The organism is Pseudomonas sp. UBA2684, assembly GCA_002354655.1.
In the GTDB taxonomy this organism is placed as follows: Bacteria; Pseudomonadota; Gammaproteobacteria; order Pseudomonadales; family Pseudomonadaceae; genus Aquipseudomonas.
The window spans coordinates 154,701-212,371 of the sequence record DELY01000048.1 but is presented as its reverse complement, the minus strand read 5'-3'; the positions used below and the strand labels follow the sequence as shown (position 1 = coordinate 212,371).

Here is a 57,671-nt window from a genome sequence, read left to right as displayed (position 1 = left end):
ATGCGGATGTCCGGCACGCCTTCGTAACTGATGCTTTTGAAAATCTGATCGGGGGTGACCCGGTACTCGATCAATGCACGATCACGGTGGCCGCCAAGTGAGTAGAGGCCGGTGAGAATGCTGGAAATCTGATGCTCGATTTCCTCGTGACTGATGATCTTGCCCGAGACGGTTTTGTAGCGATCCTCGAAACGGTCGGCGATCACCAGAATGCCGTCGCCGCCGGCGCCCTGTGCCGGCTTGACGACGAAATCGGTACGCCCGCCGATGATCTCGTTGAGCTTTTCGATTTCCTTCTCGGTGGAGATCACGCCATACATTTCCGGTACATGGATACCGGCTTGGATGGCGCGCTCCTTGGTGATGATCTTGTCGTCGACGATCGGGTACAGGTGCCGTTTGTTGTACTTCAGCACGTAGTCCGCGTTACGCCGATTGATGCCCATGATGCCTTTGGCTTCAAGGGCCTTCCACGTCTTGATCAGACCGAACATGGCATTAGTCCTTGAGGAAGGCTTTGAAGCGGAACAGCTCGGTCAGGCGGTAGCCGCGGTAGCGACCCATCGCCAGCATGAAGCCCACCAGAATCATCAGCACCGCCGGGAAGGTGAAGACGAAGTAAATCAGCTCCGGCACGCTCATCAGCAAGTGCGCCAGGGTCGCGGCGAACAGGGTGCCGATGGCCACTTTAAAAGCATGACCGCCACCACGTTCTTCCCAGGTGATCGACAGGCGTTCGATGGTCATGGTCAGAATCACCATCGGGAACAGCGCCACCGACAACCCGCGCTCCAGGCCCAGCTTGTGGCTGAACAGGCTGATTGCGGCAATCAGCACCACGACGAAGGTCAACACCACCGATAGCCGTGGCAGCATTTGCAACTTCAGGTGTTCGAGGTAGGAGCGCAGCGATAGGCCCAGCGCGGTGATCACGGTGAACAGGATGATGCCGAAGCCCAGCTGGGTTTCGCGGAAGGCCAGGGCGATCAGTACCGGGGTAAAGGTACCGAGCGTTTGCAGGCCGCCGAGGTTGCGCAGGATCAGGATCACCAGCACACCGATGGGGATCACCACCATGATCATGAAGGTCTGCTGGGTTTGCAGCGGCAGGCCGTACAGCGAGTACTCGAGGAAATCGGCGTCGGTGTTTTCGTCGGTCAGCTTGGCCAGGCGAATGGCGTTCATTTCGCTGTTGTTCAGACTGAAGCTGACTTGCGCCTGCTTGCCGCCTTCGAGGTTGACCAGGCTGTCGTCGCCGATCCACCAGACCAGGCGGTCGGCAGGCAGGCCTTGTTCGCCGGTTTCCGGGTTGAAGTACAGCCATTTTTCGCCGTTGAAACTGCGTAGCCACAGTTCCGGGCTCTGCTGAATTTCGGCCGCCAGGCGGATGGTGTGCACGCGCTCCATCGGTACGTGGGCGATGGACAGCAGCAGCTCGATGGCCTTGGCTTTATTCGGCGTCGAGGCATCGCCGCCGAGCAGCAGCTTGACGTTATCGTCGCCTGCGTTGTTGACCCGCTTGACGGTTTCGCTGATGAACGTCTCGACGTCCGCCGAGTGTTGGCGGATCGGCGCGAGCAGGGCTTCGGCGGCAATCTTCTCCGCGCCTTCTACCGGGATGCTGTCGCGGAAGATCGGCCCCTTGGCCTTGGCCTGCTCACCGCTGTAGCGCTTGGTCAGCACCAGGCGGTAATAGAGAGTTTGCTTGCCGCTGGCGCGCCGTGCCGACCAGGTAACTTTGCGGTTGCCGTCGGCGCGGTTGATGCTCACGCCGTAGTTATTCGAGATAAAGCTCTCATTCAGGCTGACGTAGTCCTGGTTCAGCGGTGGTACGAACATCTGCAGTTTGACCGGCTCGCGTGGGCTGGCCTGGAACTCGACTCTGGCATCGATATTCCACAGGTCGTCTGTTTCATCTTCGGTCACCGGGATGCCGAGAATGAAAATTTGGTAGGCCGTAATCAGAATGCCCAGGCTCACCAGTAGCGTGATCAGGACTTTCAGATGCAGGTTAAGAGAGCGCATGGGAATTACTCGCCAGGGTTTGCGTCGGTGGCACAGCCAGGTTTCCCTGCTGCGTATTTAAGGCTTGGATCGACCAGGGCACTGAAGCGTTTGAGCGCTTCGGAGCCAATCAACAGCGGGTATTGGAATGCACTACGGTCGGTCAAGTTCACTTCAATCTTGCGCAGGGCTTGGCCCATGCAAATATCCATTTCGATTACCGGGCGCGCGGTATAGGTTTTTTCTTCCTCTGGATCATAGTCGCCAGCGCGTCGTTTGATCTTGCTGATCCGTGCCAGAGGGCGCTCGATGGGGTGTGCATGGGTGCCGTCGATGGCCAGATAGAAACGCACCCAGGTTTCGCCGTCACGCTTGAAACGTTTGATATCACGGGCGCTGAGCGATGCCGTCTTGGCACCGGTATCCAGTTTGGCGGCCACTTCCAGGTCGAGATTATTCAACCGGACGTATTCATTGAGGCCGTAGACAGTCTTATCCGCGGCGAGACTCAAGCCGGGTAAAAAAACGAGGCAAAGCAGCAGAGCGAAGGGCTTGAGTCTCATAAGTCCTAATGTGATGTATCGCAATCGTTGGATCGAAAAGACCAGCGGGCGGGGCGTAAGGGCCTGCTGCACCTGGCGTGGAGTCTAGCAGGCAGGGTGAAACTGCTCGGCCAGGTATAAGTGGCCGGCATTCTAACATGGGGTTTTTCTGCTGTGACAGACGCTTATGGGCGTTTCTGTAAGTAAGGTCAGCAGATTGGTTCGAGAGAGTCCCTTAGTAGATTGTCGACAGTGTTGTGGGATTGTTTGACATTTACAGGCTGTGAGCGTAGTTTTTTGCCAAATAGCCTAAGCAGTGTTGACAATATGTTGGATGCCATTGAGTTGCCTATCACCGCTCAAGAAGATCCGGAGACACTTTCCGAACATGTCTTCCGGCGCATTCAGGCGGCAATCGTCAAAGGTGAAATAGCCCCTGGCAGCAAGATTTCCGAGCCGGAGCTGGCGCGTACCTACGGCATCAGTCGTGGCCCGTTGCGCGAGGCGATTCACCGCCTGGAAGGCCAGCGCCTGCTGGTGCGCATTCCACATGTGGGTGCGCGGGTGGTCTCGCTCAGTCATGCCGAGCTGATCGAACTCTATGAAATCCGCGAGTCGCTGGAAGGTATGGCCTGTCGCCTGGCCGCCGAGCGCATGACCCAGGCGGAAATCGATGAGCTGCGCGCGGTGCTCGACCTGCATGAGCAGGACGCCGCCTTCAAGGCCGGTGTCGGCTATTACCAGCAGGAAGGCGATTTCGACTTTCACTACCGGATCATCCAGGGCAGCGGCAACAAGACCCTGACCCAGATGCTTTGCGGCGAGCTGTACCAACTGGTGCGCATGTATCGCCTGCAGTTCTCCGCCACACCGAACCGGCCGCGCCAGGCGTTCGCCGAACACCACCGCATTCTCGATGCGATTGCCGAGCGTGACGGCGAGTTGGCCGAGTTGTTGATGCGCCGGCATATCGGTGCCTCAAAACGCAATATTGAGCGCCACTACGCCATCAGCATGGGGCAGGGCGCGCACTCCAAGACAGCCAAAACCCGAGGTGAGTCATGAGCTTGAAAAGTCCCGGCCAACGTTTTCGTGATGCCGTCGCCGAAGAGCATCCGCTGCAAGTCATTGGTGCGATCAACGCCAACCATGCCTTGCTGGCCAAACGCGCCGGTTTCAAGGCGATCTACCTGTCCGGCGGCGGCGTGGCGGCGGGCTCCCTGGGCTTGCCGGATTTGGGTATTACCGGCCTGGACGATGTACTGACCGACGTGCGGCGCATTACCGACGTGTGCGACCTGCCGCTGCTGGTGGATGTCGACACCGGTTTCGGGGCCTCGGCGTTCAACGTGGCGCGTACGGTCAAGTCGATGATCAAGTTCGGCGCGGCGGCGATTCATATCGAAGACCAGGTCGGCGCCAAGCGCTGCGGTCACCGCCCTAATAAGGAGATCGTCACCCAGCAGGAGATGGTCGACCGCATCAAGGCCGCCGTCGATGCGCGCACCGACGACAGCTTCGTGATCATGGCGCGCACCGACGCGCTGGCGGTGGAAGGCCTGAACTCGGCGCTGGACCGTGCTGCGGCCTGCATCGAGGCCGGTGCCGACATGATCTTCCCGGAAGCCATCACCGAGCTGGCGATGTACAAGACCTTCGCCGATCGGGTGAAAGCGCCGATCCTGGCCAATATCACCGAGTTCGGCGCCACGCCGCTGTACACCACCGAAGAGCTGGCCTCGGTGGATGTCGGTCTGGTGCTGTACCCGCTGTCGGCCTTCCGCGCCATGAACAAGGCGGCCGAGAATGTCTACATGGCCGTACGCCGTGACGGCACGCAGAAGAACGTGGTCGACACCATGCAAACGCGCATGGAGCTGTACGAGCGCATCAATTACCACGCCTTCGAGCAGAGCCTTGATGCGCTGTTTGCCGCCAAAAAATAACCGGAGCACAGGTCTTAGCCGCCTGTGTATTAAACGGATGAGGAGAGATAAGCGATGAGTGCGACCCCAGAAACCACCCCAGGCTTCAAGCCGAAAAAATCCGTGGCCCTGAGCGGCACTACTGCCGGCAACACCGCGCTGTGCACGGTTGGCCGTACCGGCAACGACTTGCACTACCGTGGCTATGACGTGCTCGACTTTGCCAACCGCTGCGAATTCGAAGAAATCGCCCACCTGCTGGTACACGGCAAGCTGCCGAACGTTGCCGAGTTGGCCGGCTACAAGGCCAAGCTCAAGGCCCTGCGTGGTTTGCCCGCGGCGCTGAAGGCGTCGCTCGAGCAACTGCCGCCGTCTGCTCACCCGATGGATGTGATGCGCACCGCCGTGTCCGTGCTCGGTTGTGTGTCGCCGGAAAAGGACGACCACAACCACCCGGGCGCCCGCGACATCGCCGACAAGCTGATGGCCTCGCTGGGTTCCGCGTTGCTGTACTGGTACCACTTCAGCCACAACGGCAAGCGCATCGACGTGGAAACCGATGACGACTCCATCGGCGGCCACTTCCTGCATTTGCTGCACGGTGAGAAGCCCCGCGAGTCCTGGGTGCGCGCCATGCATACCTCGCTCAACCTGTATGCCGAGCACGAATTCAACGCCTCGACTTTCACCTCGCGGGTGATCGCCGGCACCGGTTCCGACATGTACAGCTGCATTGCCGGCGGCATCGGCGCGTTGCGTGGGCCGAAACACGGCGGTGCCAATGAAGTCGCCTTTGAAATTCAGAAACGCTACGACAACCCGGGCGAGGCCGAGGCCGATATCCGCGCTCGTGTCGAGAAGAAGGAAGTGGTGATCGGTTTCGGCCACCCGGTGTACACCGTGGCTGACCCGCGCAACAAGGTGATCAAGGATGTGGCCCGTGAGCTGTCGGCGGAGCAGGGCAATATGAAGATGTACGACATTGCCGAGCGTCTGGAATCGACCATGTGGGAAATCAAGAAGATGTTCCCCAACCTCGATTGGTTCAGCGCCGTCAGCTACCACATGATGGGCGTGCCCACCGCCATGTTCACCCCGTTGTTCGTCATCGCGCGTACGTCGGGCTGGTCCAGCCACGTCATCGAGCAACGCATCGACGGCAAGATCATCCGCCCAAGCGCCAACTATGTCGGGCCGGAAGATCTCAAGTTTGTGCCGCTCAAGGATCGCCCATGAACAGCCAATACCGTAAATCCCTGCCCGGCACTGCGCTGGACTATTTCGATACCCGCGCCGCCGTCGAGGCCATCGCCCCTGGTGCCTATGAGACGCTGCCTTACACCTCGCGGGTGCTGGCGGAAAACCTGGTGCGCCGCTGTGATCCGGCGACCCTGACGGCGTCGTTGACTCAACTGATCGAGCGCAAGCGCGACCTCGACTTCCCCTGGTTCCCGGCGCGGGTGGTGTGCCACGACATTCTCGGTCAGACCGCGCTGGTCGACCTGGCGGGTCTGCGCGATGCCATCGCCGAGCAGGGTGGCGACCCGGCACAGGTCAACCCGGTGGTGCCGGTGCAACTGATCGTTGACCACTCATTGGCCGTGGAATGCGGTGGTTTTGACCCGCAGGCGTTCGAGAAGAACCGCGCCATCGAAGATCGCCGCAACGAAGACCGTTTTCACTTTATCGACTGGACCAAGCTGGCGTTCAAGAACGTCGACGTGATCCCGCCGGGCAACGGCATCATGCACCAGATCAACCTGGAGAAGATGAGCCCGGTGATCCAGGCCCGCGATGGCGTGGCTTTCCCCGACACTTGCGTCGGCACCGACAGCCACACCCCGCACGTCGATGCGTTGGGCGTGATTGCCATCGGCGTCGGCGGTCTGGAGGCGGAAAACGTCATGCTCGGTCGCGCCTCCTGGATGCGCCTGCCGGACATTATTGGCGTCGAGCTGAGCGGCAAGCTGCAGCCCGGCATCACCGCTACCGATATGGTGTTGGCGCTGACCGAGTTCCTGCGCAAGCAGAAGGTGGTTGGGGCTTATCTGGAGTTCTTTGGTGAAGGCGCAGCAAAGCTGACCCTGGGTGATCGTGCGACCATTTCCAATATGGCGCCGGAATACGGCGCGACGGCGGCGATGTTCTTTATCGACCAGCAGACCATCGATTATTTGAAGCTCACTGGCCGTGAAGACCAGCAGGTGCAACTGGTCGAGACCTACGCCAAGCACACCGGCCTGTGGGCCGACAGCCTGAAAACCGCGCAGTACGAACGCAGCCTGAGCTTCGATCTGTCCAGTGTGGTGCGCAATATGGCCGGGCCGAGCAACCCGCACGCCCGCGTCGCCACCAGCGACCTGGCGGCCAAGGGCATTGCCGGGCAGTGGGACGAGGTGCCGGGGCAGATGCCCGATGGCGCGGTGATCATCGCCGCCATCACCAGCTGCACCAACACCAGTAACCCACGCAACGTGATTGCCGCCGGCCTGCTGGCGCGCAACGCCAATAAGCTCGGCCTGGCGCGCAAGCCCTGGGTCAAGTCGTCCCTGGCACCCGGTTCGAAGACCGTGAAGCTGTATCTGCAGGAAGCCGGCCTGGAGCAGGAGCTGGAGCAGCTGGGTTTCGGTGTGGTGGCCTTCGCCTGCACCACCTGCAACGGCATGTCCGGCGCGCTGGACCCGGTGATTCAGCAGGAAATCATCGACCGCGACCTCTACGCCACCGCCGTATTGAGCGGCAACCGCAACTTCGACGGGCGCATCCATCCCTACGCCAAGCAGGCGTTTCTCGCTTCGCCGCCGCTGGTGGTGGCCTATGCGATTGCCGGCACCATCCGCTTCGATATCGAGAAGGATGTGCTGGGTGTGGTCGATGGCCGCGAAATCCGCCTGAAGGACATCTGGCCATCGGATGAAGAGATCGACGCGGTGGTCAAATCCTCGGTCAAGCCCGAGCAGTTCCGTCAGGTGTATATCCCGATGTTCGACCTCAGTCGCGAAGCCGCGGCCAAGGTCAGCCCGCTATACGACTGGCGCGAGATGAGCACCTACATCCGCCGTCCGCCGTACTGGGAAGGCGCGTTGGCTGGCGAGCGTACGCTCACCGGCATGCGTCCGCTGGCAGTGCTGCCGGACAACATCACTACCGATCACCTGTCGCCGTCCAACGCCATCATGCTCGACAGCGCGGCAGGCGAGTACCTGCACAAAATGGGTCTGCCGGAAGAGGACTTCAACTCCTACGCCACCCACCGTGGCGACCACCTGACCACTCAGCGTGCGACCTTTGCCAACCCCAAGTTGCTCAACGAGATGGTGGTGGTCGACGGCAAGGTCAAGCAGGGCTCCCTGGCGCGCATCGAGCCGGAAGGTACGGTCACGCGCATGTGGGAGGCCATCGAAACCTATATGCAGCGCAAGCAGCCGTTGATCATCGTCGCCGGTGCCGACTACGGCCAAGGCAGCTCCCGCGATTGGGCGGCCAAGGGCGTGCGTCTGGCGGGGGTGGAAGCGATTGCGGCCGAAGGCTTCGAACGCATTCACCGTACCAACCTGATCGGCATGGGCGTGCTGCCTTTGGAGTTCAAACCGGGCACCACGCGCAAAACCCTGGGTATCGACGGCACCGAGACCTTCGATGTGGTTGGTGCGCGCAAGCCGCGCAACGATCTGATCCTGGTGATCAACCGCAAGAACGGTGAGCGCGTCGAAGTGCCGATGACCTGCCGCCTGGACAGCGACGAAGAAGTCTCGATCTACGAAGCTGGCGGCGTGTTGCAGCGCTTTGCTCAGGACTTCCTCGAGGCGACGGTGGCAGTTTAAGCGCACTGTTGTGGGAGGGGCTTTAGCCGCGATTTAGCTTTAAGACGCTCGCGGCTAAAGCCCCTCCTACATGTGCTGTCCTCACATAATTTGGAGTAGACCTTACCCATGCCCCACGCACCTCAGATCAAGATTGCCGCTACCTACATGCGGGGCGGCACCAGCAAGGGCGTGTTCTTCCGCCTGCAGGACCTGCCGCCAAGCTGCCAGGTGCCGGGCGCGGTGCGTGATGCGCTGTTTATGCGGGTGATTGGCAGTCCCGATCCTTATTCCGCGCAGATCGACGGCATGGGCGGGGCGACTTCCAGCACCAGCAAGTGCGTGATCCTCTCGAAAAGCAGCCAGCCGGATCACGACGTCGATTACCTCTACGGTCAGGTGTCGATCGACAAGGCTTTCGTCGACTGGAGCGGTAACTGCGGCAACCTGTCGACTGCGGCAGGAGCCTTTGCCTTGCATGCCGGGCTGGTCGATCCAGCGCGTATTCCACAGAACGGCGTGTGCGTGGTGCGTATCTGGCAGGCGAATATCCAGAAAACCATCATCGCCCATGTGCCGGTGAGCAACGGTCAGGTGCAGGAAACCGGCGATTTCGAGCTCGATGGGGTGACCTTTCCGGCAGCCGAGATCGTGCTGGAGTTTCTCGATCCGTCCGATGACGGCGAGGAGGGTGGTTCGATGTTTCCCACCGGCAATCTGGTCGATGAACTGGAGGTGCCGGGTGTCGGTACCTTCAAGGCGACCATGATCAGCGCCGGTATCCCAACCGTGTTCGTCAATGCCGAAGACATCGGCTACCAGGGCACCGAGTTGCGCGAGCAGATCAACGCTGACCCTGCGCAGCTGGCGCGTTTCGAGCAGATCCGCGTGGCTGGTGCCTTGCGTATGGGGCTGATCAAGACGGCAGACGAAGCGCTCAAACGTCAGCACACGCCAAAGATCGCTTTTGTCGCCAAACCCAGGGATTACCTGTCATCCAGCGGCAAGACGGTGCAGGCAGGCGATGTCGATCTGCTGGTGCGTGCGCTGTCCATGGGCAAGCTGCACCACGCAATGATGGGGACTTGCGCCGTGGCTATCGGCACCGCGGCGGCGATTCCCGGCACGTTAGTCAATCTGGCGGCGGGTGGCAGTGCGCGCGAAGCGGTGCGTTTTGGTCATCCATCCGGCACCTTGCGCGTTGGCGCTCAGGCGGCTCTGGTCGATGGCCAGTGGACGGTGACCAAGGCCATTATGTCGCGCAGCGCGCGAATATTGATGGAAGGCTGGGTGCGCGTGCCGGGCGATATTTTCTAGCGCTTATAAATAACAAAAGGCTCGAAGTGTTCGAGCCTTTTGTTTATGGATCAGGAGCTTGCGCGGATTATTTGAGGCGGCGCTCAACACCTTTTTCCACCAGAATCTTCGCGGAGATCTCTTCCACGGAGAAATAGGTGGAGTTGATAAAGTTGATGTTCTCGCGGCGGAACAGGTTTTCCACCTCGCGCACTTCGAACTCGCACTGGGCGAAGCTGGCGTAGCGGCTATTGGGCTTACGCTCGTGGCGTATAGAAGTGAGGCGATCCGGGTCGATGGTCAGGCCGAATAGCTTGTCCTTGTACTTCTTCAGTGCGCTCGGCAGTTGCAGGCGCTCCATATCGTCTTCGGTCAGCGGGTAGTTGGCGGCGCGAATACCGTATTGCATGGCCATATACAGGCAGGTCGGAGTTTTGCCGCAGCGCGATACGCCGACCAGGATCAGGTCGGCCTTGTCGTAGTAGTGGGTGCGCGCGCCGTCGTCGTTGTCGAGGGCGAAGTTAACCGCCTCGATGCGCTCCATATAGTTGGAGTTGTGCCCGATGGAGTGGGACTTGCCGACCGAGTAGGACGAATGCGACGTCAGTTCCTGTTCCAGCGGGGCGAGGAAGGTCGAGAAGATATCGATCATAAAACCGTCGGACTCGGCCAGGATGTCGCGAATGTCCTGGTTGACGATGGTGTCGAAGATGATCGGCCGTGCGCCGTCTTTCTCTGCGGCGGTGTTGATTTGTTGTACCATTGCGCGCGCTTTTTCCACGCTGTCGATGTAGGGTCGCGTGAGTTTGGTGAAGTCGATGGTTTCAAACTGTGCCAGCAGACTCTGGCCCAGGGTTTCGGCAGTGATGCCGGTGCCATCGGAGATGAAAAAAGCGGTTCGTTTCATTTGCGCCATGGGCCTTAAGCTGAGGACGATTCTTGGCTATCATAGGCCCGCTTTTGCAGGCCCGAACGGGTTGGCATTGTTACTTATTTTCCAGGGCCAGGCCACAATCGCGCGGGCATGTGTACCGCCGAACGTCCCAGCCCTAGGAGCCTGTTCAAGGGTTTGCGAGCAGGTCTTGAACGGTATCTGAGCTTTTCCAACAATCTAGTGGAGAGATCACCTTGGTAGAGTACGTAGTTTCCCTCGATAAGCTCGGCAACCACGATGTCGAGCACGTAGGGGGCAAGAACGCCTCCCTGGGCGAGATGATCAGCAACCTTGCCGGCGCCGGAGTCTCGGTTCCCGGTGGTTTCGCCACTACCGCTCAGGCCTACCGTGACTTCCTCGAGCAGAGCGGTCTGAACGAGCAAATCCACGCCGCCCTCGACGCGTTGGACGTAGACGACGTCAATGCGTTGATGAAAACCGGCGCGCAAATCCGCCAGTGGGTCATGGACGCTCAATTCCCCGCGCGCCTGGATGCTGAAATTCGTACGGCCTTCGCCGCGATGGCCAACGGCAACGACAACATGGCCGTAGCCGTACGCTCGTCGGCTACCGCTGAAGACCTGCCGGACGCCTCGTTTGCCGGTCAGCAGGAAACCTTCCTGAACATTCGCGGCGTGGACAACGTGATCCGCGCGGCCAAGGAAGTCTTCGCCTCGCTGTTTAACGATCGCGCCATCGCCTACCGCGTGCACCAGGGCTTCGACCACAAACTGGTCGCCCTGTCTGCCGGCGTGCAGCGCATGGTGCGTTCGGAAACCGGCACCGCCGGGGTGATGTTCACCCTCGATACCGAATCCGGTTTCCGTGACGTGGTGTTTATCACCGGCGCTTATGGCCTCGGCGAGACCGTGGTGCAGGGCGCGGTCAACCCTGACGAATTCTACGTACACAAGCAGACGCTGGAAGCCGGTCGTCCGGCGATCCTGCGTCGCAACCTGGGCAGCAAAGCGATCAAGATGATCTACGGCGACGAAGCCAAGGCCGGTAAGTCGGTCAAGGTCGTCGACGTGGATCGCGCCGAGCGTGCGCGTTTCTGCCTGAGCGATGCCGAGGTCAGCGAGCTGGCCAAGCAGGCCATGATCATCGAAAAGCACTACCAGCGGCCGATGGACATCGAGTGGGCCAAGGACGGTGACGACGGCAAGCTGTATATCGTCCAGGCTCGCCCGGAAACCGTGAAAAGCCGCACCAACGTCAATGTCATGGAGCGTTACCTGCTCAAGGAAACCGGCACCGTACTGGTCGAGGGGCGAGCGATTGGTCAGAAAATCGGCGCCGGCAAGGTGCGGGTGATCAACGACATCGCCGAGATGGACAAGGTCCAACCAGGCGACGTGTTAGTTTCCGACATGACCGACCCGGACTGGGAACCGGTGATGAAGCGCGCCAGCGCCATCGTCACCAACCGTGGCGGGCGTACCTGTCACGCGGCGATCATCGCCCGTGAGCTGGGTATCCCCGCAGTGGTTGGCTGTGGCAACGCCACCCAGGTATTGAAAGATGGCCAGGGCGTGACTGTCTCCTGTGCCGAGGGCGACACCGGGTTCATCTTCGAAGGCGAACTGGGCTTCGACATCCGCAAGAATTCCGTGGACGCGATGCCGGACCTGCCGTTCAAGATCATGATGAACGTCGGCAACCCGGACCGCGCCTTCGACTTCGCTCAACTGCCCAACGAAGGTGTGGGCCTGGCGCGTCTGGAATTCATCATCAACCGCATGATCGGCGTGCACCCTAAAGCGCTGCTGAACTTCGCCGGCCTGCCGCCGGAGATCAAGGACAGCGTCGAGAAGCGCATCGCCGGTTACGACGACCCAGTCAATTTCTACGTCGAGAAGCTGGTCGAGGGCATCAGTACCCTGGCCGCGGCGTTCTGGCCGAAGAAGGTCATCGTGCGTCTGTCGGACTTCAAGTCCAACGAATACGCCAACCTGATCGGCGGCAAGCTCTACGAGCCGGAAGAAGAGAACCCGATGCTCGGTTTCCGCGGCGCGTCGCGTTATATCAGCGAGTCGTTCCGCGACTGCTTCGAGCTGGAATGCCGCGCACTGAAGAAAGTACGCAACGAAATGGGCCTGACCAACGTCGAGATCATGGTGCCGTTCGTGCGTACCCTCGGCGAAGCCAGCCAGGTGGTCGACCTGTTGGCGCAGAACGGCCTGGCCCGTGGTCAGGATGGCCTGAAAGTCATCATGATGTGCGAGCTGCCGTCCAACGCGATCCTGGCTGAAGAGTTCCTCGAGTTCTTCGACGGTTTCTCCATCGGTTCCAACGACCTGACCCAGCTGACCCTGGGCCTGGATCGGGATTCCGGTATCGTCGCGCACCTGTTCGATGAGCGTAATCCGGCGGTGAAGAAACTGCTGAGCAACGCCATCCAGGCCTGTAACAAGGCCGGCAAGTACATCGGCATCTGCGGTCAGGGTCCGTCGGACCATCCGGATCTGGCGCGCTGGCTGATGGAGCAGGGCATCGAAAGCGTGTCGCTGAACCCGGATTCGGTGCTCGATACCTGGTTCTTCCTGGCCGAGGGGCAGAACGCCTGATCCGCCGTTAACCTTCTTGTTGCAAGGGCAGGTTAATCCTGCCCTTTTTTATGGCTATGTCCCAGTTACGTGTTGCAGGAGCAGTCGCGCTTTTGTGGGAGCGGATTTATCCGCGAAAATCTTTGAAAACTGAAGATCTTTCGCGGCTAAAGCCGCTCCCACGTGACGGCGGTCTGCATCAACAGTTAACGGGTACAGAGTCTTTTTTATGATCTGCCATCCCTGGCGCCATCCTTACAGGCCGTTGCTGATGAGACATGAAAGATTGCTTCCAGCAATTTTTTGTACCAGAGCGAAGATAGATGCAAAGCAGCAGTGAGCTTTTTCCCGTCGCCTTGATCAGCGCGGAATTTCGTGGCGATTTGAGTGAAGACGTCTACCGCCTCAAACCCGGCAACAGCCCGGACTTTAGCGTCGAACTGGCGCTGACGCGTCTTGGCCGTGCCGGCCAGGAAGCCGCGCGCGGTGTGCCGGTGATCCTGTTGCCTGGCAGTTTCTCCAACCGGCGCTTCTGGTACTCGCCCAAAGGTATCGGCCTCGGCCCTTACCTGGCGCGTGCGGGGTTCGATGTGTGGATCGCCGAGATGCGTGGGCATGGGTTGTCGCCGCGCAACCAGGCATACACGCACAACCGGGTCAGCGACTACGTGCGTTACGACTTGCCGGCGATTGCCGATTTCGTGCATGAACAGAACCCGCAACCAGCCCACTGGCTCGGCCATTCGCTAGGCGGTATCACCTTAGCCGGTGCGCTCGGCGGGCAGTACCTCGATCAGGAGCGGATGGCGTCGGTCGCCTTGTTCGGCAGCCAGATCAGCCGCACCTACTGGCCGCTGAAGGTGCCGCCGGTGGAGTGGGGCGGACGCTTGCTGCTCAAGCGCTTCTCCGTGCTGTCCGGCTCGCGGCTCAAGCGCGGCCCGGAAGACGAACCGATCGGCCTGGCTCTGGAAAGCCTGCGTTGGCATGGATTGTTTGGCCGCTTTGGCGATGCCGAGCGCGATTGGTGGGCGGGGCTGGCGCAGGTGCGCGTGCCAGTGATGGCGGTCGCTGCGGTTGGCGATGTGCAGGACCCAGCATGGGCCTGCCGCAAACTGCTCGAGCAGTTCGCCTCGCCGCTCAGCGAATTTCTGTGCCTGGGCAAGAAAAACGGCTTCTCCAGCGATTTTGGCCATGTCGAAATGCTGGTCAGCAAAGAGGCGCAGCGTGAGGTGTGGCCACTGGTTGAACGGTGGTTGCTCAACAGCCCGGTGCTTGCCGCCGCGGCTGAAATGGCCGCTCTTGAGCGTGAGACGGGCATTTCGCCAGAGCGGTCATCCAGCTAAGATGTGACGATAGGCGGCTTTTCGGTCACTTTCTGCGATTGGCGGAGGTGCGCTGTTCGTTGCCCTGGAGCGTTTGCTGAAGCTGGAGACGGCTATCGGCAAGTCTTTCAGGCGCAAGGCCGCAGCATGCTGACGTGTCGGCATCTGATTATCAACGCAACAAAGGAGCTTCTCATGCACTACATCACGCCTGATCTGTGTGACGCCTACCCGGAGTTGGTGCAGGTCGTCGAGCCGATGTTTAGCAATTTTGGCGGTCGCGACTCTTTCGGTGGCGAGATCGTCACGGTGAAGTGTTTCGAGGACAACTCGCTGGTCAAGGAGCAGGTCGAGTTGCCGGGTAAGGGCAAGGTCATGGTGGTCGATGGTGGCGCATCCATGCGCCGCGCACTGCTCGGCGACATGCTCGCGGAAAAAGCGGCGAAGAACGGCTGGGAAGGCATCGTGGTCTATGGCTGCGTGCGGGATGTCGATGTACTCGCGCAAACCAATCTGGGTATTCAGGCGCTGGCCAGCCATCCGATGAAAACCGACAAGCGCGGCATCGGCGACCTGAATGTGCTGGTGACCTTTGGCGGTGTGACCTTCCGCCCCGGTGAATATGTGTATGCCGATAACAACGGCATCATCATTTCGCCAACCGCGTTGAACATGCCGGAATAAGTAACAGAAACGCTTGGGAGTAAGGGATGCACGAGGAAGACAACGCGCAATGGGGCTTGGTGCATGCCTTTGTCCTGGACGGCAAAGGTGGCGCGCGGCCGATTGGCCGTGAACAGCTGGCCGGGCTTGAGTTGGCCGCGCTGGAGAGCCTCTGGCTGCATTGGGATCGCAGCCACCCGCAGACGCAGACCTGGTTACGGAGTGACAGTGGTCTGAGTGAGTTCGCCTGCGATCTGCTGCTGGAGGAAAATACCCGGCCGCGCGTATTGCCGCTGCCCGAGCACGAGTTGCTGCTGTTCCTCCGTGGGGTCAACCTGAATCCCGGCGCGGAGCCAGAAGATATGGTCTCGGTGCGCATCTTCGCCGATGCGCGGCGCGTGATCTCCCTGCGTTTACGGCCACTGCGGGCGACCGAAGACCTGATCGAGGATCTGGCTGCCGGCAAGGGGCCGAAAACCTCCTCCGAGCTGATCCTCAACCTGGCGCATTACTTGACCGACAAGGTCGAAGCCTTGGTCGGCGACCTGTCCGAGCAGGTCGATGATCAGGAGGAGCGCTTCGATAGCGATGAGCGCCTGACCGCGGAGCACAGCCAGCTGTTGCTGATCCGGCGGCGCGCTGCCAGCCTGCGGCGCTTCCTGGCGCCACAGCGCGATATCTATGCACAGCTGACGCGCAACCAGCAGCCCTGGTTCGTGGCCGACGACACCGACTACTGGAACGAGTTGAACAACCGTCTGACCCGTTATCTGGAAGAGCTCGACCTCAGTCGCGAGCGCGTGAGTCTGGTGCTGGAAGCCGAAAACCGGCGCATGGATGAGCGGATGAACCGCATCATGTACCGCTTCGGCATCATTACGGGGGTGTTTCTCCCAATGAGTTTTCTCACCGGCTTGCTCGGCATCAATGTCGGCGGCATTCCTGGCTCGCAAAGCCCGTACGGGTTTCTGATCGCCTGTTCGATCATGCTCGCCGTCGCCCTTGGTCAGTGGTGGTTATTCCGCCGTTTACGCTGGCTCTGATGTGACTTGACGGTTGCTCGTCTCGTCTAGCCGACACGTCCTGTGAGGTGCGTCATGCACGATCCATTCGAAGAATCCCTGCGCGATTTGCTCAAATCACCCTCGTCCGATCATGACGACGATGCGTGCCTGCACCGCGTATTGAAGACGGCCAACCGACAGGTCGGCGCTGGCGATCTGTTCGCCCTGATGGGGCACTGGGTCGGCGCCTTGATGATTGCCCTGAACAACGGCTCGGCGCACGTCTCGCCGGTCTCGCGTCGTCACACTTCCGCTCGTTCTACTGATAAGGCTGACTGAAATGGAACTCGATCCCTGGACTCAAAGCCTGATTGCAGCAATGACTGCGCTGTGGACCAAGGTTGCCGGCTTTATTCCGAACCTGTTCGTTGCGCTGATTTTGGTGCTGCTCGGCTTTGTCGTGGCTAAATTGCTCGACACCTTGCTGTCCAAGTTGCTTGGCAAGCTGGGACTGGATCGCCTGATGGCCGGCACCGGCATGACCAAGCTGCTCGGTCGTGCCGGCATCCAGGTGCCGGTTTCGACCCTGATCGGCAAGATCGTCTATTGGTTCGTGCTGTTGATTTTCCTGGTCTCGGCGGCCGAGTCGCTGGGGTTGGAGCGGGTTTCCGCGACCCTCGACGTGCTCGCGTTGTATCTGCCGAAAGTCTTCGGCGCCGCGCTGGTATTGCTTGCGGGCGTGTTGTTGGCGCAGCTGGTCAGCGGTCTGGTGCGCGGCGCGGCAGAGGGCGTGGGGTTGGATTACGCCAATGGCCTGGGGCGTATCGCCCAAGGCCTGGTGATCATCATCAGCATCTCGGTGGCCATCGGCCAGCTTGAGGTCAAGACCGACCTGTTGAACAACGTCATCGCCATCGTGCTTATTTCGGTGGGCTTGGCCGTGGCATTGGCGTTGGGCCTGGGTAGTCGGGAAATCGCCGGACAGATACTGGCCGGTATCTATGTGCGCGAGTTGTATCAGGTTGGGCAACAAGTTCAGGTGGGCGATGTCGAAGGGCAGATCGAGGAAATTGGCACGGTCAAGACTATCCTGTTAACCGATGCGGGCGAGCTGGTCTCCGTGGCCAATCGCACCTTGCTCGAGCAACGGGTGAGCAGTCGCTAACGCGCTAATCCCTGCTAATGTATGCCGCCAACCCAACTGCCTGATTCATCAGGTGTTGGCGGCCTCTGTCCCGACTGTCGGCCCGACTCGTTTTGAATAAAGCCCAACCGCTGTCTTTGCGTTATGACCCCCGCGAGCTCTCGGACGAGGAGCTGGTGGCGCGCGCGCACGACGAGTTGTTCCACATTACGCGCGCCTATGAAGAGCTGATGCGCCGTTACCAGCGCACATTATTTAATGTCTGTGCGCGTTATTTAGGGAACGATCGTGATGCCGACGATGTCTGTCAGGAGGTCATGCTTAAAGTTCTTTATGGTTTGAAGAACTTTGAGGGCAAGTCGAAGTTCAAAACCTGGCTATACAGCATTACCTACAACGAGTGCATCACGCAGTACCGCAAAGAGCGGCGCAAGCGTCGCTTAATGGATGCACTAAGTTTGGATCCGCTGGAAGAGGCGTCTGAAGAGAAGACGCCTAAAGCGGAGGATCGCGGCGGCTTGGATCGTTGGTTGGTGCACGTCAATCCGATCGACCGAGAAATTCTGGTGCTACGTTTTGTCGCAGAGCTGGAGTTCCAAGAGATCGCGGACATCATGCACATGGGCCTCAGCGCCACGAAAATGCGCTACAAGCGCGCATTGGATCGATTACGAGAGAAGTTTGCAGGTGTTACCGAAAGTTAGTTCGGGGCAAATAGTCTCTGGCGTAAAAGCAAGTTCTGATAAACTTGTCGTCGTTTTGCGTGTCTACCTGTACGCAATTCAATCAATCACCAGATGGGGATTTAACGGATGAAACTGAAAAACACCTTAGGCGTAGTCATTGGCTCACTTGTAGCCGCTTCCTCCATGAGCGTGTTGGCTCAAGGCCAAGGCGCCGTCGAGGTGGAAGCTTTTGGTAAGCGCTCTTTCACCGAAAGCAATCGCGACGTGACTAACGGCAACCTGTTCGGCGGCAGCGTCGGTTACTACCTGACCGATGATGTTTCCCTCAACCTGTCCCACGGTGTGTACGAAAGCATCGAAGCCGACCTGGTACCTGGCGGTAGCGGCGAGAAAGATATCGATGGCACCCTGAGCACTGTTGAAGCCCTGTACCACTTCGGTACCCCGGGTGCCCAGAGCCTGCGTCCTTACGTTTCAGCCGGTTTCGGCCATCAGCAGCTGGACAACACCGCAGCACGTGGCCAGGACAAAACCACCTTCGCAATCGCCGGTGCCGGCGTGAAGTACTACTTCAGCGAAATGTTCTTCGCTAAAGCCGGTGTAGATGTACTGCACAGCCTGGATACCGAAAACACCGAATGGCAAGCTGGCGTTGGTGTCGGCCTGAACTTCGGCGGCAGCACCAAGCCGGTTGCCCAGGTTGTAGAAGCTGCTCCGGAGCCAATGCCTGAGCCGACTCCGGTTGAAGAGCCGGCCCAAGTCGTTCGCGTTGAACTGGACGTGAAATTCGACTTCGACAAAGCTCAAGTCAAAGAAGAAAGCTACGGCGACATCAAGAACCTGGCTGACTTCATGAAGCAATACCCGCAAACCACCACCACCGTTGAAGGCCACACCGACTCCGTCGGTTCTGACGCCTACAACCAGGGTCTGTCCGAGAAGCGTGCAAACGCCGTTCGTGACGTTCTGGTCAACCAGTACGGTGTTGAAGGCGAGCGCGTAAACGCTGCTGGTTACGGCGAAGCTCAGCCGGTTGCCGATAACGCAACCGACTCTGGCCGTGCTGTAAACCGTCGCGTTGAAGCTGAAGTAGAAGCACAAGCCCAGTAATTGGTCTTTGCTTGCTAGGAAAAACCCGGCTTCGGCCGGGTTTTTCTTTGCCTGAAAAAAAGCCCGGCCGAGGCCGGGCAAATACAACTTCGCAGGAGCGAAGCGGTCAGGCAATTGCTGCGATGGCTTGGGCTTGTTGTTCGGCCGCCACTTCGCCGATCACCAGAATGGCAGGGCTTTTCAGCTGGAAGGCCAGCGCATCCTGCTGCATCGCGGCGAGCGTGCTGCGGCATTCGCGTTGCTGCGGCAGCGAGGCGTTTTCAATCATCGCCACTGGCATGTGCGCCGGCATGCCGCCGGCCAGCAGGCTTTCACGGATTTCCGGGAGCTTGGCCACGCCCATGTACACCACCAGGGTGGTGCCGCTCTGCGCCAGGGCCGCCCAGTTGAGGCTGCTGTCGTCCTGGGTGTGGGCGGTGACCAGGGTCACGCCACGGGCTATGCCGCGCAGGGTCAGGGGGATGCCGCAGTTGGTCGCCCCGGCGAGACCGGCGGTGATGCCGTTGACCATTTCCACCTCGATGCCGTGCTCGCTGAGCCAGTCGACTTCCTCGCTGCCACGGCCGAAGATGCAGGGGTCACCGCCTTTCAGGCGCACCACGCATTTGCCCTGGCGCGCATAGCGCAGCATCAGGCGGTGGATAAACGCTTGCGGGGTGGAGCGGCAGCCGCCGCGCTTACCGACGGGGATGACCCGCGCATCGGGGCAATGTTCGAGCACGGCGGGGTTGACCAGATCATCGATCATCACGATCTCGGCCTGATTCAGGGCCTTTACTGCTTTGAGGGTCAGCAACTCCGGATCACCGGGGCCTGCGCCTACCAGCCAGACTTTTGCGCTCATATCGGATACCTCTAGGCGTTGACGGCAACCGGCTGGGTGGCCAGCAGGCGCTTGATTTCGGGGACGCAGGAACCGCAGCTGGTGCCGCATTTCAGCTCCTGCTTGAGGCCGTTCAGGTCGAGGCCGCGTTTGATACCGGCGCACACCGAGGCTTCACTGACGTTCAGGCAGTTGCACAGGGTCTTGCTGGCGGTTTTAGCGCTGGCGCTACCCGGTGGTGTGGACACCGGGGCGAGCAGCCAGCGGCGCAGGTCGGCGTCGGCCTGGCCTTCGTTCCACAGGGTTTTCAGCCAGTCGCGGGCGGCGGTTTCACCGGCCAGGCGAATCGCGGTGATGCGCCCGTCTTCGATACGCACGCGCTTGCCGACGGCTTTGCGTGGGTCGTCATAGGCCAGCACCGGGCCCTTGTTCAGGCCGAGCAGGCGGTCGATCTGTGCCAGCAGCTCGGCCTCGGGTGCCACCGCACAGGCCGCGCGGATCAGCAGAGCAGGGCGATCACGGCCGGTCAGGGTCAGGTTGGCGTAGGCAAACTCTTCGAACAGCGGGCGCAATGCCTCGAAGCGTGTCTGCACATCGCCCTCGACCAGGGCAAAGAAACTCCAGGGCAGCTCGACCTTTTCTACTTCAATGCCGGCGTGTTTCAGCTCCGGCTGCTTGGACAGTGGATCGAACGCCGGCTGGGTTAGCACGTTGGTGCCGAGCCCCTTGAGAAAGCGATTGCCCCAGTGCATGGGCATATACGCCTGGCCGCTGCGTACCGACTCATCGGCCACCACCGGCACGATCAGGCTGCCACGGCGGCTGCGTACCTTGATCAGGTCGCCGCTCTGCAGGCGACGCCGGCGCAACTCATCCGGGTGCAGGCTGAGCAGCGCTTCCGGAGCGTGGCCGAACAGTTGCGCGGCCGAACCGGTGCGGCTCATGCCATGCCACTGGTCACGCAGGCGGCCGGTGTTGAGGGTCAGGGAATAGCGCGTCTCGCGCTTTTCCTTGGCCGCGCGGAACGGCTCGGCTTGAAACTGCGCGCGGCCGTTTGCCGTCGGGAACTGGCCATCGCCATACAGGCGCGCCGTTCCCTGGGTAGCGCCGGCCGGGAACGGCCATTGCTGGGGGCCTTGGTTATCCAGAATCGCGTAGCTCAGCCCCGAGAGGTCGAGATCGCGTTTGGCAGTCAGGTGTTTGTATTCTTCGAACAGCGCGTTGGGGCTGTCGAAGGCGAACAGGCTGGGCAGGCCGGGGCGGAGCAGAAGTTCTAAACGGCGGGCGAAATCTGTGGTGATCGCCCAATCCGGCCGCGCCTCGGCGGGCGCTGGCACGGCGCGGCGCACATGGGTGATGCGCCGCTCGGAGTTGGTCACGCTGCCTTCTTTTTCCCCCCAGCTGGCAGCTGGCAGCAGCAGGTCGGCGTAGTGGCAGGTCTCGGTGGTAAAGAAGGCTTCCTGCACCACGACAAAGGGGCAGGCGGCCAGGGCTTCATGCACCTTGGTCTGATCCGGCATGGATTGCGCCGGGTTGGTGCAGGCGATCCACAGCGCTTTGATCTGGCCGACGCGCACCGCTTCGAACAGCTCGATCGCGCTCAGGCCGGTGCTTGCTGGCAGCGCATCGACGCCCCAGTAACTGGCCACTTCATCGCGGTGCTCGGCGTTTGCAGCTTCGCGGTGGCCGGGCAGCAGGTTGCTCAGGCTGCCGGTTTCGCGGCCACCCATGGCGTTCGGCTGGCCGGTCAGGGAGAAGGGGCCGCTGCCGACTTTGCCGATCTGTCCGGTGGCCAGGTGCAGGTTGATCAGTGCGCTGTTCTTGGCGCTGCCGGCGGTGGATTGGTTAAGGCCCATGCACCACAACGAGAGAAAGCTCGGTGCCTGGCCGATCAGCTGGGCGCACTGTTGCAGGCTGTCCACGCTGATGCCGCACAGTTCGCTGACCATCTGTGGGTTATAGGCGTGCACCAGGCTTTTCAGCGCATCGAAGCCCTCGGTGTGGGCATCGATATAACGGCGGTCGATCCAGCCTTCCCACATCAGGATATGCAGAATGCCGTGGAACAGCGCCACGTCACTGCCGGGCAGAATCGCCAGGTGCAGGTCGGCCAGGTCGCAGGTGTCGGTGCGCCGCGGGTCGATGACGATGACCTTCATCTGCGGGCGCTTGGCCTTGGCTTCTTCCAGGCGGCGGAACAGCACCGGGTGGGCGTAGGCCATGTTGGAGCCGGCGATCAGCACGCAATCGCTCTGCTCGATATCCTCGTAATTGCACGGCGGCGCGTCGGCACCCAGGCTGCGCTTATAGCCGACCACCGCCGAGCTCATGCACAGGCGCGAGTTACTGTCGATATTGTTGGTTCCCACCAACGCTCGCGCCAGCTTGTTAAAGGCGTAGTAATCCTCGGTCAACAGCTGGCCGGAGATATAGAAGGCGACACTGTCCGGGCCGTGCTCGCGGATAGTTTCGGCGAACACGTTGGCGGCGTGATCGAGGGCGCTGTCCCAATCCGTGCGCGAACGCGCCAGGCCCTTGGCCAAACGCAGCTCGGGATAGAGCGCGCGGGCGTCGAGGTCGCCGGTCAGGTGCAGGCTTGCGCCCTTGCTGCAGAGTTTGCCGAGGTTGGCCGGGTGGCTGGGATCGCCAGCGACGCCGAGAATCTTCTCGCCGTCGTGTTCGATCAGCACGCCGCAGCCGACACCGCAGTAGCAGCAGGTCGAAGCGGTGATTTGATTGGCCATGGCCGTTTCTCCGTGTGTAGGCGCGGATCGCTCCGCGCCTACAGGGTTATGCGCACGCGGTGATAGCAACTTTCAGGGCCAGCAGCACGCGGCCGTTTTCCACTTTGGCCTCGTGCTTGTGTGCGCAGCCGACATCCGGTGCGACCGCTTCGCCGTTGGCCAGCTCGATCTGCCAGTTGTGCAGTGGGCAGGCCACGCGCTTGCCGTAGATCAGCCCCTGGGACAGCGGGCCGCCCTTGTGTGGGCAGCGGTCGTCGAGGGCAAACACTTCGTCATCGGAGGTGCGGAAGATCGCGATATCGCCCTTTGGGCCGCTGATGATGCGCGAGCCGAGCACGTTGATTTCTTCCAGGGCGCAGATATCCAGCCAATTCATACGGTGGCCTCCTCGACTTGCACGACGCTGATGCGGTCGAACTCTTTCTTCAGTTGCGGGGTTTCGATGCGTTCTTTCCATGGGTCCTGCTCGAACGACAGGGCGAACTGCAGGCGCGCATTCAGCGCTTTGCGGTTTTCCTCGTTCTCCAGCACGGCCTTCTTGATGTGCTCCATGCCGACGCGCTGCATGTAGTGCACGGTGCGCTCCAGGTAGAAGGCTTCCTCGCGGTACAGCTGGAGGAAGGCACCGTTGTATTCGCGCACTTCTTCGGCGGTTTTCACCTTGACGAAGAACTCGGCGACCTCGGTCTTGATCCCGCCGTTACCGCCGATGTACATCTCGAAGCCGGAGTCCACGCCGATGATGCCGACGTCCTTGATGCCGGCCTCGGCGCAGTTGCGCGGGCAGCCGGAGACCGCGAGCTTGACCTTGTGCGGCGACCACATATTGAACAGGTCGTGCTCCAGGTCGATGCCCAGCTGGGTCGAGTTCTGCGTGCCGAAGCGGCAGAACTCGCTGCCGACGCAGGTCTTCACGGTGCGGATGGACTTGCCGTAGGCGTGGCCAGAGGCCATGTCCAGCTCTTTCCACACGGCTGGCAGGTCTTCCTTCTTGATGCCCAGCAGGTCGATACGCTGACCGCCGGTGACCTTGACCATCGGCACGTTGTACTTGTCGGCGACGTCGGCGATGCGGCGCAGTTCGGACGGGTTGGTCACGCCGCCCCACATGCGCGGCACCACCGAGTAGGTGCCGTCTTTCTGGATGTTGGCGTGGGCGCGTTCGTTGATCAGGCGCGACTGTGGGTCGTCCTTGGCTTCGCCCGGCCAGGTGGAAATCAGGTAGTAGTTCAGCGCCGGACGGCAAGTGGCGCAGCCGTTCGGGGTGCTCCAGTTCAGGAACTCCATGGTCTGCGCCATGCTGGTCAGGTGCTGCTCACGGATCGCCTTGCGGATCTGCCCGTGGTTCAGCTCGCTGCAACCGCAGATGGCTTTCTCGCTTTTCGGCTTCACATCGGCGGCGCCGCCGACGGTGCTGATCAGAATCTGTTCAACCAGGCCGGCGCACGAGCCGCAGGAGCTGGCGGCCTTGGTGTGCTTCTTCACCTCATCCACCGAGAACAGGCCGTTCTCCTGGATCGCCTTGACGATGGTGCCCTTGCACACGCCGTTACAGCCGCACACTTCCATGCTGTCGGGCATGTTGGCGGTGCTGCTCTGGCCTTGGTGGCCGACGTCACCCAGGGCATTTTCGCCGAACATCAGGTGATCGCGGATCTCGCTGATATTGGCGTTCTCCTTGACCTGGCGGAAATACCAGCCGCCGTCGGCGGTGTCGCCATACAGGCAGGCACCGACGAGGATGTCGTTCTTTACCACCAGCTTCTTGTACACGCCGCCAATCGGGTCGGAGAGGGTGATGGTCTCGGTGCCTTCGCTACCCATAAAGTCGCCGGCGGAGAACAGGTCGATACCGGTGACTTTCAGCTTGGTCGAGGTCACCGAGCCCTGATAGCGGGCGAAGCCGAGCTGGGCCAGGTGGTTGGCGCAGACCTTGGCCTGCTCGAACAGCGGCGCAACCAGGCCGTAGGCGATGCCGCGGTGGTTGGCGCACTCGCCAATCGAATACACGCGCGGATCGTAGGTTTGCATGGTGTCGTTGACCAGGATGCCGCGGTTGCACGGAATCCCGGCTTTCTCGGCCAGTTCGGTGTTGGGGCGGATACCGGCGGCCATCACCACCAGGTCGGCGGGGATCACGTCGCCGCTCTTGAACTGCACGGCGCAGACGCGACCTTCGCCGTTGTCCATCAGTTCTTCGGTCTGCTCATTCAGGCGGAAGTGGATGCCGCGCGCCTCCAGCGCGGTTTGCAGCAGCTTGCCAGCGGTTTTGTCCAGCTGACGCTCGAGCAACCAGTCGGAGAGGTGCACCACGGTCACGTCCATGCCGCGCATCTTCAGGCCGTTGGCCGCTTCCAGGCCAAGCAGGCCGCCACCGATGACCACCGCGTGGCTGTGGGTCTTGGCGGTGTCGATCATGGTCTGGGTGTCGGCCACATCACGGTAGCCGATCACACCTTTCAGTTTGTTGCCTGGGATCGGTAGGACGAACGGGTTGGAGCCGGTGGCAATTAGCAGGCGGTCGTATTCGGCGCTGCTGCCATCATCGGCGGTGACGATGCGTTTCTTGCGGTCGATGCTGACCACTTTGCGGTTGAGCATCAGCTGGATGTTGTTCTCGGCATACCAGTTGAGGTCGTTGAGGATGATTTCCTCAAAGGTCTGTTCACCGGCCAGCACCGGCGAGAGCAGGATGCGGTTGTAGTTCGGGTGCGGCTCGGCACCGAACACCGTGATTTCATAAAGGTCGGGCGCGAGCTTGAGCAGTTCTTCGAGGGTTCTGACACCAGCCATGCCGTTGCCAATCATCACCAGCTTGAGTTTTTTCATGCCGGCCATCTCCTGAATAAAAATCACGGAAAACAAAAAAGGCGTCCCGCTAGTCACCTAGCGAGGACGCCTTTGTCCAAGTCCCGTTCTCTCGGGAAAGTGCAGTCTTCTTCGTTGAAGGCTGCGCTTTGTAAATTGTGAGATTGCTAATGCAGAGCCTGTGCCAACTTCGCAGATGCCCGATTTTGCGGGGTTGGCCTGGGCTTTTTGAGGCGACTGGGTGGTTTTGCTGCACCGAATAAAGGCAAGTCGCGCTGCTTTGGTGCGTGTTTCCGGGTCATCGGTAAACCGTAGGGCGAGGTTCACCCTGCGCCCTGCGTCGGTCCGCTATTTGAGTAGCAGAACCAGTAAGGCCAGGTTCAGCAGCAAGGCAAGCAGTGCCACCGTACGCCAGACTTTCAGCGGCTCACGCTCCAGCAGTGGTCGGGGGCGGCTGCTAAGGGCCTGACGTTCGCCTTGCTCCAGGGCCAGCAGCCATTCTTCGGCGGTCTCATAGCGCTGTTGTGGATCGGCGCTGACTGCGCGAGCCAGGCTTTCTTCCAGCCAAGACGGTAGGTCCGGGCGATAACGGCTGGCCGGCGTCGGGCTACCGAATCGCGGGTGTTGGAACGCCTCGATTTCACCGTGGGGGTAATGCCCGGTCAGTAGGTGGTAGAGCGTCACGCCGGCGCTGTAGAGATCCTGTTGGGGTGTGGGAGCGGCGCCAGTGAATGCTTCGGGGGCGATATAGCTGGGCGTGCCCGGCAGGTCGCAGGCTTCATCGCGGCTCAGGCCCGGGCAGTAGGCCAGGCCAAAATCCAGCACGCGCAACTCGCCGTCGTCGCCCCACAGCAGGTTCTCCGGCTTGATGTCGCGGTGCAGGATATTGCGCCGGTGCAGCATGCCCAGGGCCTTGATCAGGCGCGGAGCGATGTCCAGCCATTCCGGCAGGCCCAGCGGGCCGCTCAGGCGCAGATGCTCGGCGAGGGTTTGCCCGGCATATTCGCGCTGCACGTAATACAGGTGCTGACGCTGCGGCAGTGGGTGTACCTCGGCGAAGAAGCGCCCGGCCACGCGGCGCAGAAACCATTCTTCGAGCAGCAGGGCGGGGCCGGCCTGGGGGGCTTCGCTGCGTCCGCCCGGCAGGGTTTTCAGCAGCCAGCGCCGCGCCTGGTTGTCGCGTACGCGGTAGACCAGCGATTGGCGCGACTCGGCCAGCAGGCGCTCGACCTGCCAGCCTTCGAAATCTTGGTCGTCGCGCAGCTTCGGTGGCAAGGGCCAGTGTTCGAGTTGCGCCAGGGTGTCGGCCAGGTCACTTTCCGGCAGGGCATCGACGCGCAGCAGCAGGGCGCTGGCGTTGTCCTGGCTACCGGCCAGGTGCGCGGCGTTGACCAGCGCGCGGCTGGCGGCATCGAGGTCTTGTTCATCATGCAGGATGCGCTGGATGCCGCTGTCGCCGAGGGTTGCCCAGACGCCGTCGCTGACCAGGACAAAGCTCTCGCCCTGGCGCAGTTCACCGTCCAGGTAATCCATCACCAGGTGTTGATCCAGACCCATGGCGCGCTTGAGCACGTGCTGCATGCCGGGTTGTTCCCAGACATGGTCTTCGCTAAGGCGCTCAAGTGTGCCGCCAAGCCAGCGATAGGCGCGGCAATCGCCGACGTGCGCCAGGGTAAAGCGGCGGCCACGCAGGATCAGCGCGCTCAGTGTGGTCAGCAGGGGCTGGCCGCTGCCATTGGCTTGCAGCCAGCGGTTGTGCGCGACCAGTACGCGGTCCAGGGATTGGGTGACCGCCCAGGTTTCCGGCGTGGAGTAATAATCCAGGGCCAGTGCCTGCAGGGTGGCGCGTGCGGCCAGGCCGCCGTCGACGCACTGGCTGACACCATCGGCCAGGGCGAACAGATAACCTTTGCTCGCCGCCAGGGCGGGCGCCGGGGTGACCACTCGGATGGCGTCCTGGTTCTCGCTGCGTGGGCCGATGGCGCTGGCTTCGCCGAAGGTCAATTGCAAGGCCATGCGGACATCCTGAGTGGGGAAGGTTTGAGGCAAAGGCGAGACCGGGGCCGGGCTGCACGAGGTTGTCGTTGCCGACTTCACCCGCTTTCCTGACCAGTGCAATGCAGCGCTGCCGGTCGGTCCCGCCTTTGCCTCAAGCCTCCAGTGGTTGGGCGTAGGGTGGATCGCGCTTTACCGATCCACCCTTGGCTCATGGTGGATGAAAAAGGCGTCATCCACCCTACGTCTGTGCAATTACACCCGGGCCGCAGTTACCGCCGCGCTGCCCCAGGTGGTGCGCCAGCGCAGCTTGACGCCATACAGGCCGACCCAGGCCAGTACGCCGAGGCTGGCGAACAGCCACAGGCCGAGTTGGTAGTCGCCGGTCTGCTGCTTGATGGTGCCCAGGCCTGCAGCCAACAGGAAACCGCCGATGCCGCCGGCCATGCCGATCAGGCCGGTCATCACGCCGATTTCCTTGCGGAAACGCTGCGGCACCAGTTGGAACACCGCGCCGTTGCCGGCACCCAGGCCGAGCATGGCGGCGACGAACAGGGCCAGAGCTGCCGTGGCGCTGGGCAAATTAAAGCCCACCGCGGCAATGCACAGCGAAGCGAGGGTGTACATCACCAGCAGCGTGCGGATACCGCCAATGCGGTCGGCCAGGGCGCCGCCGAGTGGGCGCATCAGGCTGCCGGCACACACGCAGGCGGCGGTGTAGTAGCCGGCGGTAACCGGGTTGAGGCCGTACTGATCGTTGAAGTAACCGGGCAGTGCACTGGCCAGGCCGATAAAGCCACCGAAGGTCACGCTGTAGAAAAACATGAACCACCAGCTGTCGCGATCACCGAGGGCCTTCAAGTAATCGGCCATGGATTTGGGTGCGGGCCGTTCTGGCGCGTTTTTCGCCACCAGGGCGAACACCACAAGGGTCAACAACAGCGGGATCAACGCCCAGCCAAAGACGTTCTGCCAGCCGAATAGCGCCGCCAGCCCTGGGGCGAAGATCGCCGCCAGCACGGTGCCCGAGTTGCCTGCACCGGCAATGCCCATGGCCTTGCCCTGATGTTGCGGCGGATACCACTGCGAGGCCAGCGGCAGGGCCACGGCGAAGGCGGCACCGGCAAAACCGAGGAACAGGCCCAGCAGCAGGGCTTGCTCATAGGTTTTGATGCCGATTTGCCAAGCGCTGAACAGCGAGGCGATCACGATGACCTGACCGATTAGTCCGGCAGTTTTCGGCGACAGTCGGTCAGCCAGCAAGCCCATGAAGAAACGTAACAGGGCTCCCGAGAGAATCGGCGTTGCCACCATCAGGCCACGTTGCTGGGCCGTCAAATCGAGATCGGTGGCAATTTGCACCGCCAGTGGGCCGAGTACGTACCAGACCATAAAGCTCAAATCGAAATAGAGAAAAGCGGCGAACAATGTCGGGGTATGGCCAGCTTTCCAGAAACTTGTATTCATCGAGCACCTCATCAGCAAAAAGGGTCCCGGCCGGTTGCGGCATGCCGTGGTCGTGGACACGGCAGCCGCAACCGCCGGGGAGGCGCGGCACTTGTGGTGCAACGCCCTGCGGCCAAAGCCACAGCTGGGTTGAGAGAGTTACCAGCGAGGCCTCTGGATCGCAGATGCACCGCCAGCCCCAGTCGCTGGGGCGAAAACGAAAAAACGCCGCATCACCTGAGCGCTCGGAAGCGCGGGTGAAGCGACGTCTTTGTCGTTTGTGAGGCAGCCGCCATTGGCTACCGATAGCAATGCATTAGCAAGAGCTGAGCCAACGCGCGGAGGCCATGATTTACGGGGATGTACAGGCTTGCGGGTGGTGCGCGAATGACACAAAACAGCGCGCTGGAGCTATTTGTGCGCCGAGATGGGGCGAGGTTGTGCGGCGGCGAGTGGGCAACGCTGCGAAGCGGAGTGACTCAATGTGCTGTTGCCGAATGGCTCAGGAGGTAATCAACGGCTTTGACAGGCTCTCCGCCGACTCGATAACGCTGCCGGTGGGGCAAGCGGTGCTACTGGATAGCAGCAACTGGCGCGTAGATTCGACGCCTTCATTAGCGTGAGTCGGTAGCGGTAGGGTGAGCAAGGAAAGGGCGAGAAGGTTGGTCAACAGCCCGGCTTGCCGGGTATGGCTGTGCAAAACTGACATAGCAATTCCCCTACTTTTATTGTTGTGCCCTAAGGCGTAGCAGATGATTCATGTTATGTCACGCCAGTTTGAGCCGGTGGCGATGATCGGCAATGCATTGAGCGTGCCTGATAGACCTATGGAGGACTTGCTGTTTGGCTTGATTTTTGACTTGACTTTTCTTGAAACGCAAAATGCGTCATGTGGGTGCGGTGCTATACTCACGTCGGATCAAAAAGAAGGGGGGCAACATCTTCACACCGGTAGAACACCCTCTGTGATGTCAGGTTGTGGTGGTCTACAGCAAAGCGAGAATAGAGGTGCGTGATGAATCGACACTATTACATCAGTGACAATCTCGACGATCTTGAAACCGTTGAGCGTGAGTTGGAAGCTGGCGGGATTAGTACCGAGCAAATCCATGTGCTCAGCGAAAAAGATGCTGATGTAGAACAGCATCACCTGCACGATGTGCCCTCGTTTATGAAACAAGATGTCGTCCACTCCGGCGAAATTGGTGCGGTTGTCGGCGTGGTACTGGCTGCGCTGGTTATTGGTAGCGCTTATTGGCTGGGTTGGACCGACACCGCGGCAGGTTGGATGCCCTTTATCTTCCTCGCGATAGTGGTTTTTGGTTTTTGCACGTGGGAAGGCGGCTTTTTTGGTATCCAGGTGCCAAACACCCATTTCCGCCGGTTTAAGCAGAACTTGAAAGAAGGCAAACATATCTTTTTCGTCGATGTTGAGCCGGAGCAGGAAGCGCTATTGGAGCAGGTAGTCAAACACCATCCAATGCTCAATATGGCTGGCGTTGGCTCGGCGGCGCCTCACTGGACAGTCGCGTGGTTGCAGCGCTGGCATCAGTTCAAGCGAACGATATAGGCCCCGCTCTTATTAGCCGTTGTCTATCAGCCCCCGAATACTCAAGGCGATTCGGGGGCTATGTTTTGCCCAAAGAAAAAGATCCGGCTCAGGAAGATATAGTCCGCCTCGCTGGCCATAAGCCCCACCAGCACCAGCAAGCACAACGGTGGCAGCAGTATGGCGTAGACCATGGCCAGTCGCTCCCAGGCCATGTGCATGAAGATGGCGACAATTAATCCGGCCTTCAACAACATGAACGTGATTATAAGTGACCACCTGAGATAGCCCGCGAAGTGGAAATAGTCGACAAGGTAAGACAGGGTGCTGAGGACGAATAACAGCCCCCAGATTTTCAGGTACAAGCCGATGGGGTGTTGTTGTTCCTGGGTATGCGCCATCGTCAGTGCTCCTCTTCGCTACCATAAATAGAAGAACGCAAAAATAAACACCCACACCAAGTCCACGAAGTGCCAGTACAGCCCTGCTATCTCGACGATCTGATAGTTGCCGGAGCGCTGGTAATCGCCGCGCAGTACTTTCAGCGCGACGATGGTGAGGTAGATGACGCCGATGGACACGTGCAGGCCGTGGAAGCCGGTGATCATGAAGAAGCTCGCGCCAAACTGCGCCGCGCCCATGGGGTTGCCCCAGGGCCGCACTCCTTCGGCAATCAGCTTGCTCCATTCGAATGCCTGCATGCCGACGAAGGCGACCCCGAAGGCGGCGGTTGTCAGCATCAGAGCCGCGGTTTTGACCCGGTCGCGGCGGTAAGCGAAATTGACTGCCATGGCCATGGTGCCGCTGCTGCTGATCAGCACGAAGGTCATGATGGCGATCAGAATCAGGGGAATATGGTGGCCGGCGATGGTCAGGGCGAACACTTCACTTGGGTTCGGCCAGGGCACGGTGGTGGTCATGCGCACTGACATGTAACCGGTTAGAAAGCAGGTGAAGATAAACGTATCGCTGAGCAGGAAGATCCACATCATCGCCTTGCCCCAGGACACCTGCTTGAACGCATCTTGATCCGAGGACCAGTCGCTGACGATTCCCGGCCAGCCCGGTGCTGACGCGTCAGGCCGCTGTGGCGTGGAGTCTGCGGATGTGGGTGGTGAGGGCGCTGCCATGGCTTCACCTCAGGCCGCAGAATGCGGCGATGGCCTCATAGGTTGCCGGTGTGCTGGTCAGCAGGGCGAAGAGCAGGAGCCACAGCGCCAGCAAGTAATGCCAGTAGATGGCGCACAGCTCTACGCTGGTGCTGAGCTGCGCCAGTGGCACGTGGCGCCGAAGCTTGGCGAGGGTTCTGCCCCAGGCTACCAGGCCGCCCAGCAGGTGCAGGCCGTGCAGGCCGGTGAGCAGGTAGAAGAAGCTGTTGGCCGGATTACTCGCAACCCAGTAGCCCCACGCGCCAAACTGCTGCCAGACCCAAAGTTGCCCCGCCAGAAAGGCAATTGCCGATACGCCGCCCAGCGTAAAGCCAAGCACGGTGCCGCCCAGGTCTCCACGCCGAGCGGCCACGCGTGCCCACTGCAGGGCGAAGCTGCCGAGTAGCAGCCAGCCGGTGTTCAGCCATAACTGCCATGGATGGGCCAAGGGCGCCCAGGGCTCGGTCAGCGGTTGCCAGTCCGGTACTTGTGAGCGGGCGATAAAGGCGATCAGAAAGAGCAAGAAGAGCGAGCTGACAACGGCCAGAAACAGGCGCAGGCCTACTGTTGCGGTTTGCGCTCTGTCGACGCCCTCGGGGGGCTGAATTTCCTCTGGATCAAAACGCCAACTACCCCCAGGGTCGTTGCTGTCGGTGTTTCTCAAAAGCTGTCTGTTCATGTTTTTTCGCCCGCTAGCTTGGTGGCGGCGCTGCGCTGTCGCAGTTGTTCCAGCGCCTCGGCGGAGACCGTTTGCGGGACGAAATCCTGTTCTATCCCCGGCACGCTGTAGTCATAGGCCCAGCGGTGCACGACCGGCAGCTTGGCGCCCCAGTTGCCGTGTACCGGCGGGGTCTGCGGCGTTTGCCATTCCAGGCTGGTCGCGCCCCAGGGGTTGCCGCCGGCCGGCTTGCCCTTGAATAGGCTCCAGAACAGGTTGAACAGGAACAGCAGTTGGGCAACCCCGACGATCAATGCCGCGACGGTGATGAAGGCATTCAAGTCCTGCGCCGACTGGGGGATGAATTGGTAGTTTTCATAGGCGTAGTAGCGCCGTGGCATCCCCAGTAAACCCAGGTAGTGCATGGGGAAGTAGATGGCGTAGGTGCCGAGGAAGGTGATCCAGAAGTGCAGCTTGCCCAGGCTGTCGTTCAGCATTCGCCCGGTTATTTTCGGGTACCAGTGATAGAGGGCGCCGAATACCACCAGGATCGGCGCGACGCCCATGACCATATGGAAATGCGCCACGACGAAATAGGTGTCGGAAAGCGGGATATCCACGATCACGTTGCCGAGAAACAGCCCGGTCAGGCCGCCAACCAGGAAGGTGACGATAAAGGCCAGGGCAAACAGCATCGGTACGCTCAGGTGGATATCGCCTTGCCACAGGGTCAGCACCCAGTTGTAGACCTTCAGGGCCGTCGGCACCGCGATAACCAGGGTGCTGATGGCGAAGAAAAAGCCGAAGTAGGGGTTCATCCCGCTGACATACATGTGGTGCGCCCAGACCACGAAGCTCAGTACGCCGATCGCGACGATGGCCCAGACCATCATGCGGTAGCCGAAGATATTCTTGCGGGCGTGGGTGCTGATCAGGTCAGAGACCAGGCCGAACGCCGGCAGGGCGACGATGTACACCTCCGGGTGGCCGAAGAACCAGAACAAGTGCTGGAACAGGATCGGGCTGCCGCCCTGGTGATCGAGCTGCTGGCCCATCGAGATCAGCGCCGGCATGAAGAAGCTGGTGCCGAGCAGCTTGTCGAACAGCATCATGATTGCGCTGACCAACAACGCCGGGAAGGCCAGCAGGGCCAGGATCGAGGCCATGAAGATGCCCCAGACCGAGAGCGGCATGCGCATCAGGGTCATGCCGTAGGTGCGCGCCTGCAACACCGTGGTCACGTAGTTCAAGCCGCCCATGGTGGCGGCGACGATGAAAATCGCCAGGGACACCAGCATCAGCACGATGCCCCATTCGGTTCCTGGGGTGCCCTGGGTGATCGCCTGCGGCGGGTAGAGCGTCCAGCCCGCTCCGGAAGGGCCGCCGGGCACGAAGAAACTGGCGAGCAGCACCACTACCGAGAGCAGGTAGAACCAGTAGCTGAGCATGTTGACATAGGGGAAGACCATGTCCCGGGCGCCGACCATCAGCGGGATCAGGTAGTTGCCGAAGCCGCCGAGAAACAGCGCCGTCAGCAAGTAGATGACCATGATCATGCCGTGCATGGTCATCGCCTGGTAGTAAGTGCTGGCATCCATGAATTCGAGGCTGCCGGGAAAGCCGATTTGCATGCGCATCAGGCCGGACAACACCAGGGCGATCAGGCCGACGAAAATCGCCGTCAAGGCATATTGAATGGCAATAACCTTATGGTCCTGGCTCCAGATATAGCGGGTCAGGAAGCTTTTGGGTTCGTGCAGTGCTTCTCGTTCTACCTGCTCCGCGTAGGCCATCACGTCATCCTCCGGGTGAAGTTTCAGTGCATGTTGGCGGGTTACGGTGCTGCTCCTGGTTTGCTGCCACCTTCATCGGCGATGGATTTGATGAAGGCAATCAAGGCGTCGAGTTCCTCATCCTTCAGGGCAAAGGCCGGCATGGCCGGGGCAAAGCCCTTGGCGATCACTGCACTGGGATCGCCAATGGAGGTTTTCAGGTAGTCCTCGTCGACCGCCACCTGAGTGCCGTCGGTAAGGGTCTCGGTCTTGCCGTAGAGGCCCAGCCACGTCGGCCCGACCCCGGGCTTGCCATCGACGCTGTGGCACACCAGGCAGCCCTGGGTTTCGGCCAGTTGCCGGCCCTGCGCCGCCAGTTCGCGGGTAGCGGATGGCGCTGCGCTGATCAGCGACTTGATCAGCGCGAGCAGCGCGTTCAAGTCCTCTTGATTGAAAGTGTAGGGCACCATGACCGGGGGATAGCCCTGAACCAGCTTGGCTTTGGGGTCGCGGATCGACTCGATCAGGTACGCCTCGTCGACGTGCACGCTGCTGCCATCGACCAACTGCTCGGTGCGACCGTAGAGATCCTTCCATCCGGGGCCGAGACTGGCGCTGCCATCCAGGCTATGGCAGGCCAGACAACCGGAGTTTTTCGCCAACTGGCGGCCGTGCTCCAGGATGCTGCCCTGGCTGGGTTTGCTGGCGCTGCGCAATGTCTGGGCAAAGGTCGGTTGTTTGTTCAACCATTGCGCAAAGGCAGCCGGCTCTTCCACGATCATAGTGCCGCGCATGTTGTAATGCGCGACACCACAATACTCCGCGCACAGAACTTCATACTTGCCAAGTTTGGTCGGGGTAAACCAGAAGTGGGTCACCATACCGGGCACCATGTCCATCTTGCTGCGGATTTGCGGGATATAGAAGTTGTGCAGCACGTCTTTAGAACGCAATAACACTTTCACCGGTTGATCGAGCGGCAGGCGCACTTCATTGTTTCTGATCAGTACATCGTCTTGTCCGAGGGGATCGTTGGGGTCGAGACCGAGCGGGTTGCCGGCGTTGACCCATTTGACATCCGACTTGCCTAACTTTCCGTCCTGACCAGGAAAGCGGAAGGCCCATTGCCATTGTTGGGCGACCACTTCCAGTTCATGCGCGTTTTTCGGAACCCGGACGAAATCGTCATACACCACCAAGCCCGGCGCCAGCAGGCCGATAATGCCCAGCGTGGTGATGCCGATTAACCACCACTCCAGCTTTTTATTTTCCGGCTGATAGGCCGCCCGACGACCTTCTTTGTGCCGGTAACGGATAATCGCTACGGCCATGAACAGGGTGATGGCGATGAAGAATATGCCGGTAATCAGCAGGGTGATCAGCAGCGTGGTATCTATTGAACCCCAGTTGGACGCCGCCGCCGTCGCATGCCAAGGGCTCAGCAGGTGAAATAGCACTGATGCAACAACAATTAGAATTAAGATAATTGCTAATGTCATTTGCTCCGCATCCTGTTATGCACGGCTTATGCAAAAACATCCGGCTATACAACTGCGTCGAATAAATTGTTAATTCGGCTGCCAAGCAAGTCGTACACCTGTAACGACTCTTAAAGGCGGTTAGCAAACGTTGCAGGAAGTATAGGGTACGCAAAGAGGCCGCGCCCATGAGCGGCCTTGCTCGCTCATGGGCGCATGTGCCACACGTCGAGGCAGATCTGGATCAGCGATACCGGCTTAACCGAGCCAGTTGACCTTGGGAAACTTGGCGCTGAACGCCGCGGGCATCGCCACCACTTGGCCGCGCAGGTAGTTGAAGAACACGAAGCCGGATTTGGCCATCGCCACCAGGGCGCCATCCGCCGGGCGGCTGATGCGAAAGGTGATGTCGCCGCCATAGGTGTTGAAATCCATCACCCCCACCTCGAACAGCAGCTGATCGCGGGCATGGGCTTCGGCGCGGTAGGTGGTGGCCAGGTCGGTGACGATGATGCCGGTACCGTCCTCGCGGGTTTCCTCGATACCGAACTCGAAGAGAAAACGCGCCCGCGCCTCGGAAATCATCGAGATCATCGAATCGTTACCCAGGTGGTTGGCTGCGTTGATATCGGTGACGCGCACGGTCAGGTGGGTGCTGTAGCAGAACTGGTCTTCGGGGAACTCGAGTTTCAGGCGGGCCATGGGCAAGTCTCCGGCAGGCTGGATAACGCGCCGCGTGCTGCGGGCGGCGCGATTGTACGTGCCCGGCTGACTGTTTTGGCAGATTTGCCCGGTGAATGATGGCGCGGCTAGCGGTGCAGGCTGTTAAGCCAGTAAAAGGTCACCCGGCCGCCCTCGGTGGCGGGGCCGTAATTGTCCTGGATATACGCGCCGGCTTTGAAGTACAGCTGCTGCTTGCTCCAGTAACCGCTCAGCTGTCGATACAGCGCGCCCTTGTCGCCGTCGCTGCTGTGCACGCTGACGCCGAGCTTGCCGCTGGGGGTGATGCGCAGGTCATAGCCGAAGCGTTCGTTGAGCTGGATGTTTTCGGCCAGCAGGATGTTCTGCACCTCGGCATCGCCGGGGCGCTTGCGCAGCAGCAGTTCGAGGCGGCCGACGCCACGCAGGTAGTGGTATTGCAGTTTGATCAGCGGGTCGTTGTCGCTGCCGGGCTCGTCCTTGCTGTGAATCTGGGCAATCACGATCTTGTTCTTGCTGGGCAGCTGATTGACGCTGAGTACGGCGCTCAAATAGTTGTCGGCGCTGTGGTGGTACCAATTGCTCAGCGCCCCGTCGGCCTGGGTTTCGCGCAGTTCGCTGCGCGGGTAACGGGCGTCGGCGGTGTGCGAGCCGTTGACCGGCACCCAGAAGGTGACGCTGCCATCTGCGTGACGGCGAAAATACTGGCTCTGGTAGCCGTTGTTCAGGCGTGCGGTGGTAATGGTGGTCGGTTCTGGGCTCGTGGGAACCGAGAGATTCCAGGTGGTGAGATCGAGCACGGCGGTTCCTTCAATGGGCTGGCGGGAGTGGGCAGCCCCTCTTCGGTGACCATCGCAAGCGTAAGTTCAATCGCGCTGATGGGCGGACTAGAGCGCTTGTACGCGGCGCAGTGGCGTTGTGCGAACGCACCGTGGAGGGCCACAGGCCGCGATGGCGCGGGCGGACTGTGGCGGGTGTCCCGTGGCCGCGTTAGGCGGCCGGGCGTTGCTGGCGCTGGTAGAGAAACTCCAGCACGGCGGTGCGATACCCGTGGTACTGCGGGTCGTTGGCCAGGGCCAGGCGGTCGCGTGGGCGCGCCAGTTCGACCTTGACGATATCGCCCACGGTCGCCGCCGGGCCGTTGGTCATCATCACGATGCGGTCGGAGAGCAGAACCGCCTCGTCGACATCGTGGGTGACCATCACCACCGTGCTGTGGGTTTCGCCGACGATGCGCAGCAGCTCGTCCTGCAGGTGTGCACGGGTCAGGGCATCCAGGGCGCCGAACGGCTCATCCATCAGCAATACCTTGGGTTGCATGGCCAGGGCGCGGGCGATGCCGACGCGCTGTTTCATCCCGCCGGAGATTTCGCTGGGGTGTTTGTGCATGGCGTGCGTCAGGCCCACCAGCTGCAACGCGGCTTCGGTGCGGGCTTTGAGCTGCGCCTTGTTGTCTTTGCCGGCGAAGACCTTCTCGACCGCCAGGTATACGTTGTCGAAGCAGGTCATCCAGGGCAGCAGGCTATGGTTCTGGAACACCACGCCACGCTCCGGGCCGGGGCCGTCGATCTCCCGGCCATTGCAGATCAAGCCGCCTTCGCTGGCCTCGAGCAGGCCGGCGATCAGGTTGAGCACCGTGGATTTGCCACAGCCGGAGTGGCCGATCAGGGTGACGAACTCGCCACGGGCGATGCTCAGGTTGACGTCGGCCAAGGCTTGGAAGCGGCCTTTCTTGGTGTCGAAGTGTTTGCTGACGTGGGTCAGTTCCACGAATTTATCCATGTCTATTCTCCAGATTTCTCAGGTTTCGTTACGCGTCGTAAACGCAACCATGGAACGGTTTGAGCGGTAGGGTGGAGATGGCGAAGCCTTGTCCACCGCCAGTGCCGGCAATTGGCGGACAAGCCTCTGGCATGTCCGCCCCGCGTATCACGAATGAATCAGGAGCTGGCGTAATCGAAGCGTTTGGCGATCAGCAGCAGAATCTGCTCCAGGGCCAAACCGACCAGGCCGACGATGATGATGGCGATCAGAATGTGTTCGACATTCAGGTTGTTCCACTCATCCCACACCCAGAAACCCAGGCCAGTGCCGCCGGTGAGCATTTCCGCGGCGACGATCACCAGCCAGGCGACGCCGATGGCCAGGCGGATGCCGGTCATCAGGTGTGGCAATACGGCGGGGAAGAGGATGCGCGTGAGCACCTTCCACTCGCTCAGCTTGAGTACGCGGGCGACGTTCAGGTAATCCTGCGGCACGCTGGCCACGCCAGCAGCGGTGTTGAGGATGATCGGCCAGATCGAACTGATGAAAATCACCCAGATCGACGCCGGACCGGCCGCCTCGAACACCAGCAGGCCGATCGGCAGCCAGGCCAGTGGCGAGACCGGGCGCAGCAGGCTGATGATCGGCGAGAGCATGCCGGCCAGGAACACGAAGCGGCCGATGGCGAAGCCCAGCGGAATGCCGATCAACGCGGCCAGGCCAAAGCCGATGCCGACGCGGCCCAGCGAATGGAGGATGTTCCAGCCGATGCCCATGTCGTTCGGGCCATTGTCGTAGAACGGATCGGCGAACAGCTCCAGCGCCGCTAACCAGGTGCTCAGCGGGCCTGGCAAACCCTCGCTTTTGACGGCGATCAGCGACCAGACGCCGATAAATAGCACGATCCCGAGCAGGGGCGGAACCACGGCCTTGGCCACCGCGCTGAAGGCTGACGCGCCCGGCATGACCCAGCGCGCCGCTTTTACCGGTGCGCTGGGCACCAGCAGTGGGGTTTTCAGTGGTGCGTTCATCACAACCTCCGAATCAAGCTTTTATCGCAAAGGATTGGGCGTAAGCGGCGGGATCGCTGCCGTTCCATACCGAACCGTCGATCAACGTACTGCTGCGCAGCGAGCTGCTCGGCAGCGGCATGTTCAGGGCGCTGGCGGCCTCCTTGAACAGCGCCACCTGGTTGACCCCGGCGGCAACGGCGGCGTAATTCGGGTCTTCTTTGATCAGCCCCCAGCGCTTGAACTGGGTCATGAACCACATGCCGTCGGAGTGATAGGGGAAGTTCACCGTGCCGTCCTTGCAGAACGCCATGGCGTGGTCGTCTTTCCAGCTGTTGCCGAGGCCGTCTTCGTAGTGGCTGAGGAAGCGCGGCTCGATGACCTTGACTGGTGCGTTGACGTAGGCCTTGCCGGAAATCAGCTTGGCGGTGCTCTTGCGGTTTTCGTCGCTGGCTTCGATAAAGCGACTGGCGTCGAGAATCGCCATGATCAGCGCGCGCGCGGTGTTCGGGTTTTGCTCGATAAAGGCGCGGGTGGCGCCCAGGACTTTTTCCGGGTGATCCGGCCAGATCTGTTGGGTGGTCACGGCGGTGAAACCGATCTTGTCGGCAATCGCGCGCGCGCCCCAGGGTTCGCCGACGCAGAAGCCATCCATGTTGCCGACGCGCATGTTGGCGACCATCTGCGGTGGCGGTACGACGATGGTTTTTACGTCGGTCTGCGGGTTGATGCCCAGGCTCGCCAGCCAGTAATACAGCCACATGGCATGGGTGCCGGTGGGGAAGGTCTGGGCAAAGGTCAGCGGATTGCCGCCTTTTTTCACGTGTTCGGCCAGTTGCGCGCCATTGGTCACGCCGGCTTCTTTAAGCTGCTTGGAAAGGGTGATGGCCTGGCCGTTCTGGTTCAGGCCCATCAGCACGGCCATGTCCGTCTGTGGGCCAGCGATGCCCAACTGCGCGCCATACATCATGCCGTAGAGCACGTGGGCGGCATCCAGTTCGCCGGTATTGAGCTTGTCGCGTACGCCGGCCCACGAGGCTTCCTTGCTCGGGGTGATCGACAGACCATATTTCTCGCCGAAACCCTGAGTGGCGGCGACCACCACCGAGGCGCAATCGGTCAGTGGGATGAAGCCGACTTTCAGCGCGGCTTTTTCCGGCGCATCGGAGCCGGCGGCCCAGACGCTGCTGCGCAACGTGGCCGGAGCGGAAAGGCCTAGGGCGGCGATGCCACCGACTGCGCCGGCCATGGCGACGGAGGTTTTCAGAAAGTCACGGCGGCTGTGCTGGCTCGGGGTCTTCGAATCACGATCGGTCATGAAGTGTTCCTTTTCTTGCCGCTTGCACGGCGGAAACAAAAAAACGGCGTACGCCAGGCCACCCGATGGGAGAGGGTGACCTGACGGACGCCGTTGTCCGTGATCCGCGGCGCACCGCCGTTGGTGTGCTGCGCAGGAATCTTGCTGAGGGTGTTTGCAAGGGCCTTGCCAATCTTGCCAAGACCTGGGGGGAAGCAACTGGCCTGGCGCCGATTGCAGGCTAGAGCGGTTCTAGGTTTTAGATTTTTAGTTATCTAGATCAGATAGTTAAAAGATAAATATGATCTTTATTATGAAGCTTAAGCTGCGCCAATCAGCAGCGTTAGACAGGGGGCATCGCACGGTTTGGCAGCACTGTTTGAGCCATTGGCGTGCACGCGTGCACGGGTTTGAGCGCTTTTGGTTCGGTTTTCCCTACGGCCTTGTCGCGCCGGCCCCAGCGCTTATAGGTCAATAGTCAATCAGCCCACGCCATGCCATGCATCAGCGGCGAATCGAGCCCGGCGCACCGTAGCTGGCGCACTCAATAAGCAGGTTTGGCTTGCGCCTCTTCGACGAAGTCCCTGAGCCATCTGAGTACCTCCACGGCATCCCAGCGCGCCGGATCGAACATGGCGTAGGCCAGCCCCTGGTAACCGACGACATCCAACTGCTTGTGGTAGCCGGCACGTTGTAGCAGGGCCTCGATTTCGGCGAAGCAGGTGTTGAAATGCACCCGGGAGAACGGCGTTTTGCCTTCGGTGACAATGCCCTCCAGGTGTAACTCGGCGACGGTCGCCCGCACTTTTTCCAGCGGCATGCGGTTCACGCTGTGTTTCAACTGCAGTACGTCCAGCATCGTGGCACTCCTGGTTGACGCGATGGATTGGCCAGAACCTGCTGCTGTGCTGGCCTGACAAGGGTAATCGAAAAGTACTGTACAAATAAACAGTATTTGATTAATAGTATGTCCAACACGCCCCACGGTTCACTCATCCGGCCATGCCATGTGGTTGCAACGCCACCGGCCACAGGCCCTGCAGAGGAGCAAGTAGCAATGCAACAGATGCTTATGACGATTGTGCTGTTGATCTTGTTGAGTGGCTGCGCCCAGCCGCAGGTCGAGCAACCGAAAGCCAATGGCACTTATCTGGTGATTGAGAACAGCCAGGCCTGGGCGGTACTGGTGTCCGATGGCAAGCGGGTGGAGGAGCACGGTACGGTGATCGACGTGATCAAGCTGCCCAGTCAGCACTCGGCGGTCGCGGCCAGCTATGTGATCGAAACGCCCAACTGTGGCCGGGTGCAATGGTTGACCGAGCGCGCGGATGCCGCGGATGGAGCCACTACCCTGATGTCGCTGCATAACAACAAACAGCTTGGCGACGCCGGCTGCGTGATCGGCGATGGCCTCAGTCGGGTGTGGACGGTGCTGGATTATTCGGGTTGAGAGGCGCGCTAAACGCCGCGAAGTAACGCGTATGGCCCTGCCCACAAAGCACTTCGCGGCGCACCAACGGGTTGCTTAGCTGTTAGGTGCCTTGCGCGCTTTGCCCGCCACTGGCGCTTCAATTAAACCATCGGCGCGGAACATCGCCTTGATGCCGCGTACGGCCTGACGAATCCGATCCTGGTTTTCGATCAGCGCGAAGCGCACATGGTCGTCGCCGTAATCGCCGAAGCCGATGCCGGGTGACACGCAGACCTTGGCTTCCAATAGCAGTTTCTTAGCGAACTCCAAGGAGCCGAGCGTAGCGTAGGGTTCGGGGATCTTGGCCCAGACGTACATCGAGGCCTTGGGGTTTTCCACCATCCAGCCGATTTCATGCAGCCCTTTGACCAATACGTTGCGCCGTTGCCGGTATTGCTCGGCGATGTCGCGCACGCATTGCTGATCGCCTTCCAGGGCGGCGATGGCAGCCACTTGCAGCGGGGTGAAGGTGCCGTAGTCGTGGTAGCTCTTGATCCGTGCCAGGGCATTGACCAGTTCTTTATTGCCGACCATGAAGCCGATACGCCAGCCGGCCATGTTGTAGCTCTTCGACAGGGTGAAGAACTCCACGGCAATGTCCTTGGCGCCCGACACCTGCATGATCGACGGGGCTTTCCAGCCGTCGTAGACGATATCGGCGTAGGCCAGGTCGTGGATCACCAGCACGTCGTACTGTTTGGCCAGGGCCACCACGCGCTCGAAGAAATCCAGTTCCACGCACTGCGCAGTGGGGTTGGAGGGGAAGCCGAGGATCATCATCTTCGGTTTGGGGATCGACTCGCGGATGGCGCGCTCCAGTTCGGCGAAGAAGTCCACGCCGGGAATCAGCGGCACCGAACGCACCTGGGCGCCGGCGATCACTGCGCCATAGATGTGAATCGGGTAGCTGGGGTTGGGCACCAGCACCGTGTCGCCATGGTCCAGGGTGGCCAGCATCAGGTGCGCCAACCCTTCCTTGGAGCCGATGGTGACGATGGCTTCGCTGTCCGGGTCGATCTCCACCGCATAGCGGTCCTGATACCAGCGCGAAATGGCGCGGCGCAGGCGTGGAATACCGCGTGAGGTGGAGTAGCCGTGGGTGTCTTCACGCTGGGCGACTTGCACCAGCTTCTCGACGATATGCGGCGGCGTGGCGCCGTCCGGGTTGCCCATGCTGAAGTCGATGATGTCTTCGCCGCGCCGACGGGCGGCCATCTTCAGTTCGGCGGTGATATTGAAAACGTAGGGGGGGAGTCGATCGATGCGCGCAAAGCGGCGCGAAGCTTGGTCAGCCATGCTTTCCTCGGATACGTAAGCGCCCGGAACCGTCCGAGCGACGTTGGCCAGTGCGCTGGCCAGGTGGCGAAGATAAGCGCAGTGCCAAGGACTTGTCGAGGGGCAGGTCTACGCGGCCCTACCCAGGTTGCCGCGATGGCCTGCGCCTATACGGCGGTTTTCAGGCTGGCGTTGTGCGTTTCAGCTCGGTCAACAGCGCGATCAGCGTTTCGATGTCCGCATCGCGAGTACGCCAGGATGAGACGCTGAGGCGAAATGCCGGCCGATCCTGCCAGACGGTCGGGCCGAACCACACTTGGCCTGAGCGCTGCGCGGCGACGCGGATCGCCACGGTTTGCGCATCGCTGTCGGCGCGCACCAGTACCTGGTTCAGCACCACCCGGTTGAGTACCTGATAGCCGGCGGCGCGCAGTTGGTCAGCCAGGTAGCTGGCCTGGCGCAGGTGGCGGTCGATCAGTTCGCGCAGCCCGGTGCGGCCGAGCGCTGACAGGGCGGCCCAGACCGGGATGCCGCGAGCACGGCGGGAGAATTCCAGGGTGAGGTTTTTCTGCGCGTCTTGGGTGGCCGTGGCGTAGGCCGCATCGCTGTTCATCGCGGCAGCCAGGGCTGCGGCATCGCGGCAGATGGCCATGGCGCCATCGTAGGGGGTGTTCAGCCATTTATGCCCGTCGGTGGTCCAGCTGTCGGCCAACTCGACGCCGGCCGCTAGATGAGCCGAGGACGAGGCCCGGGCCCAGAGGCCGAAGGCACCGTCGATATGCACCCAGGCGCCGGCTGCTTTGGCGCGCGGTAGCAGCTCAGCGAAGGGGTCGAACTCCCCTGTGTTCACCTCGCCGGCTTGCAGGCAGAGCAGGGTCATGTCATCCAGCGCGGGCAGTTGCTGTGGATCAATCCGGCCGTGGCTGTCGGTGGGCGCGACGATCAGGCGTTTCATGCCGAAACCGAGGATGCGCAAGGCTTTCTTCACCGTGATATGGCAAGTCGCGGAGACCACTACGCGGATTTCCGGGGCGCCCATCAGGCCGTCGCCGTCGAAGTCCCAGCCTTGGCGCGCCAGCAGTACGCGCCGCGCCGCGCAAAGGCAGGCCAGGGTGCACGCGGTGGCACTGGTGCCGAAGCCGACTGCGCTGTCACGTGGCAGGTCGAGCAACTCGGTGACCCACTGCCCGGCAATGCGCTCCAGTGCAGCGGCGGCGGGGGAGTTATCGAACGACGAGGCGCATTGGTCCCAGGCCAATACCAGGCGTTCCGCCGCAGCCGCGGCGGGTAGGGTGGCGCCGATGACGAAGCCGAAATAACGTGGACCGTTGGAGGCGACCGTGGCCGGCGAGCCGATCTCATCCAGGCGGCGCAATACCTCAATGGCAGGATAACCGTGATCCGGCACGGGCTCGTCGAGGGTCTTGAGCCTGTCGAGGGCCGCTTGCGCCGGGAACACCTCGCGCGCAGTAATTCCGTCGAAATAGTGCAAGGCACGGCGATCGGCTTCGGCCAGCAAATGACGTTCTTCGTGGGGCGTGCTCATGCGCGGCCTCGTTGGCGGCGGTGATGGGGCTTCTACCTTATCCAGCGTAGCGCCGCCGCAGCAGGCACACCTGCTTGCGTATACGGCCGTACAGTGCGGACCGCAAGGGGATGCCGGGCGGCACAGTGACGTGCCCAGCGATACAGTTTGAGGGGGCGGGCGCTTCGCGGTCGAAGCACCCGGTTCGGTTCAACTGCCGAGCATATCGTGCATGGCGATGATCTGTTCGGCGACCTGAATCAGCTTCTGTTGACGGCTCATGGCCTGGCGGCGCATCAGCGTGTAGGCATCTTCTTCGTTGCAGCTCTTCATCTTCATCAACAGGCCTTTGGCCAGTTCGATACGCTTGCGTTCGGCCAACTGGGCGTCGCGCGCCTGCAATTGCGCGCGCAACGCTTGGTCGCTCTCGAAGCGCGCCATGGCCACGTCGAGTATCGGTTGCAGGCGTTGGGCGTGAATGCCTTCGACAATGTAGGCGCTGACCCCGGACTGGATGGCTTGGCGCATCACCGTGGGGTCGTGCTCGTCGGTGAACATGACGATGGGCCGCGGTTGGTCACGGCTGACCAGCACCACTTGCTCCATCACGTCGCGGCTGGGTGACTCGGTGTCGATAAGGATGACATCGGGGCGCACGGCCTCGACGCGTTCGGGCAGGTCGATGGTCAACCCGGATTCGTCGATCACCTCGAAGCCGGCTTCGATTAGCGCGCTTTTCAGGCGACCGACCTTCTTCGGGGTGTCGTTGATCAATAGGATACGCAGCATGAGCATGGCTCTCCGGGCAGTTACAGGGCGACAGCGGTGCTGTCGGCCATGGCGTGGAGGGTAAAGCTGCGGGCATAGCCGGCCGGGTCAGTGCCATCCCAGGTCGTACCGTCGAGCAGTGTGCTGCTACGCAGTTCGCCGGGAACGCCGATATTCAAAGCCTCGGCCGCTTTGCGGTAGAGGTCAAGCTGTTGCACCTGGCGGGCGATGCCGAGGTAGTCAGGATCGTCGCGCAGCAGTCCCCAGCGGCGGAACTGGGTCATGAACCATATGCCATCGGAGAGGTAGGGCATGTTCACCGCACCGTCGGCATGAAAGCGCAGCGGGTGCGCATCCTGCCAGGCGTGGCCGAGGCCGTCTTGGTATTGCCCGAGAAAGCGCGGCTGGATGGCGCTGAGTGGCGCGTCGACATATTCGCTGCCGCTGAGCAACTGGGCCGCGCTGCGTTTGTTCTCTTCGCTCTCATCGATAAAGCGGCTGGCTTCCAGCACGGCCATGACCAGGGCGCGGGCGGTGTTGGGGTATTGCTCGACAAATGCACGGGTGCAACCGAGTACTTTTTCCGGATGATCGGTCCAGATCGACTGGGTGGTGGCGAGGGTAAAGCCGAGGTTCTCATTCACCGCTTGCGCGCACCAGGGCTCGCCAACGCAGAAGCCATCGATGCGCCGGGCCTTGAGGTGAGCGACCATCTGTGGCGGCGGTACGACAACGCTGTCGACATCGTTGAGTGGATGGATGCCCTGACTGGCCAGCCAATAATAGAGCCACATGGCATGGGTGCCGGTGGGAAAGGTTTGGGCAAAGGTGAGTTTTGCGCCACCTTGGTGCGCGCGCAGATTCAGTGCGTCGCTTGTGGTCACGCCGGCGAACTTCAGCGCCTGCGACAGGTTTATGCTTTGCCCGTTCTGGTTGAGGCCCATCAACACCGCCATGTCGGTCGCCGGAGCGCCGCCGAGGCCGAGTTGCACACCATAGATCAAGCCATAGAGGCTGTGTGCGGCATCCAGTTCGCCGCTCAGCAGTTTGTCGCGCAGGGTCGCCCAGGAGGCCTGGCGTTGCAGGTTGAGGGTCAAGCCATAGGGCTGGGCGAAGCCCTGGGTGGCGGCGACAATCAGCGAGGCTGAGTCGGTCAGGGCCATAAAGCCGAGGTTCAGTGCGCTCTTTTCCGGTGCATCGCTACCGGCGACCCAGGCCAATGCATCGCCCCGGGTGATGTATTGCTCGCTCATTGCGCTTTTCCCATCTCAACACAAAAAGGCGCCGCACCAGTGGCTGCCTATGGCAGCGGCTGGAACGACGCCATTGTCTATGGGCCGATTCCGCCGTTGGTAAGGGCCCTGTTGCGAGGATAGAAGCAAGCCATATGCCAGCAGTCGATATTGTGCGAGCCGGTTGTTGAGCGGCCCCTGCTTGAGCAGGGTGAGGGGGCTGGTGTCGGGCTCAGCGTTCGAGCATTTGCTTGACCGCGCTTTGCGGAATCTGTTGACGCCGCCCCTCGCTGTCGGTGAATTCGATCATCCCGGTGTCGTCGTCCAACTGCGGCTTGCCATCGCTGGTGAGCATCTGGCCGTCAGTGGTGGTGATGATGTATTCGCTGCTGCAGCCTGCGAGGCCGACCAGGCACAGCAAAACGATGATCCAGTGTTTCATGGGCTTCTCCAGGTGAATTACGTGGCGCACTGAGGTGCTCCATTTCTGACGGTAGCTGGTGGTTTTACGCCCGCAAGGCGGCAAACAAGAAAAGGCGCTGGTTCCGTCAGGTGTTGTCCGGTGGCAGATTTCTCCGGAGCGGATAGGGTGCTTCGTCCGCGGCTGTCGCCGCTGCAACGGTGTTTCGAGCGGTGGGCGCTTGGCCGTACGAGTAATAGCGAGAGCACCGCACTAGGTTCTGTACTTGTTAACTGTTGATGCGCTCCAGCGCCTTTAGCCGGGTAAGCGGGGCTGGTGTGAACGATTAAACCCGCATACGGGAGTCGTGCGCTGACTGAGTCGGAGGGGCTTTAGCTGCGAGCGCTTTGGCCTGTTGTGAGCCCGTTGCCTGAACTGCGGCATAGCCAAACAAAAAACCCCGCACTAGGCGGGGCTTTTCTTGATGCTGAGAGCGTTAGGCTTGCACGACCGGGATATTAGCGTTCGCTGCGGCTTCACGGAACTCGGCGATCTGGTCGAAACTCAGGTAGCGGTAAACGTCCGCTGCCATGGTGTCGATTTCCTTCGCGTAGACCATGTACTCCTCAACGGTCGGCAGGCGACCGAGGATCGACGCCACCGACGCCAGCTCGGCCGAAGCCAGGTAGACGTTGGCGCCATCGCCCAGACGGTTGGGGAAGTTACGGGTCGAGGTCGAGACCACGGTGGAGTTCGGTTCGACGCGTGCCTGGTTGCCCATGCACAGCGAGCAGCCCGGCATTTCCATGCGCGCGCCGGCCTTGCCGTAGATGCCGTAGTAGCCTTCTTCGGTCAGTTGGTGAGCGTCCATCTTGGTCGGCGGCGACAGCCACAGACGGGTTGGCAGCTGACCCTTGACCTGATCCAGCAGTTTACCGGCCGCGCGGAAGTGACCGATGTTGGTCATGCACGAACCGATGAACACTTCGTCGATTTTCTCGCCAGCCACGCTGGAGAGCAGGCGGGCGTCGTCCGGATCGTTCGGTGCGCAGAGCACCGGCTCTTTGATGTCGGCCAGGTCGATTTCGATGACTTCGGCGTATTCGGCGTCAGCATCGGCAACCATCAGCTCCGGGTTGGCGATCCAGGCTTCCATCGCTTGAGCACGGCGCTCCAGGGTGCGCGCATCGCCGTAGCCTTCGCCGATCATCCAGCGCAGCAGGGTGATGTTGGAGCTCAGGTACTCGGTGATCGACTCTTTCGACAGCTTGATGGTGCAACCGGCAGCCGAACGTTCGGCCGAGGCGTCGGACAGCTCGAACGCTTGCTCGATGCTCAGGTTGTCCAGGCCTTCGATTTCCAGGATGCGGCCGGAGAAGGCGTTCTTCTTGCCTTTCTTCTCTACGGTCAGCAGGCCAGCCTGGATCGCGTAGTAAGGAATGGCATGCACCAGGTCACGCAGGGTGACGCCCGGTTGCATTTTGCCTTTGAAGCGCACCAGGATCGATTCCGGCATGTCCAGTGGCATAACGCCAGTGGCGGCGGCGAAGGCCACCAGACCGGAACCGGCCGGGAACGAGATGCCCATCGGGAAGCGGGTGTGCGAGTCACCACCGGTGCCGACGGTGTCCGGCAGCAGCATGCGGTTCAGCCAGCTGTGGATGATGCCGTCGCCCGGACGCAGGGAAACGCCGCCGCGGGTCATGATGAAGTCAGGCAGGGTGTGGTGCGTGGTGACGTCGATCGGCTTCGGGTAGGCCGCGGTGTGGCAGAACGACTGCATCACCAGGTCAGTGGAGAAGCCCAGGCATGCCAGGTCTTTCAGCTCATCGCGGGTCATCGGCCCGGTGGTGTCCTGGGAGCCGACGGTGGTCATCTTCGGTTCGCAGTAGGTGCCTGGGCGAACGCCCGCGACGCCACAGGCTTTGCCGACCATCTTCTGCGCCAGGGTGAAACCCTTGGTGCTTTCAGCCGGTGCTTCAGGCTTCTTGAACAGATCGGACGGTGGCAGACCCAGTTCGGCACGCGCCTTCTCGGTCAGGCCGCGGCCGATGATCAGCGGGATACGGCCGCCAGCGCGCACTTCGTCGAGCAGCACCGGGGTCTTCATTTCGAAGGTGGTCAGGACTTCGTCGCTGTTGTGCTTGGTGACTTTGCCAGCATGCGGGTACAGGTCGATCACGTCGCCCATGTGCATGTTGGTGACGTCGAATTCGATTGGCAGTGCGCCGGCATCTTCCATGGTGTTGTAGAAGATCGGGGCAATTTTGCTGCCGAAACAGAAACCGCCAGCGCGCTTGTTCGGCACATAAGGTACGTCGTCGCCGAAGAACCACAGCACCGAGTTGGTCGCCGATTTACGCGAGGAGCCGGTACCGACCACGTCGCCGACGTAGGCGATCGGGAAGCCTTGACCGCGCATTTCTTCGATCTGCTTCATCGGACCGGTGACGCCTTGCTCGTCCGGCACGATGCCGTCGCGGGCCATTTTCAGCATGGCCAGGGCGTGCAGCGGGATATCCGGACGCGACCAGGCATCTGGAGCCGGCGACAGGTCGTCGGTGTTGGTTTCGCCGGTAACCTTGAATACGCGCAGGCTGATCTTGTCGGCCAGGGTCGGGCGGTTCTTGAACCATTCGCCATCGGCCCAGGACTGCATCACACCTTTGGCGTGAGCATTGCCGTTCTTGGCTTTTTCCGCGACATCGTGGAAGGCATCGAACATCAGCAGGGTGTGCTTGAGCTCTTCAGCGGCAACCGGGGCCAGTTCGGCGTCGTCCAGCAACTCGACCAGGGTGACGATGTTGTAGCCGCCTTGCATGGTGCCGAGCAGCTCAACGGCGCGCTTCTTGTCGAGCAGAGGGGATTTGGCTTCGCCCTTGGCCAGCGCGGAAAGGAAACCGGCCTTTACGTAGGCGGCTTCGTCCACACCTGGCGGAACACGGTTGGTGATCAGGTCTACCAGGAAAGCTTCTTCGCCAGCGGGCGGGTTTTTCAGCAGCTCGACCAGGCCTGCGGTTTGTTCGGCGTTCAGCGGCTGGGGCACGATACCCTGAGCGGCACGCTCTGCTACGTGTTTGCGATAGGCTTCAAGCACAGTTATTACCCTCATCATTGGTCCCAAAGGGTTGTCCGGGACGCGATCCAGAAAACCCTGAACCAAGCGCTTCGTGGCTTTATGAGCCGCTTAGCCGAGGTTTCAGAGGTTTCTTCCAGAAGCTGCTTTCAAAGTTTTACGCCGGCAGGACGGGGTAGATGAGGGCTGGCGCGGACACTTGGTGGGCTCCAAGCGCCGGCGCCAACATCGTACCTGCAGGATCGACTGTGCTCGTGACGCTTTGAAAACAGCTTCCAACGGACATTGGCGCCTATTAAAGGCGGGCCGATTCTACTGGAAAGCTTTCATAAAGTTAAGCTAAAGCCCCGGTATATACAGGGCTGATCTGACCTAGACAAAAGGCTAACAGGCTGTTGAAAAATCTAGGCGAGGCAGCTGAGACAAGGCAAAACGCTCGCAACGCAGCGCAGCGAAGTAACAGCCGCAGGGCGAACGTAATGAGTCAAAAACGCAGTTTACGTGGTGTAAATGAGCATTTTTAGGCCGTTTTAACGCCGTATCGGCAACGTAGGTAGTTTTTCAGCGGCCTGCTAAGATGCCTGCTTGTTCGCCTAGTGTGTTTGTCTTCGTTATGTCCAACCAGCGCATCAAAACCCCGTGTGTCGGCCTTTGCTCAACTGTTTACGGTGACTTGGTGTGCCGTGGCTGCAAACGCTTTCATCATGAAGTGATCAACTGGAACGGCTACAACGACGAGGAAAAATATGCCGTCTGGCTGCGCCTGGAGGTGCTATTGGTGCAGGTGATGGCGGCCAAGCTGGAAGTTTTCGACGCCGCGCGCCTGCGCAATCAGCTGGAACAACGAAAAATTCGCTTCGTGCCACAGCAGTCGCCGTATTGCTGGGCCTACCAGTTGATTGCCCGTGGCGCGCGGGTGATCAGCCAGTTGGAGGCTTACGGCATGGTGTTGTTGCCGGAGTTTCGTGGTTGGACCTTGCCGGAGCTGCGCGACGCCATCGATCGCGAGTTCTTCCTGCTCTCCGAGGCGCATTACGAGCGCTACATCGCCCCGAGCTTTCTGCGCGAAGGCCTACACGCGCGTCTTTGAAGCGAGGCGCTGCCCGCCCTCGTGCCGGCTGCGCGTTTGCAGCGGCGGCAACCTGGCTATTTATACGACAAAGCCGCCTGAATAAGGCGGCTTTGTCGTATGGCGGCGCTCAGCGTTGGGCAACCAGCTCTTCCAGGTGGGCAATGATGTCGTCTGGCTTGAGCACCAGCACATCGCTTTCCAGGGCGTCGAGCGTCACTTCCGCGGTGTTGCCGATCAGTGCGCCCGAGAGGCCGGTTCGCGCCACGGTGCCAATCACCGTGACAGCGGCATTCAACTGGTGGGCGATTTGCGGAATCAACACGTCAGCCGGTCCTTCGGCAATGTGCAGGCGTTCGTTGGCGATCTCGTATTCGGCTTGGAACGCCCGACATTGCTCGCGATAGCGTGCTTCGATGGTTTCCTTCAGCTGAAAGGTCGGGTCGCCTGCCGAGAGCATGGGCGAAGGGTGAGCGCTCATGACATGCAGCTCGGCCTTGGCCAGGGCGGCGATGTCATAGCCGTGGCTGATAATGCTGGCGTGCAGCGTGCGGTGTTCGCCATCCGCGTTACCGACGTCGACCGCAGCAAGGATGATGCCGCCGGCCCAGGGTTTCTCGGTTTTCACCATCAGCACCGGGCTCGGGCAATAGCGCAGGAGCTTCCAGTCGTCCGGGGTGAGGATGGCTTTTTTCAATGGGTTGTCGGGGAAGTGCTGTTTGATCACCAGGCCGCAGCCTTCGGCCTGTTGCACGGTCACGATGGTGCTGTGCGGGGTTTCGTGCCACGCCTGTTGGCTGGAGATGCTGTAACCCTCCTGTTCGAGGCCGGAACACAGCTCCTTCAGGTATCCCGAGTGATCGCTCTTTTTATCGCAGACCAGCAAATGCAGGTGCGATTGCGTCACCCCGGCGATCAATTTGGCCCGTTTTAGCGCCAGACCTTCTGGTTTGTCGGGCTCTATCACCACCAAAATGCTGCGGATAGCTTGCATGATCGTCTCCCTGTGACGTGAGTTGGGCTTTACACAACTATAGATGCCACAACCGCACTGTGTTCTTGACCGGTATTCAACGGCATGGCTGGCTGTTCGCGCGGCCATTCGTATAATGGCCCGCCCGGCAGAACAGCCAGGGTGTTTATCTACTTGCGTGAGCCTATACACGTGTTACCTGAAATCGATTTTTTTCACCGTCGTTCACTGTTTGTGCCGCGTCCGTACGGGGCTTGCGCATGAGCCTGCCGGAGATCCACGAGTTTCTCGGCTGCCGCACGCCGGCCGCCTGGGTCGAGGCCGCCTTGGCCAACCCGGAAATCCTGCTGATCGACCACAAGAACTGCGAGTTCAAGGCCGCGAGCACCGCCCTGAGTCTGATGGCCAAGTACAGCACCCATGTCGATTTGATCAACATGATGTCGCGTCTGGCGCGCGAAGAGTTGGTGCACCATGAGCAAGTGCTACGCATCATGAAACGCCGCAAAATCGGCTTACGCCCGGTCTCCGCGGCGCGCTACGCCTCGGCGCTGCGTAAAGTGGTGCGCACCCATGATCCGCATCGGCTGGTCGACACCCTGGTGGTCGGTGCCTTTATCGAGGCGCGCAGTTGCGAGCGTTTCGAGGCGCTGGTGCCGCACCTGGACGAGGAGTTGGGCAAGTTCTACTTCGGCCTGCTGAAAAGCGAGGCCCGGCACTTCCAGGGTTATCTGAAGTTGGCCTATCAATACGGCGACGAACAGGATGTGGCGCAAGCGATTGAGCGGGTGAGGGCAGTGGAGCAGGAGTTGATCGAGTCCCCGGACAGCGAATTTCGCTTCCACAGCGGCGTACCGGCAGCCTGAGATTGGACAAGACATAGTCCCATACCCACAAAAAACGCCCATCAGGGCGTTTTTTGTAGGTGCAGGCAGGCTCATGCGTCCAGCGCAAAGGGCGCCAGTTGGTAACCCTGTTCATCGATCTGCAAGGCCCAGCCTTGCTTGTCCCAGTCGCCCAGAACGATACGCCGCGCGGGCTGGCCATCCACCTCAAGCTTGTGCAGGGCAGGCCTGTGGGTGTGGCCGTGAATCAGCGTGCGCACGGCGTTATCAGCCATCACACGTGGTATTTCGGCAGGGGTGACATCGACGATGTCGCCGGCTTTCAGGCGAGTTTGTACGCGGCTTTCCTTGCGCAGCTTGCGCGCCAGCTTGTGCCGGGTGGCCAATGGCAGGTGGCGCAGGATGAACAGGCTCAGCGGGTTACGCAGCCAACGGCGCAGGCGCATGTAGGCTGGGTCCTGGGTGCACAGGCTATCGCCATGCATCAATAGCACCGGCTCGCCGGCCAGTTCGATCACGCTGGGGTCGCGCAGCAGGGTACAGCCGGCTTCGCGGCAAAACTCCCGACCAATCATGAAGTCGCGGTTGCCGTGCATCAGGTAGATGCGCGTGCCGCTGTCGCTCAATTGGCGCAGGGACTGAGCAATCGAGCGTTGAAAAGGGCTGATGGCGTCGTCGCCTACCCACACTTCGAAGAAGTCGCCGAGGATATACAGGGTTTCGGCGTGGATGGCGCGAGTCTGCAGGAAATGCAGGAACGCCCGGCTGATATCCGGGCGCTCCTCTTCAAGATGCAAGTCGGAGATCAGTAGGATCACTCAACGATCTCGGCGCGCTCGATGATCACGTCGTCGACCGGGACGTCTTGATGGCCGGATTTCATGGTGGTGGCAACGCCTTTGATCTTGGTCACTACGTCCATGCCTTCGACCACTTCGCCGAATACGGTATAGCCCCAGCCTTGCACGGTCGGTGCGCTGTGGTCGAGGAAGGTGTTGTCAGCGACGTTGATGAAAAACTGCGCGGAGGCCGAATGCGGTTCCATGGTGCGAGCCATGGCCACGGTACCGATTGTGTTGGAAACGCCGTTATTGGCTTCGTTCTTGATGGTGGCACGGGTGGCTTTTTGCTTCATGCCCGGCTCGAAACCGCCGCCCTGGACCATAAAATTGCTAATCACCCGGTGGAAAACGGTGTTGTCGTAGTGGCCGTCTTTCACGTACTGCTTGAAGTTGGCCACGGTTTCCGGGGCTTTGTCTTCGAACAGGTTGAGGGTGATGACGCCGTGGTTGGTGTGCAGCTTGATCATGTTGGTAATCGCTCTGTCGAAAAATCCAAGAGCCGGCCCAATCTCTCGCGGTGCGCAGTAGGTATTGAGCCGGCTCTAAGGCCTGTCAGGGGGTTGACAGCTTCGGCTATGATAAGCGCTTTGTATAAGCCGGCCTACCCTGAGAGCCTGTCCACAACCTGCTGCGCGTTGGCTAAACGGCGTTGAAAACCACCTTGGAATGCTCATTTACATCCGTAAACTCCGCTTCCTCGGCTGTTTTCGCCACCGTTTAGCTCTAGCTCGCAAGGGTGTGAACAGGCTCTGAATCGTGCCCCGCACTCGCCAAGGACCCCATGAGCAAGCCAGAAACTGTCGCCGCCGCTAACTTTCTTCGTCCCATCGTCCAGGCCGATCTGGATACCGGCAAGCACGCGAAGATCATCACCCGTTTTCCGCCGGAGCCCAATGGCTACCTGCACATCGGCCATGCCAAGTCGATCTGCTTGAACTTCGGTCTGGCCAAGGAATTTGGTGGCGAGTGCAACCTGCGCTTCGACGACACCAACCCGGCCAAGGAAGACCAGGAATACATCGACGCGATCAAGAGTGACGTGCAGTGGCTGGGCTTCCAGTGGGCCGGCGAGGAGCGTTACGCCTCCAACTATTTTGACCAGTTGCACGACTGGGCCGTCGCGCTGATCAAGGCCGGTAAGGCCTATGTCGACGACTTGTCGCCGGATGAGGCGCGTGCATACCGTGGCAACCTCAACGAGCCTGGCAAGAACAGCCCGTTCCGTGAGCGCTCGGTGGCAGACAACCTCGACCTGTTCGCCCGCATGAAAGCCGGCGAGTTCCCGGACGGCGCCCGTGCCCTGCGCGCGAAGATCGACATGGCGTCGCCGAACATGAACCTGCGCGACCCGATCCTCTACCGCATTCGCCACGCGCATCATCACCAGACTGGCGACAAGTGGTGCATCTACCCCAGCTACGACTTCACCCATGGTCAGTCGGACGCCATCGAAGGCATCACTCACTCGATCTGCACCCTGGAGTTTGAGGATCACCGGCCGCTCTACGAGTGGTTCCTTGAGCAGCTGCCGGTGCCGGCGCAGCCGCGTCAGTACGAATTCGCCCGCCTCAACCTCAACTACACCATCACCAGCAAGCGCAAGCTCAAGCAGTTGGTGGACGAGAAGCATGTACAGGGCTGGGATGACCCGCGCATGTCGACGCTCAGTGGCTACCGGCGCCGTGGCTACACCCCAGCGGCTATCCGTACCTTCTGCGACATGGTTGGGGTCAACCGCGCCGGTGGCGTGGTCGACATCGGCATGCTCGAATTCGCCATCCGCGAAGACCTCGACGCCTCCGCCGCACGCGCCATGTGCGTGCTCAAGCCGCTCAAGGTCGTGATCACCAACTACCCCGAGGGCCAGGTCGAGAACCTTGAACTGCCGCGCCATCCCAAGCAGGACATGGGGGCGCGCGTGCTGCCATTCAGCCGCGAGATCTATATCGATGCCAGCGACTTCGAAGAAGTCCCGCCGGCCGGCTTCAAGCGCCTGACCCCCGGCGGCGAAGCACGCCTGCGCGGCAGCTACGTGATTCGCGCCGACGAAGCGATCAAGGACGCCGCGGGTAATATCGTCGAACTGCGCTGCTCCTATGACGAAAACACCCTGGGCAAGAACCCCGAAGGGCGCAAGGTCAAAGGCGTGATCCACTGGGTGCCGGCTGCTGAAAGCGTCGAGTGTGAAGTGCGTCTGTACGACCGCCTGTTCCGCTCGGCCAACCCGGAGAAGGCCGAAGAGGGCGAAAGCTTCCTCGACAACATCAACCCCGAATCGCTGGTGGTGCTCACCGGTTGTCGCGCCGAGCCATCGCTGGCGGATGCCGCCCCGGAAGAGCGCTTCCAGTTCGAGCGCGAAGGCTACTTCTGCGCCGACAGCAAAGACAGCAAGCCGGGGGCGCCGGTGTTTAACCGCACCGTGACCCTGCGTGACTCCTGGGCCTGATGCCCGGGAGGTTCGAATGCCGTACTAAACACGGGCCAGCGCATTGGCCCGTGGTTTCCAAGGAATCGTGATGCTCTCGATCTACAACACGCTGACCAAAAGCAAAGACGAACTCAAACCGCTGGTGGGTAATCACGTGCGCATGTACGTGTGCGGCATGACCGTCTACGACTTCTGCCATATCGGCCACGCGCGGGTGATGGTGGCGTTCGACGTGGTCGCGCGCTGGCTGCGTCATCGCGGCTATGAGCTGACCTACGTGCGCAATATCACCGACATCGACGACAAGATCATCCGGCGCGCCAACGACAACGGCGAGCCGTTCGAAGCGCTGGTCGAGCGCATGATCGCCGCGATGCACGAAGACGAAGCGCGTCTCAACGTGCTGCGCCCGGATCAGGAGCCTCGCGCCACCGAGCACATCGCCGGCATGCACAGCATGATCCAGACCCTGATCGACAAAGGCTTCGCTTACGCCCCGGGCAACGGCGACGTGTACTACCGTGTCGGCAAGTTCGTCGGCTACGGCAAGCTGTCGCGCAAGAAGATCGAAGACCTGAAGATCGGCGCGCGCATCGAGGTCGATGAAGCCAAGGACGATCCACTCGACTTTGTCCTGTGGAAGGGCGTCAAGCCAGGTGAGCCGAGCTGGCCATCGCCCTGGGGCGCCGGCCGGCCAGGCTGGCACATCGAGTGCTCGGTGATGTCGACCTGCTGCTTGGGCGAGACCTTCGACATCCATGGCGGCGGCCCGGACCTGGTGTTCCCGCACCATGAAAACGAAATCGCGCAGAGCGAAGCCGCCACCGGCAAGCTCTACGCTAACGCCTGGATGCATGCCGGTGCGGTACGCGTGGATGGCGAGAAGATGTCCAAATCGCTGGGCAACTTCTTCACCATCCGCGAGGTGCTGGAGAAGTACCACCCGGAGGTGGTGCGCTACCTGCTGGTGGCCAGCCACTACCGCAGCGCCATCAACTACTCGGAAGACAGTCTCAAGGAAGCCAAAGGCGCGCTGGAGCGCTTCTATCATGCGTTGCGCGGTTTGCCCGAGGCCGCGCCGGCCGGTGGCGAGGCCTTCGTCGAACGTTTCAGCGCGGCGATGGACGACGACTTCAACTCGCCGGAAGCCTGCGCCGTGCTGTTCGAGATGGTCCGCGAGGTCAACCGCCTGCGCGATAGCGATCCGCAAGCCGCTGCTGGTCTGGCTGCTCGGCTGAAAGAGCTGGCCGGCCTGCTCGGTGTGCTGCAACTGCCGCCGGATACCTTCCTGCAAGCCGGCGCCGCTGGCAAGGTCGACGCCGCCGCAGTCGACGCCCTGATCGCCGCGCGCCTGCAAGCCCGCGCCGAGAAGAACTGGAGCGAATCCGACCGCATCCGCGACCAGCTCACCGCCATGGGCGTGGTGCTCGAAGACGGCAAGGGTGCCACGACCTGGCGCCTGGCCGAGTAAGCTGTTTGCCTGCATAAAAAAGCCGCTTTCGAGCGGCTTTTTTATGGCTTTTGTCCCTGTTACGTGTTGCAGGAGAAGCCGCGTTGTTGTGGGAGCGGATTTATCCGCGAAAATCTTCGAAAACTG

Annotated in this window: 50 protein-coding genes (1 of these 50 only partly in view); 20 read left to right on the top strand and 30 right to left on the bottom strand. The window is 60.9% G+C overall.

What is annotated here, in order from left to right; translation table 11 throughout:
• The 3 genes in view from B3M58_RS17435 to B3M58_RS17425 are tightly spaced (at most 5 nt apart) and all read right to left on the bottom strand, a layout consistent with a single transcriptional unit that may run on beyond the window.
• Nucleotides 1-494: the 5' portion of an alpha-L-glutamate ligase-like protein gene (locus B3M58_RS17435; protein WP_296221000.1), read on the bottom strand. The gene continues 493 nt to the left of window position 1, outside the view; only the first 494 of its 987 coding nucleotides appear in the window; its start codon is at nt 492-494; its stop codon lies off the left edge, out of view.
• A 4-nt stretch (nt 495-498) separates the two neighbouring features.
• Nucleotides 499-2,025 (bottom strand): inactive transglutaminase family protein, encoded by a 1,527-nt coding sequence (locus B3M58_RS17430; RefSeq protein ID WP_296220999.1) that lies wholly within the window; start codon nt 2,023-2,025, stop codon nt 499-501.
• A gap of 5 nt (nt 2,026-2,030) precedes the next feature.
• The gene (locus tag B3M58_RS17425) at nt 2,031-2,567 is read right to left on the bottom strand and encodes an ATP-dependent zinc protease (RefSeq protein WP_296220997.1); all 537 of its coding nucleotides are present in this window, start codon (nt 2,565-2,567) and stop codon (nt 2,031-2,033) included.
• A gap of 306 nt (nt 2,568-2,873) precedes the next feature.
• Here B3M58_RS17425 and B3M58_RS17420 point away from each other — a divergent pair, with 306 nt between their 5' ends.
• The 5 genes from B3M58_RS17420 (at nt 2,874) to prpF (ending at nt 9,591) form a co-directional block, all read left to right on the top strand.
• On the top strand, nt 2,874-3,611 hold the full coding sequence (locus B3M58_RS17420; RefSeq protein ID WP_296220996.1) for a GntR family transcriptional regulator: 738 nt from the start codon (nt 2,874-2,876) through the stop codon (nt 3,609-3,611).
• On the top strand, nt 3,608-4,492 hold the full coding sequence (gene prpB / locus B3M58_RS17415) for a methylisocitrate lyase (RefSeq protein WP_296220995.1): 885 nt from the start codon (nt 3,608-3,610) through the stop codon (nt 4,490-4,492). The genes B3M58_RS17420 and prpB overlap by 4 nt, the downstream gene beginning before the upstream one ends.
• A 54-nt stretch (nt 4,493-4,546) precedes the next feature.
• Nucleotides 4,547-5,707 carry a bifunctional 2-methylcitrate synthase/citrate synthase gene (gene prpC / locus B3M58_RS17410; RefSeq protein WP_296220994.1) on the top strand — a complete coding sequence of 387 codons (1,161 nt, stop codon included), beginning with the start codon at nt 4,547-4,549 and terminating at the stop codon, nt 5,705-5,707.
• Nucleotides 5,704-8,295 (top strand): Fe/S-dependent 2-methylisocitrate dehydratase AcnD, encoded by a 2,592-nt coding sequence (gene acnD, locus B3M58_RS17405; protein WP_296220992.1) that lies wholly within the window; start codon nt 5,704-5,706, stop codon nt 8,293-8,295. The genes prpC and acnD overlap by 4 nt, the downstream gene beginning before the upstream one ends.
• A gap of 108 nt (nt 8,296-8,403) precedes the next feature.
• Nucleotides 8,404-9,591 (top strand): 2-methylaconitate cis-trans isomerase PrpF, encoded by a 1,188-nt coding sequence (gene prpF / locus B3M58_RS17400; protein WP_296220990.1) that lies wholly within the window; start codon nt 8,404-8,406, stop codon nt 9,589-9,591.
• A gap of 67 nt (nt 9,592-9,658) precedes the next feature.
• Here prpF and ppsR read toward each other — a convergent pair whose 3' ends face one another.
• Nucleotides 9,659-10,477: a posphoenolpyruvate synthetase regulatory kinase/phosphorylase PpsR gene (ppsR, locus tag B3M58_RS17395; RefSeq protein WP_296220988.1), complete on the bottom strand. Its 819-nt coding sequence runs from the start codon at nt 10,475-10,477 to the stop codon at nt 9,659-9,661.
• 221 nt (nt 10,478-10,698) lie between these two features.
• On the opposite strand from ppsR, the gene ppsA reads away from it, so the two are divergent.
• From ppsA to B3M58_RS17355, 8 genes are all read left to right on the top strand, one after another.
• Complete coding sequence (gene ppsA / locus B3M58_RS17390) at nt 10,699-13,071, top strand: phosphoenolpyruvate synthase (protein ID WP_296220987.1); 2,373 nt, start codon at nt 10,699-10,701, stop codon at nt 13,069-13,071.
• Nucleotides 13,072-13,373: 302 nt separating this feature from the next.
• The gene (locus B3M58_RS17385; RefSeq protein ID WP_296220985.1) at nt 13,374-14,393 is read left to right on the top strand and encodes an alpha/beta fold hydrolase; all 1,020 of its coding nucleotides are present in this window, start codon (nt 13,374-13,376) and stop codon (nt 14,391-14,393) included.
• Between the two features lie 174 nt (nt 14,394-14,567).
• The gene (gene rraA, locus B3M58_RS17380) at nt 14,568-15,056 is read left to right on the top strand and encodes a ribonuclease E activity regulator RraA (protein WP_296220983.1); all 489 of its coding nucleotides are present in this window, start codon (nt 14,568-14,570) and stop codon (nt 15,054-15,056) included.
• 26 nt (nt 15,057-15,082) lie between these two features.
• A complete protein-coding gene (locus tag B3M58_RS17375; RefSeq protein ID WP_296220982.1) occupies nt 15,083-16,078 on the top strand; it encodes a zinc transporter ZntB in 996 nt (331 codons plus the stop codon).
• Between the two features lie 54 nt (nt 16,079-16,132).
• Nucleotides 16,133-16,378, top strand: coding sequence for a CrfX protein (locus B3M58_RS17370; protein WP_296220981.1), 246 nt, complete (start codon nt 16,133-16,135; stop codon nt 16,376-16,378).
• Nucleotide 16,379: 1 nt separating this feature from the next.
• Nucleotides 16,380-17,204 (top strand): mechanosensitive ion channel family protein, encoded by an 825-nt coding sequence (locus B3M58_RS17365; protein WP_296220979.1) that lies wholly within the window; start codon nt 16,380-16,382, stop codon nt 17,202-17,204.
• Nucleotides 17,205-17,296: 92 nt separating this feature from the next.
• Complete coding sequence (sigX, locus tag B3M58_RS17360) at nt 17,297-17,887, top strand: RNA polymerase sigma factor SigX (protein ID WP_296220978.1); 591 nt, start codon at nt 17,297-17,299, stop codon at nt 17,885-17,887.
• A gap of 108 nt (nt 17,888-17,995) precedes the next feature.
• Nucleotides 17,996-18,979 carry an OmpA family protein gene (locus B3M58_RS17355; protein ID WP_296220976.1) on the top strand — a complete coding sequence of 328 codons (984 nt, stop codon included), beginning with the start codon at nt 17,996-17,998 and terminating at the stop codon, nt 18,977-18,979.
• A 106-nt stretch (nt 18,980-19,085) separates the two neighbouring features.
• Here B3M58_RS17355 and cobA read toward each other — a convergent pair whose 3' ends face one another.
• From cobA to B3M58_RS17325, 6 genes are all read right to left on the bottom strand, one after another.
• Nucleotides 19,086-19,823 carry a uroporphyrinogen-III C-methyltransferase gene (gene cobA, locus B3M58_RS17350; protein ID WP_296220975.1) on the bottom strand — a complete coding sequence of 246 codons (738 nt, stop codon included), beginning with the start codon at nt 19,821-19,823 and terminating at the stop codon, nt 19,086-19,088.
• An 11-nt stretch (nt 19,824-19,834) separates the two neighbouring features.
• Entirely contained in the window at nt 19,835-22,546 is a 2,712-nt protein-coding gene (locus tag B3M58_RS17345; RefSeq protein WP_296220974.1) for a nitrate reductase, read from the bottom strand.
• A 46-nt stretch (nt 22,547-22,592) separates the two neighbouring features.
• Entirely contained in the window at nt 22,593-22,922 is a 330-nt protein-coding gene (nirD, locus tag B3M58_RS17340; protein WP_296220972.1) for a nitrite reductase small subunit NirD, read from the bottom strand.
• The gene (gene nirB, locus B3M58_RS17335; RefSeq protein WP_296220971.1) at nt 22,919-25,375 is read right to left on the bottom strand and encodes a nitrite reductase large subunit NirB; all 2,457 of its coding nucleotides are present in this window, start codon (nt 25,373-25,375) and stop codon (nt 22,919-22,921) included. The genes nirD and nirB overlap by 4 nt, the downstream gene beginning before the upstream one ends.
• A 327-nt stretch (nt 25,376-25,702) precedes the next feature.
• On the bottom strand, nt 25,703-27,370 hold the full coding sequence (locus tag B3M58_RS17330; protein ID WP_296220970.1) for a bifunctional protein-serine/threonine kinase/phosphatase: 1,668 nt from the start codon (nt 27,368-27,370) through the stop codon (nt 25,703-25,705).
• Between the two features lie 234 nt (nt 27,371-27,604).
• Complete coding sequence (locus tag B3M58_RS17325; protein WP_296220968.1) at nt 27,605-28,816, bottom strand: nitrate/nitrite transporter; 1,212 nt, start codon at nt 28,814-28,816, stop codon at nt 27,605-27,607.
• Nucleotides 28,817-29,547: 731 nt separating this feature from the next.
• Here B3M58_RS17325 and B3M58_RS17320 point away from each other — a divergent pair.
• Both B3M58_RS17320 and B3M58_RS17315 read left to right on the top strand, forming a co-directional pair.
• Nucleotides 29,548-29,811, top strand: a complete 264-nt coding sequence (locus B3M58_RS17320) for a hypothetical protein (protein WP_296220966.1) — start codon at nt 29,548-29,550, stop codon at nt 29,809-29,811.
• The gene (locus B3M58_RS17315; protein ID WP_296220964.1) at nt 29,811-30,365 is read left to right on the top strand and encodes a magnesium transporter; all 555 of its coding nucleotides are present in this window, start codon (nt 29,811-29,813) and stop codon (nt 30,363-30,365) included. Before B3M58_RS17320 ends, B3M58_RS17315 begins: the two co-directional genes overlap by 1 nt.
• Nucleotides 30,366-30,406: 41 nt before the next feature.
• On the opposite strand, the gene B3M58_RS17310 is transcribed toward B3M58_RS17315, so the two are convergent.
• The 11 genes from B3M58_RS17310 to B3M58_RS17260 form a co-directional block, all read right to left on the bottom strand.
• The gene (locus B3M58_RS17310) at nt 30,407-30,745 is read right to left on the bottom strand and encodes a cytochrome C oxidase subunit IV family protein (protein ID WP_296220962.1); all 339 of its coding nucleotides are present in this window, start codon (nt 30,743-30,745) and stop codon (nt 30,407-30,409) included.
• A gap of 18 nt (nt 30,746-30,763) precedes the next feature.
• Complete coding sequence (locus B3M58_RS17305) at nt 30,764-31,474, bottom strand: heme-copper oxidase subunit III family protein (protein WP_296220961.1); 711 nt, start codon at nt 31,472-31,474, stop codon at nt 30,764-30,766.
• A gap of 4 nt (nt 31,475-31,478) precedes the next feature.
• Nucleotides 31,479-32,171: a cytochrome c oxidase subunit 3 gene (locus B3M58_RS17300; RefSeq protein WP_296220959.1), complete on the bottom strand. Its 693-nt coding sequence runs from the start codon at nt 32,169-32,171 to the stop codon at nt 31,479-31,481.
• A complete protein-coding gene (ctaD, locus tag B3M58_RS17295) occupies nt 32,168-33,943 on the bottom strand; it encodes a cytochrome c oxidase subunit I (RefSeq protein WP_296220958.1) in 1,776 nt (591 codons plus the stop codon). Before ctaD ends, B3M58_RS17300 begins: the two co-directional genes overlap by 4 nt.
• A gap of 41 nt (nt 33,944-33,984) precedes the next feature.
• Nucleotides 33,985-35,421: a c-type cytochrome gene (locus B3M58_RS17290; protein ID WP_296220957.1), complete on the bottom strand. Its 1,437-nt coding sequence runs from the start codon at nt 35,419-35,421 to the stop codon at nt 33,985-33,987.
• A gap of 237 nt (nt 35,422-35,658) precedes the next feature.
• Nucleotides 35,659-36,102 carry a thioesterase family protein gene (locus B3M58_RS17285; protein ID WP_296220956.1) on the bottom strand — a complete coding sequence of 148 codons (444 nt, stop codon included), beginning with the start codon at nt 36,100-36,102 and terminating at the stop codon, nt 35,659-35,661.
• Nucleotides 36,103-36,209: 107 nt separating this feature from the next.
• Nucleotides 36,210-36,899 (bottom strand): polysaccharide lyase family 7 protein, encoded by a 690-nt coding sequence (locus B3M58_RS17280; RefSeq protein WP_296220954.1) that lies wholly within the window; start codon nt 36,897-36,899, stop codon nt 36,210-36,212.
• A gap of 190 nt (nt 36,900-37,089) precedes the next feature.
• Nucleotides 37,090-37,881 (bottom strand): ABC transporter ATP-binding protein, encoded by a 792-nt coding sequence (locus B3M58_RS17275; RefSeq protein WP_296220953.1) that lies wholly within the window; start codon nt 37,879-37,881, stop codon nt 37,090-37,092.
• Between the two features lie 158 nt (nt 37,882-38,039).
• Complete coding sequence (ntrB, locus tag B3M58_RS17270; protein WP_414704106.1) at nt 38,040-38,828, bottom strand: nitrate ABC transporter permease; 789 nt, start codon at nt 38,826-38,828, stop codon at nt 38,040-38,042.
• Between the two features lie 79 nt (nt 38,829-38,907).
• Nucleotides 38,908-40,191, bottom strand: coding sequence for a CmpA/NrtA family ABC transporter substrate-binding protein (locus B3M58_RS17265; protein ID WP_296220950.1), 1,284 nt, complete (start codon nt 40,189-40,191; stop codon nt 38,908-38,910).
• Between the two features lie 523 nt (nt 40,192-40,714).
• The gene (locus B3M58_RS17260) at nt 40,715-41,029 is read right to left on the bottom strand and encodes a transcriptional regulator (protein ID WP_296220948.1); all 315 of its coding nucleotides are present in this window, start codon (nt 41,027-41,029) and stop codon (nt 40,715-40,717) included.
• Between the two features lie 198 nt (nt 41,030-41,227).
• Here B3M58_RS17260 and B3M58_RS17255 point away from each other — a divergent pair, with 198 nt between their 5' ends.
• Nucleotides 41,228-41,620, top strand: a complete 393-nt coding sequence (locus tag B3M58_RS17255; protein WP_296220947.1) for a hypothetical protein — start codon at nt 41,228-41,230, stop codon at nt 41,618-41,620.
• 75 nt (nt 41,621-41,695) lie between these two features.
• Here B3M58_RS17255 and alaC read toward each other — a convergent pair whose 3' ends face one another.
• From alaC to acnB, 6 genes are all read right to left on the bottom strand, one after another.
• Nucleotides 41,696-42,937 carry an alanine transaminase gene (alaC, locus tag B3M58_RS17250; RefSeq protein ID WP_296220945.1) on the bottom strand — a complete coding sequence of 414 codons (1,242 nt, stop codon included), beginning with the start codon at nt 42,935-42,937 and terminating at the stop codon, nt 41,696-41,698.
• Nucleotides 42,938-43,097: 160 nt separating this feature from the next.
• Nucleotides 43,098-44,462, bottom strand: a complete 1,365-nt coding sequence (locus B3M58_RS17245; RefSeq protein ID WP_296220944.1) for a pyridoxal phosphate-dependent decarboxylase family protein — start codon at nt 44,460-44,462, stop codon at nt 43,098-43,100.
• A gap of 189 nt (nt 44,463-44,651) precedes the next feature.
• Nucleotides 44,652-45,230, bottom strand: coding sequence for an ANTAR domain-containing response regulator (locus tag B3M58_RS17240; protein WP_296220943.1), 579 nt, complete (start codon nt 45,228-45,230; stop codon nt 44,652-44,654).
• Nucleotides 45,231-45,250: 20 nt separating this feature from the next.
• Nucleotides 45,251-46,462, bottom strand: coding sequence for a CmpA/NrtA family ABC transporter substrate-binding protein (locus B3M58_RS17235; protein ID WP_296220942.1), 1,212 nt, complete (start codon nt 46,460-46,462; stop codon nt 45,251-45,253).
• Between the two features lie 211 nt (nt 46,463-46,673).
• Nucleotides 46,674-46,883, bottom strand: a complete 210-nt coding sequence (locus B3M58_RS17230; protein ID WP_296220941.1) for a YgdI/YgdR family lipoprotein — start codon at nt 46,881-46,883, stop codon at nt 46,674-46,676.
• A 454-nt stretch (nt 46,884-47,337) separates the two neighbouring features.
• The gene (gene acnB, locus B3M58_RS17225; RefSeq protein ID WP_296220939.1) at nt 47,338-49,938 is read right to left on the bottom strand and encodes a bifunctional aconitate hydratase 2/2-methylisocitrate dehydratase; all 2,601 of its coding nucleotides are present in this window, start codon (nt 49,936-49,938) and stop codon (nt 47,338-47,340) included.
• Between the two features lie 592 nt (nt 49,939-50,530).
• Here acnB and B3M58_RS17220 point away from each other — a divergent pair.
• Nucleotides 50,531-51,007: a DUF1289 domain-containing protein gene (locus tag B3M58_RS17220; protein WP_296220938.1), complete on the top strand. Its 477-nt coding sequence runs from the start codon at nt 50,531-50,533 to the stop codon at nt 51,005-51,007.
• Nucleotides 51,008-51,116: 109 nt separating this feature from the next.
• On the opposite strand, the gene B3M58_RS17215 is transcribed toward B3M58_RS17220, so the two are convergent.
• On the bottom strand, nt 51,117-51,980 hold the full coding sequence (locus B3M58_RS17215) for a universal stress protein (RefSeq protein ID WP_296220937.1): 864 nt from the start codon (nt 51,978-51,980) through the stop codon (nt 51,117-51,119).
• A 239-nt stretch (nt 51,981-52,219) separates the two neighbouring features.
• Here B3M58_RS17215 and B3M58_RS17210 point away from each other — a divergent pair, with 239 nt between their 5' ends.
• Complete coding sequence (locus B3M58_RS17210) at nt 52,220-52,825, top strand: tRNA-(ms[2]io[6]A)-hydroxylase (RefSeq protein WP_296220936.1); 606 nt, start codon at nt 52,220-52,222, stop codon at nt 52,823-52,825.
• 71 nt (nt 52,826-52,896) lie between these two features.
• Here B3M58_RS17210 and lpxH read toward each other — a convergent pair whose 3' ends face one another.
• Complete coding sequence (gene lpxH / locus B3M58_RS17205; RefSeq protein ID WP_296220934.1) at nt 52,897-53,622, bottom strand: UDP-2,3-diacylglucosamine diphosphatase; 726 nt, start codon at nt 53,620-53,622, stop codon at nt 52,897-52,899.
• Nucleotides 53,619-54,113 (bottom strand): peptidylprolyl isomerase, encoded by a 495-nt coding sequence (locus B3M58_RS17200; protein ID WP_296220933.1) that lies wholly within the window; start codon nt 54,111-54,113, stop codon nt 53,619-53,621. Before B3M58_RS17200 ends, lpxH begins: the two co-directional genes overlap by 4 nt.
• Before the next feature lie 314 nt (nt 54,114-54,427).
• On the opposite strand from B3M58_RS17200, the gene B3M58_RS17195 reads away from it, so the two are divergent.
• Nucleotides 54,428-56,092 carry a glutamine--tRNA ligase/YqeY domain fusion protein gene (locus B3M58_RS17195; protein ID WP_296220932.1) on the top strand — a complete coding sequence of 555 codons (1,665 nt, stop codon included), beginning with the start codon at nt 54,428-54,430 and terminating at the stop codon, nt 56,090-56,092.
• Between the two features lie 70 nt (nt 56,093-56,162).
• Nucleotides 56,163-57,545, top strand: coding sequence for a cysteine--tRNA ligase (gene cysS, locus B3M58_RS17190; protein ID WP_296220931.1), 1,383 nt, complete (start codon nt 56,163-56,165; stop codon nt 57,543-57,545).
• Nucleotides 57,546-57,671: the final 126 nt, after the last annotated feature.

Coding starts and splice junctions, on each gene's coding strand:
- B3M58_RS17430 (WP_296220999.1), bottom strand. CDS start 2,025: ATGCGCTCTCTTAACCTGCATCTGAAAGTCCTGATCACGCTACTGGTG.
- B3M58_RS17425 (WP_296220997.1), bottom strand. CDS start 2,567: ATGAGACTCAAGCCCTTCGCTCTGCTGCTTTGCCTCGTTTTTTTACCC.
- B3M58_RS17420 (WP_296220996.1), top strand. CDS start 2,874: ATGTTGGATGCCATTGAGTTGCCTATCACCGCTCAAGAAGATCCGGAG.
- prpB (WP_296220995.1), top strand. CDS start 3,608: ATGAGCTTGAAAAGTCCCGGCCAACGTTTTCGTGATGCCGTCGCCGAA.
- prpC (WP_296220994.1), top strand. CDS start 4,547: ATGAGTGCGACCCCAGAAACCACCCCAGGCTTCAAGCCGAAAAAATCC.
- acnD (WP_296220992.1), top strand. CDS start 5,704: ATGAACAGCCAATACCGTAAATCCCTGCCCGGCACTGCGCTGGACTAT.
- prpF (WP_296220990.1), top strand. CDS start 8,404: ATGCCCCACGCACCTCAGATCAAGATTGCCGCTACCTACATGCGGGGC.
- ppsR (WP_296220988.1), bottom strand. CDS start 10,477: ATGAAACGAACCGCTTTTTTCATCTCCGATGGCACCGGCATCACTGCC.
- B3M58_RS17385 (WP_296220985.1), top strand. CDS start 13,374: ATGCAAAGCAGCAGTGAGCTTTTTCCCGTCGCCTTGATCAGCGCGGAA.
- rraA (WP_296220983.1), top strand. CDS start 14,568: ATGCACTACATCACGCCTGATCTGTGTGACGCCTACCCGGAGTTGGTG.
- B3M58_RS17375 (WP_296220982.1), top strand. CDS start 15,083: ATGCACGAGGAAGACAACGCGCAATGGGGCTTGGTGCATGCCTTTGTC.
- B3M58_RS17370 (WP_296220981.1), top strand. CDS start 16,133: ATGCACGATCCATTCGAAGAATCCCTGCGCGATTTGCTCAAATCACCC.
- B3M58_RS17365 (WP_296220979.1), top strand. CDS start 16,380: ATGGAACTCGATCCCTGGACTCAAAGCCTGATTGCAGCAATGACTGCG.
- B3M58_RS17355 (WP_296220976.1), top strand. CDS start 17,996: ATGAAACTGAAAAACACCTTAGGCGTAGTCATTGGCTCACTTGTAGCC.
- cobA (WP_296220975.1), bottom strand. CDS start 19,823: ATGAGCGCAAAAGTCTGGCTGGTAGGCGCAGGCCCCGGTGATCCGGAG.
- B3M58_RS17345 (WP_296220974.1), bottom strand. CDS start 22,546: ATGGCCAATCAAATCACCGCTTCGACCTGCTGCTACTGCGGTGTCGGC.
- nirD (WP_296220972.1), bottom strand. CDS start 22,922: ATGAATTGGCTGGATATCTGCGCCCTGGAAGAAATCAACGTGCTCGGC.
- nirB (WP_296220971.1), bottom strand. CDS start 25,375: ATGAAAAAACTCAAGCTGGTGATGATTGGCAACGGCATGGCTGGTGTC.
- B3M58_RS17330 (WP_296220970.1), bottom strand. CDS start 27,370: ATGGCCTTGCAATTGACCTTCGGCGAAGCCAGCGCCATCGGCCCACGC.
- B3M58_RS17325 (WP_296220968.1), bottom strand. CDS start 28,816: ATGAATACAAGTTTCTGGAAAGCTGGCCATACCCCGACATTGTTCGCC.
- B3M58_RS17320 (WP_296220966.1), top strand. CDS start 29,548: ATGATTCATGTTATGTCACGCCAGTTTGAGCCGGTGGCGATGATCGGC.
- B3M58_RS17315 (WP_296220964.1), top strand. CDS start 29,811: ATGAATCGACACTATTACATCAGTGACAATCTCGACGATCTTGAAACC.
- B3M58_RS17310 (WP_296220962.1), bottom strand. CDS start 30,745: ATGGCGCATACCCAGGAACAACAACACCCCATCGGCTTGTACCTGAAA.
- B3M58_RS17305 (WP_296220961.1), bottom strand. CDS start 31,474: ATGGCAGCGCCCTCACCACCCACATCCGCAGACTCCACGCCACAGCGG.
- B3M58_RS17300 (WP_296220959.1), bottom strand. CDS start 32,171: ATGAACAGACAGCTTTTGAGAAACACCGACAGCAACGACCCTGGGGGT.
- ctaD (WP_296220958.1), bottom strand. CDS start 33,943: ATGGCCTACGCGGAGCAGGTAGAACGAGAAGCACTGCACGAACCCAAA.
- B3M58_RS17290 (WP_296220957.1), bottom strand. CDS start 35,421: ATGACATTAGCAATTATCTTAATTCTAATTGTTGTTGCATCAGTGCTA.
- B3M58_RS17285 (WP_296220956.1), bottom strand. CDS start 36,102: ATGGCCCGCCTGAAACTCGAGTTCCCCGAAGACCAGTTCTGCTACAGC.
- B3M58_RS17275 (WP_296220953.1), bottom strand. CDS start 37,881: ATGGATAAATTCGTGGAACTGACCCACGTCAGCAAACACTTCGACACC.
- ntrB (WP_414704106.1), bottom strand. CDS start 38,828: ATGCCGGGCGCGTCAGCCTTCAGCGCGGTGGCCAAGGCCGTGGTTCCG.
- B3M58_RS17265 (WP_296220950.1), bottom strand. CDS start 40,191: ATGACCGATCGTGATTCGAAGACCCCGAGCCAGCACAGCCGCCGTGAC.
- B3M58_RS17260 (WP_296220948.1), bottom strand. CDS start 41,029: ATGCTGGACGTACTGCAGTTGAAACACAGCGTGAACCGCATGCCGCTG.
- B3M58_RS17255 (WP_296220947.1), top strand. CDS start 41,228: ATGCAACAGATGCTTATGACGATTGTGCTGTTGATCTTGTTGAGTGGC.
- alaC (WP_296220945.1), bottom strand. CDS start 42,937: ATGGCTGACCAAGCTTCGCGCCGCTTTGCGCGCATCGATCGACTCCCC.
- B3M58_RS17245 (WP_296220944.1), bottom strand. CDS start 44,462: ATGAGCACGCCCCACGAAGAACGTCATTTGCTGGCCGAAGCCGATCGC.
- B3M58_RS17240 (WP_296220943.1), bottom strand. CDS start 45,230: ATGCTGCGTATCCTATTGATCAACGACACCCCGAAGAAGGTCGGTCGC.
- B3M58_RS17235 (WP_296220942.1), bottom strand. CDS start 46,462: ATGAGCGAGCAATACATCACCCGGGGCGATGCATTGGCCTGGGTCGCC.
- B3M58_RS17230 (WP_296220941.1), bottom strand. CDS start 46,883: ATGAAACACTGGATCATCGTTTTGCTGTGCCTGGTCGGCCTCGCAGGC.
- B3M58_RS17220 (WP_296220938.1), top strand. CDS start 50,531: ATGTCCAACCAGCGCATCAAAACCCCGTGTGTCGGCCTTTGCTCAACT.
- B3M58_RS17215 (WP_296220937.1), bottom strand. CDS start 51,980: ATGCAAGCTATCCGCAGCATTTTGGTGGTGATAGAGCCCGACAAACCA.
- B3M58_RS17210 (WP_296220936.1), top strand. CDS start 52,220: ATGAGCCTGCCGGAGATCCACGAGTTTCTCGGCTGCCGCACGCCGGCC.
- B3M58_RS17200 (WP_296220933.1), bottom strand. CDS start 54,113: ATGATCAAGCTGCACACCAACCACGGCGTCATCACCCTCAACCTGTTC.
- B3M58_RS17195 (WP_296220932.1), top strand. CDS start 54,428: ATGAGCAAGCCAGAAACTGTCGCCGCCGCTAACTTTCTTCGTCCCATC.
- cysS (WP_296220931.1), top strand. CDS start 56,163: ATGCTCTCGATCTACAACACGCTGACCAAAAGCAAAGACGAACTCAAA.